The 55,142-nt window shown below is 68.0% G+C and carries 57 protein-coding genes (2 of these 57 cut by a window edge); 27 read left to right on the forward strand and 30 right to left on the reverse strand.

Features of this window, described 5'->3' with window-relative positions:
• Both ACZ5PP_RS18640 and ACZ5PP_RS18645 read left to right on the forward strand, forming a co-directional pair.
• On the forward strand, positions 1-656 hold the 3' portion of the coding sequence (locus ACZ5PP_RS18640; protein ID WP_464826444.1) for a ParA family protein. It extends 211 nt beyond the left edge of the window; the window shows 656 of its 867 coding nt (coding positions 212-867); the start codon falls outside the window, past its left edge; the stop codon is at positions 654-656.
• Positions 653-1,147 carry a hypothetical protein gene (locus tag ACZ5PP_RS18645; protein ID WP_464826445.1) on the forward strand — a complete coding sequence of 165 codons (495 nt, stop codon included), beginning with the start codon at positions 653-655 and terminating at the stop codon, positions 1,145-1,147. The genes ACZ5PP_RS18640 and ACZ5PP_RS18645 overlap by 4 nt, the downstream gene beginning before the upstream one ends.
• Before the next feature lie 98 nt (positions 1,148-1,245).
• Here ACZ5PP_RS18645 and ACZ5PP_RS18650 read toward each other — a convergent pair whose 3' ends face one another.
• The 14 genes from ACZ5PP_RS18650 to istA all read right to left on the reverse strand — a co-directional run bounded on the left by ACZ5PP_RS18650 (position 1,246) and on the right by istA (position 13,466).
• The gene (locus ACZ5PP_RS18650; protein ID WP_464826446.1) at positions 1,246-1,506 is read right to left on the reverse strand and encodes a hypothetical protein; all 261 of its coding nucleotides are present in this window, start codon (positions 1,504-1,506) and stop codon (positions 1,246-1,248) included.
• Positions 1,499-2,212, reverse strand: coding sequence for a hypothetical protein (locus ACZ5PP_RS18655; protein WP_464826447.1), 714 nt, complete (start codon positions 2,210-2,212; stop codon positions 1,499-1,501). The genes ACZ5PP_RS18650 and ACZ5PP_RS18655 overlap by 8 nt, the downstream gene beginning before the upstream one ends.
• A 224-nt stretch (positions 2,213-2,436) precedes the next feature.
• A complete protein-coding gene (locus ACZ5PP_RS18660) occupies positions 2,437-3,114 on the reverse strand; it encodes a hypothetical protein (protein ID WP_464826448.1) in 678 nt (225 codons plus the stop codon).
• Positions 3,115-3,512: 398 nt separating this feature from the next.
• Entirely contained in the window at positions 3,513-3,761 is a 249-nt protein-coding gene (locus ACZ5PP_RS18665; RefSeq protein ID WP_464826449.1) for a hypothetical protein, read from the reverse strand.
• Positions 3,751-4,266 (reverse strand): hypothetical protein, encoded by a 516-nt coding sequence (locus tag ACZ5PP_RS18670; protein WP_464826450.1) that lies wholly within the window; start codon positions 4,264-4,266, stop codon positions 3,751-3,753. The genes ACZ5PP_RS18665 and ACZ5PP_RS18670 overlap by 11 nt, the downstream gene beginning before the upstream one ends.
• 435 nt (positions 4,267-4,701) lie before the next feature.
• Positions 4,702-6,783 carry an AAA family ATPase gene (locus tag ACZ5PP_RS18675; protein ID WP_464826451.1) on the reverse strand — a complete coding sequence of 694 codons (2,082 nt, stop codon included), beginning with the start codon at positions 6,781-6,783 and terminating at the stop codon, positions 4,702-4,704.
• A gap of 2 nt (positions 6,784-6,785) precedes the next feature.
• Positions 6,786-7,028 carry a helix-turn-helix transcriptional regulator gene (locus ACZ5PP_RS18680; protein ID WP_061362798.1) on the reverse strand — a complete coding sequence of 81 codons (243 nt, stop codon included), beginning with the start codon at positions 7,026-7,028 and terminating at the stop codon, positions 6,786-6,788.
• 334 nt (positions 7,029-7,362) lie between these two features.
• Positions 7,363-7,527, reverse strand: a complete 165-nt coding sequence (locus tag ACZ5PP_RS18685) for a hypothetical protein (RefSeq protein WP_464826452.1) — start codon at positions 7,525-7,527, stop codon at positions 7,363-7,365.
• Between the two features lie 58 nt (positions 7,528-7,585).
• Complete coding sequence (gene tnpC, locus ACZ5PP_RS18690; RefSeq protein ID WP_012584783.1) at positions 7,586-9,331, reverse strand: IS66 family transposase; 1,746 nt, start codon at positions 9,329-9,331, stop codon at positions 7,586-7,588.
• A 22-nt stretch (positions 9,332-9,353) separates the two neighbouring features.
• Positions 9,354-9,713, reverse strand: coding sequence for an IS66 family insertion sequence element accessory protein TnpB (gene tnpB, locus ACZ5PP_RS18695; protein WP_012584784.1), 360 nt, complete (start codon positions 9,711-9,713; stop codon positions 9,354-9,356).
• Positions 9,713-10,030, reverse strand: a complete 318-nt coding sequence (tnpA, locus tag ACZ5PP_RS18700) for an IS66 family insertion sequence element accessory protein TnpA (protein WP_012584785.1) — start codon at positions 10,028-10,030, stop codon at positions 9,713-9,715. Before tnpA ends, tnpB begins: the two co-directional genes overlap by 1 nt.
• 50 nt (positions 10,031-10,080) lie before the next feature.
• Entirely contained in the window at positions 10,081-11,118 is a 1,038-nt protein-coding gene (locus tag ACZ5PP_RS18705; protein WP_464826453.1) for a tyrosine-type recombinase/integrase, read from the reverse strand.
• Positions 11,119-11,457: 339 nt separating this feature from the next.
• Positions 11,458-12,246 carry an IS21-like element helper ATPase IstB gene (gene istB, locus ACZ5PP_RS18710; protein WP_004299423.1) on the reverse strand — a complete coding sequence of 263 codons (789 nt, stop codon included), beginning with the start codon at positions 12,244-12,246 and terminating at the stop codon, positions 11,458-11,460.
• Positions 12,246-13,466 (reverse strand): IS21 family transposase, encoded by a 1,221-nt coding sequence (istA, locus tag ACZ5PP_RS18715; protein ID WP_004299421.1) that lies wholly within the window; start codon positions 13,464-13,466, stop codon positions 12,246-12,248. Before istA ends, istB begins: the two co-directional genes overlap by 1 nt.
• 343 nt (positions 13,467-13,809) lie before the next feature.
• Between istA and ACZ5PP_RS18720 the strand changes: the two genes are divergently transcribed.
• The 11 genes from ACZ5PP_RS18720 to ACZ5PP_RS18770 all read left to right on the forward strand — a co-directional run bounded on the left by ACZ5PP_RS18720 (position 13,810) and on the right by ACZ5PP_RS18770 (position 24,034).
• Positions 13,810-14,343, forward strand: a complete 534-nt coding sequence (locus ACZ5PP_RS18720) for a glycine cleavage system transcriptional repressor (protein WP_004310249.1) — start codon at positions 13,810-13,812, stop codon at positions 14,341-14,343.
• 204 nt (positions 14,344-14,547) lie between these two features.
• A complete protein-coding gene (locus ACZ5PP_RS18725) occupies positions 14,548-15,315 on the forward strand; it encodes an SDR family NAD(P)-dependent oxidoreductase (protein WP_004310250.1) in 768 nt (255 codons plus the stop codon).
• Positions 15,316-15,452: 137 nt separating this feature from the next.
• Positions 15,453-17,972 (forward strand): heavy metal translocating P-type ATPase, encoded by a 2,520-nt coding sequence (locus ACZ5PP_RS18730; protein ID WP_012584945.1) that lies wholly within the window; start codon positions 15,453-15,455, stop codon positions 17,970-17,972.
• A 1-nt stretch (position 17,973) separates the two neighbouring features.
• On the forward strand, positions 17,974-18,228 hold the full coding sequence (gene ccoS, locus ACZ5PP_RS18735; protein ID WP_004303744.1) for a cbb3-type cytochrome oxidase assembly protein CcoS: 255 nt from the start codon (positions 17,974-17,976) through the stop codon (positions 18,226-18,228).
• 415 nt (positions 18,229-18,643) lie between these two features.
• Positions 18,644-20,074 carry a cytochrome-c oxidase, cbb3-type subunit I gene (gene ccoN / locus ACZ5PP_RS18740; protein ID WP_004303745.1) on the forward strand — a complete coding sequence of 477 codons (1,431 nt, stop codon included), beginning with the start codon at positions 18,644-18,646 and terminating at the stop codon, positions 20,072-20,074.
• 15 nt (positions 20,075-20,089) lie between these two features.
• Positions 20,090-20,725 (forward strand): cytochrome-c oxidase, cbb3-type subunit II, encoded by a 636-nt coding sequence (gene ccoO, locus ACZ5PP_RS18745; RefSeq protein WP_004303747.1) that lies wholly within the window; start codon positions 20,090-20,092, stop codon positions 20,723-20,725.
• A 15-nt stretch (positions 20,726-20,740) separates the two neighbouring features.
• Positions 20,741-20,929 (forward strand): CcoQ/FixQ family Cbb3-type cytochrome c oxidase assembly chaperone, encoded by a 189-nt coding sequence (locus ACZ5PP_RS18750; RefSeq protein WP_004303748.1) that lies wholly within the window; start codon positions 20,741-20,743, stop codon positions 20,927-20,929.
• Positions 20,922-21,812 (forward strand): cytochrome-c oxidase, cbb3-type subunit III, encoded by an 891-nt coding sequence (gene ccoP, locus ACZ5PP_RS18755; RefSeq protein WP_004303750.1) that lies wholly within the window; start codon positions 20,922-20,924, stop codon positions 21,810-21,812. The genes ACZ5PP_RS18750 and ccoP overlap by 8 nt, the downstream gene beginning before the upstream one ends.
• A gap of 103 nt (positions 21,813-21,915) precedes the next feature.
• Positions 21,916-23,349, forward strand: coding sequence for a cytochrome c oxidase accessory protein CcoG (ccoG, locus tag ACZ5PP_RS18760; RefSeq protein WP_464826454.1), 1,434 nt, complete (start codon positions 21,916-21,918; stop codon positions 23,347-23,349).
• A 1-nt stretch (position 23,350) separates the two neighbouring features.
• On the forward strand, positions 23,351-23,860 hold the full coding sequence (locus ACZ5PP_RS18765; protein WP_464826455.1) for a FixH family protein: 510 nt from the start codon (positions 23,351-23,353) through the stop codon (positions 23,858-23,860).
• 24 nt (positions 23,861-23,884) lie between these two features.
• Positions 23,885-24,034, forward strand: a complete 150-nt coding sequence (locus ACZ5PP_RS18770) for a DUF3149 domain-containing protein (protein WP_004303755.1) — start codon at positions 23,885-23,887, stop codon at positions 24,032-24,034.
• A gap of 81 nt (positions 24,035-24,115) precedes the next feature.
• On the opposite strand, the gene ACZ5PP_RS18775 is transcribed toward ACZ5PP_RS18770, so the two are convergent.
• Positions 24,116-24,559, reverse strand: coding sequence for a universal stress protein (locus ACZ5PP_RS18775; RefSeq protein ID WP_004303756.1), 444 nt, complete (start codon positions 24,557-24,559; stop codon positions 24,116-24,118).
• 135 nt (positions 24,560-24,694) lie between these two features.
• Here ACZ5PP_RS18775 and ACZ5PP_RS18780 point away from each other — a divergent pair, with 135 nt between their 5' ends.
• Complete coding sequence (locus ACZ5PP_RS18780) at positions 24,695-26,104, forward strand: MBL fold metallo-hydrolase RNA specificity domain-containing protein (RefSeq protein WP_004303757.1); 1,410 nt, start codon at positions 24,695-24,697, stop codon at positions 26,102-26,104.
• A gap of 41 nt (positions 26,105-26,145) precedes the next feature.
• Here the strand turns inward: ACZ5PP_RS18780 and ACZ5PP_RS18785 are convergent, their stop codons facing one another.
• On the reverse strand, positions 26,146-26,829 hold the full coding sequence (locus ACZ5PP_RS18785) for a Crp/Fnr family transcriptional regulator (RefSeq protein ID WP_004303758.1): 684 nt from the start codon (positions 26,827-26,829) through the stop codon (positions 26,146-26,148).
• An 82-nt stretch (positions 26,830-26,911) separates the two neighbouring features.
• On the opposite strand from ACZ5PP_RS18785, the gene ACZ5PP_RS18790 reads away from it, so the two are divergent.
• Positions 26,912-27,292 carry a SirB2 family protein gene (locus tag ACZ5PP_RS18790; protein WP_464826456.1) on the forward strand — a complete coding sequence of 127 codons (381 nt, stop codon included), beginning with the start codon at positions 26,912-26,914 and terminating at the stop codon, positions 27,290-27,292.
• A gap of 36 nt (positions 27,293-27,328) precedes the next feature.
• Here ACZ5PP_RS18790 and fnr read toward each other — a convergent pair whose 3' ends face one another.
• On the reverse strand, positions 27,329-28,069 hold the full coding sequence (fnr, locus tag ACZ5PP_RS18795; RefSeq protein ID WP_012584949.1) for a fumarate/nitrate reduction transcriptional regulator Fnr: 741 nt from the start codon (positions 28,067-28,069) through the stop codon (positions 27,329-27,331).
• 140 nt (positions 28,070-28,209) lie between these two features.
• Between fnr and hemN the strand changes: the two genes are divergently transcribed.
• The 5 genes from hemN to ACZ5PP_RS18820 all read left to right on the forward strand — a co-directional run bounded on the left by hemN (position 28,210) and on the right by ACZ5PP_RS18820 (position 32,704).
• Entirely contained in the window at positions 28,210-29,601 is a 1,392-nt protein-coding gene (gene hemN, locus ACZ5PP_RS18800; protein WP_040828717.1) for an oxygen-independent coproporphyrinogen III oxidase, read from the forward strand.
• 71 nt (positions 29,602-29,672) lie between these two features.
• Complete coding sequence (locus tag ACZ5PP_RS18805; RefSeq protein ID WP_276656617.1) at positions 29,673-30,383, forward strand: sulfite exporter TauE/SafE family protein; 711 nt, start codon at positions 29,673-29,675, stop codon at positions 30,381-30,383.
• Positions 30,384-30,429: 46 nt separating this feature from the next.
• Positions 30,430-30,639 (forward strand): heavy-metal-associated domain-containing protein, encoded by a 210-nt coding sequence (locus ACZ5PP_RS18810; RefSeq protein WP_004303763.1) that lies wholly within the window; start codon positions 30,430-30,432, stop codon positions 30,637-30,639.
• 90 nt (positions 30,640-30,729) lie between these two features.
• Positions 30,730-31,257, forward strand: a complete 528-nt coding sequence (ppa, locus tag ACZ5PP_RS18815) for an inorganic diphosphatase (protein WP_004303764.1) — start codon at positions 30,730-30,732, stop codon at positions 31,255-31,257.
• Positions 31,258-31,720: 463 nt separating this feature from the next.
• The gene (locus ACZ5PP_RS18820; protein WP_276660043.1) at positions 31,721-32,704 is read left to right on the forward strand and encodes an arsenic resistance protein; all 984 of its coding nucleotides are present in this window, start codon (positions 31,721-31,723) and stop codon (positions 32,702-32,704) included.
• Positions 32,705-32,831: 127 nt separating this feature from the next.
• Here ACZ5PP_RS18820 and pyk read toward each other — a convergent pair whose 3' ends face one another.
• The 6 genes from pyk to gcl form a co-directional block, all read right to left on the reverse strand.
• Positions 32,832-34,250: a pyruvate kinase gene (gene pyk, locus ACZ5PP_RS18825; RefSeq protein ID WP_004303769.1), complete on the reverse strand. Its 1,419-nt coding sequence runs from the start codon at positions 34,248-34,250 to the stop codon at positions 32,832-32,834.
• 17 nt (positions 34,251-34,267) lie between these two features.
• On the reverse strand, positions 34,268-34,699 hold the full coding sequence (locus ACZ5PP_RS18830; RefSeq protein WP_464826457.1) for a GlcG/HbpS family heme-binding protein: 432 nt from the start codon (positions 34,697-34,699) through the stop codon (positions 34,268-34,270).
• 50 nt (positions 34,700-34,749) lie between these two features.
• Positions 34,750-35,172 (reverse strand): DUF3830 family protein, encoded by a 423-nt coding sequence (locus tag ACZ5PP_RS18835; protein ID WP_004303772.1) that lies wholly within the window; start codon positions 35,170-35,172, stop codon positions 34,750-34,752.
• A gap of 10 nt (positions 35,173-35,182) precedes the next feature.
• The gene (locus ACZ5PP_RS18840; RefSeq protein ID WP_004303774.1) at positions 35,183-36,067 is read right to left on the reverse strand and encodes a 2-hydroxy-3-oxopropionate reductase; all 885 of its coding nucleotides are present in this window, start codon (positions 36,065-36,067) and stop codon (positions 35,183-35,185) included.
• A 313-nt stretch (positions 36,068-36,380) separates the two neighbouring features.
• Entirely contained in the window at positions 36,381-37,160 is a 780-nt protein-coding gene (gene hyi, locus ACZ5PP_RS18845; protein ID WP_004303776.1) for a hydroxypyruvate isomerase, read from the reverse strand.
• Between the two features lie 77 nt (positions 37,161-37,237).
• A complete protein-coding gene (gene gcl, locus ACZ5PP_RS18850) occupies positions 37,238-39,013 on the reverse strand; it encodes a glyoxylate carboligase (RefSeq protein ID WP_004303778.1) in 1,776 nt (591 codons plus the stop codon).
• A 325-nt stretch (positions 39,014-39,338) separates the two neighbouring features.
• Between gcl and ACZ5PP_RS18855 the strand changes: the two genes are divergently transcribed.
• On the forward strand, positions 39,339-40,268 hold the full coding sequence (locus ACZ5PP_RS18855; RefSeq protein ID WP_004303779.1) for a LysR family transcriptional regulator: 930 nt from the start codon (positions 39,339-39,341) through the stop codon (positions 40,266-40,268).
• Between the two features lie 9 nt (positions 40,269-40,277).
• Here ACZ5PP_RS18855 and ACZ5PP_RS18860 read toward each other — a convergent pair whose 3' ends face one another.
• Positions 40,278-41,183 (reverse strand): LysR family transcriptional regulator, encoded by a 906-nt coding sequence (locus ACZ5PP_RS18860; RefSeq protein ID WP_004303781.1) that lies wholly within the window; start codon positions 41,181-41,183, stop codon positions 40,278-40,280.
• A gap of 94 nt (positions 41,184-41,277) precedes the next feature.
• Between ACZ5PP_RS18860 and ACZ5PP_RS18865 the strand changes: the two genes are divergently transcribed.
• From ACZ5PP_RS18865 to ACZ5PP_RS18885, 5 genes are all read left to right on the forward strand, one after another.
• A complete protein-coding gene (locus tag ACZ5PP_RS18865) occupies positions 41,278-42,507 on the forward strand; it encodes a M20 aminoacylase family protein (RefSeq protein ID WP_004303783.1) in 1,230 nt (409 codons plus the stop codon).
• 18 nt (positions 42,508-42,525) lie between these two features.
• Positions 42,526-43,563, forward strand: a complete 1,038-nt coding sequence (locus ACZ5PP_RS18870; RefSeq protein ID WP_004303785.1) for a TRAP transporter substrate-binding protein — start codon at positions 42,526-42,528, stop codon at positions 43,561-43,563.
• 59 nt (positions 43,564-43,622) lie between these two features.
• Entirely contained in the window at positions 43,623-44,135 is a 513-nt protein-coding gene (locus ACZ5PP_RS18875; protein ID WP_004303787.1) for a TRAP transporter small permease, read from the forward strand.
• Positions 44,132-45,424 (forward strand): TRAP transporter large permease, encoded by a 1,293-nt coding sequence (locus tag ACZ5PP_RS18880; RefSeq protein WP_004303790.1) that lies wholly within the window; start codon positions 44,132-44,134, stop codon positions 45,422-45,424. Before ACZ5PP_RS18875 ends, ACZ5PP_RS18880 begins: the two co-directional genes overlap by 4 nt.
• Positions 45,425-45,522: 98 nt before the next feature.
• A complete protein-coding gene (locus ACZ5PP_RS18885) occupies positions 45,523-46,866 on the forward strand; it encodes an amidohydrolase (RefSeq protein WP_040828715.1) in 1,344 nt (447 codons plus the stop codon).
• A gap of 92 nt (positions 46,867-46,958) precedes the next feature.
• Here ACZ5PP_RS18885 and ACZ5PP_RS18890 read toward each other — a convergent pair whose 3' ends face one another.
• Entirely contained in the window at positions 46,959-48,458 is a 1,500-nt protein-coding gene (locus ACZ5PP_RS18890) for a nucleobase:cation symporter-2 family protein (protein ID WP_040828719.1), read from the reverse strand.
• A gap of 286 nt (positions 48,459-48,744) precedes the next feature.
• Entirely contained in the window at positions 48,745-49,260 is a 516-nt protein-coding gene (locus ACZ5PP_RS18895; RefSeq protein ID WP_464826458.1) for an AmiS/UreI family transporter, read from the reverse strand.
• 301 nt (positions 49,261-49,561) lie between these two features.
• Here ACZ5PP_RS18895 and ACZ5PP_RS18900 point away from each other — a divergent pair, with 301 nt between their 5' ends.
• Complete coding sequence (locus ACZ5PP_RS18900) at positions 49,562-50,461, forward strand: DMT family transporter (protein ID WP_043741876.1); 900 nt, start codon at positions 49,562-49,564, stop codon at positions 50,459-50,461.
• An 18-nt stretch (positions 50,462-50,479) separates the two neighbouring features.
• On the opposite strand, the gene ACZ5PP_RS18905 is transcribed toward ACZ5PP_RS18900, so the two are convergent.
• From ACZ5PP_RS18905 to ACZ5PP_RS18920, 4 genes are all read right to left on the reverse strand, one after another.
• Positions 50,480-52,618 (reverse strand): putative bifunctional diguanylate cyclase/phosphodiesterase, encoded by a 2,139-nt coding sequence (locus ACZ5PP_RS18905; protein WP_052484341.1) that lies wholly within the window; start codon positions 52,616-52,618, stop codon positions 50,480-50,482.
• Between the two features lie 99 nt (positions 52,619-52,717).
• Entirely contained in the window at positions 52,718-53,398 is a 681-nt protein-coding gene (locus ACZ5PP_RS18910; protein WP_012584960.1) for a response regulator, read from the reverse strand.
• A gap of 9 nt (positions 53,399-53,407) precedes the next feature.
• Positions 53,408-54,955 (reverse strand): hybrid sensor histidine kinase/response regulator, encoded by a 1,548-nt coding sequence (locus ACZ5PP_RS18915; protein WP_231570595.1) that lies wholly within the window; start codon positions 54,953-54,955, stop codon positions 53,408-53,410.
• A 10-nt stretch (positions 54,956-54,965) separates the two neighbouring features.
• Positions 54,966-55,142, reverse strand: partial view of a sensor histidine kinase gene (locus ACZ5PP_RS18920; RefSeq protein WP_004326303.1) — the end only. The gene runs 1,329 nt beyond the window's last position; the window shows 177 of its 1,506 coding nt (coding positions 1,330-1,506); its start codon lies off the right edge, out of view; its stop codon occupies positions 54,966-54,968.

Genomic DNA, 55,142 nt, shown 5'->3' on the forward strand with positions numbered 1-55,142 from the left:
AGGACGCCATGAACCCCGACGTGAAGAAGTTCGACCTCAACGCCACGCTCCAGAAACGAGTGGGCGACGTCCAGGAAGCCAGGACCATCGACCTGCTGCCGTCGAGCCTCGACCTGATCGACGTGCAGGACCAACTCGCATCCGCGCCGTCGGGGAAGTTCTACGCAGTGAACCCGGTGGAGCTCCTCTGGCGGGCAGTCAAGTCCAAGCTGGATGACTACGACATTGTCATCATCGACTGCCCTCCGAACTTGGGAATCGTCACGCTGAACGGTCTGCGCCTGTCAGACGCCTACATCATCCCCACCATCCCCGACCATCTCTCGACCTATGGCATCCCTCAGATCGTGACCCGCGTAGGTGAGTTCGCGCAGGCCATCGGAGAGAACATTGACCCGCTGGGCATCGTCATCACGAAGTACCAGGCCAATTCGACGGTGCACAACACCGTGCTGAGGCAGCTTCAGACCGACGCGAACTTCCCCGACGTGTACGGCACGAAGGTCAAGCAGACCAACACGGCATCGGCGGCAGCGGAGCACACGGCGCACAAACGGACGCTGCGGCAGAAGTATGGCTCCGACCCCAACGGACTCACCTCGACCTACATCGAGCTGGCGAAGGAAATTTGGGACGACCTGGAGGGCGAATTGTGAGCCTGCGGAACACACTCAGCCGCCTGATGCGGGCGGTAATCGAGGAGGCAGAGCGCAACCCTGACTTCGAGGCTGCGCTCAACGACGCCCTCGGCTCCTCGACACAGGGCAAGCGCAAGCCGCCCAAAGCGGAAGCCCTCGGTACGGCGGACGATGGCGAGGCGAAGCGCGGGAAGAATCGGCGAGCTCCGGCCGCACTCGATCCCGTCCAGGTCGTACGAGACGGCGAACCGACCCTGCGAAGTGCTCTGGAAAAGCTGTCGCTGGAACAACTGCGTGACATCGTCGCCGAGTACGGCATGGACCCAGGCCGACTTGTGATGAAGTGGAATACACCGGAGCGTGTTATCGACAGGATCGTGGAGATGTCGGTCGCGAGGGCGCACAAGGGCAACGCCTTCCGTAAGCCCGCAGACGAGTCGCCACCTCCAGCCACGGAGGCAAACGAAACGCCACCCCCTGATACCAGATCAGACGGCGAGCCATCGTAACCTCATGAAAAAGAAGGGCCGTCCTTGTGGGACGGCCCTTGAAGACACGGCCGGGGCAATTTCGGCCTCTGTTCCGACCCCGGCCGTTGGCACCAAACCTAGTGCATGTGTGCGAACGGGTGGCGCTCGGCCACGGCGAGGTCCTCGCGGGAGACGTAGGCGTCCCACGCGCGGGAGTAGTGGTAGCCGAGGAGCCGCGCCGCGTCGTCGAAGTCCGGGGACCAGGGCTCAACCCCGACGCTGCGGGCCTGCTCGGCCAGCACGTCGAGGATGTCAGCCCCGGTGCGGAGCGCAACCGCCAACCCGGCGAGCGCGACCGCGACCGGGTGGCGCGCCTCGTAGGTGGGCTGCTTAGTCATCGCCGATCACCCCGCGGTCGATCGCCTTCTCACGGAGGCCCAGGGCCACCGTGTTGAGCGGGTTGCTCTTGCCGGAGCGGAAGGTGCGGATGGAGACGAGGATGCCCTGCAGGCGAAGGTCCCCGAGCTTGATGAACTCGTTCACCTTCAGGTAGTCCGGCATCTGCATAGCGAGGGCGAACTCGGCCGGGCCGTGGGGGCGATCCTTGGTCGGCATGCGGTCCAGGAGGCTCAGCACGGCGGCGGCGAGCGGCACGTTCTGGGTGGACACCGCCACCTGCGCCATGCTCGCCAGCTCGGCGGGGCCCGCGTGCTGGAGCTGCTGGAGATACTCGGTCCTCTTGGGGTCACCGAGGGCGGCGCGGGACAACACCTTCGCGGGGCTGTCGTAGAACTGGCGCTGGTCGATGAGCTGCGCGTGCGGGGCGCCTGCGTCCTTGATGAGCTTGTCGAGCTCGGCCTCGGCGTTGTCCTTGATCTGCCGCACGCTAGCGAGGGTCTCCTGCTCGGCGAAGCGCGCGAGGTCGCCCGCGCTCAGGCCGGGGGCCGCCTTCCAGCGGGATGCGATCTGGCGCTTCCGCTCGGCGACGTCCTGGTTCAGACGCTCGATGACCTTCAGGGTCTTCGTGTGGAGTGCGTCAAGGCTGGACGCGAGCGCCCCTATTTCGGCGGCGGTAAGGAGGGGGGTGTTCGACAGTGCGGGCATGGCTCGTGGCTCCTATGAGGTTGTGGGTCCTCCGGCCGCCTTCGAGCGCATGCACCAAGCCTTGATGCGGGTCGCGCGCCATCGGCGACCGGAATGACTCTGATCGTGTCGCGCGGGTAGCGCGAGGGACACCAACGTTTGCCATGCCGTGTCCCGCTCGGGGCCGAGCGGTCACGCCGCCATGTGGATCATGGGCTTAGCGGCGGCGACCCGCCGACAACAAATCAGGGGGCGCGTGCGGCCAGCGCCTTGACGACCTTGAGGAGGTCCTCGTCGCGGTGGTTGGAGCGCATTTGGTTGTACAGCAGGCAGACTACCCTCACGTTGCCCAGCACGTAGCCTTTCGAGCCGTCGATGCGGTCAACGCTCGGCGCCCAAGGTCGGTATTTGGTCGAGCCGTCGTGCTCCCATGTCAGCGGCAGGCCGGTAGCGCTGCATGTCATCGGGGCGAGCATCTGCACGATGTCTGCTTCGGTGATGGTGCACTCATGACCGCGCGCCTTAGCGGAGGCTCGGCATTGACGGAGCAGGCTTCTGGGCGGATACGCTTCTCGCCAGCGCTTGCTAGCCTCATTGGTCAGCGCTCGATCAGCCTCAACCCACGCTTCACCGTGCCGGCGAAAGCGAGAGCAATAGCTTGAAAGCGCCTTGCGGTTCGGCGCCCTACCTGTGTCCCTCTCTATCAGCCTCGATAGCTCGTCAAGGTCCATCACGCCAGCAGCCATGTGGCGCGTGGCACTCTCCCGCATAGTCATCGTCATCTCGGGCATCTCCATTTCATTGATGCCCTTATCCTGTCGTGCTTCGTTGTCCGCGCGAGCCGTCGCGGCTCCATGTGGATCAACGACTTCGGGCGTCGCGCCCTCTGTTCGCGTGTCAGGTGTTCTGTTCTGGGTCTGCACCGACGGGCCACCCTCCGGCGCCTCCGCAGGTCGAGCACATGCGGGCGCGGACGACGTCGGGGCTGAAGTGCGGCCTCCCGCACGACATGCACCTGACGTAGCCGAGCCGGCGCACGACCTTCGGCGGTTCCTCGTTGGGGTCCATCACGGATGCCCTGCGAGCGAGGTCGCCGTCGAAGGCCCATAGCGCCGGCTCGATCAGCGGCTTCGCCACGTCGCAGTCCTCCGGGGTCCTGACCCTGCGAGGGCCGGGCGTCGCGCCGAGCCATCGGTATGTGGGCCAGTGGTCCAGGGGGGCGCGCCTCTGCACCGTCGATACCGGGAGCCCCAGCGCCTCCGCCGCCTGCCGGGCGCTGGGGTAGCGCACCCCATCGACCTCGACCGGCGTAGCGAGCCCGTTAGTCCCCGCGGTTGACGCTGCCATTGGCGCGGCCCGCCTCGTACTCGTCGGACATGGCGGCCCAGGTGTCCGCGTCGATGCGCGGGATCGGGCCGACGCAGGTCATCTCGCAGCTACGGGCCAGGGCGTCGCGCCCGCCCATCGCGGCGACCGTCTGCGGCGCCGTCTCGTCGAATGCGTCGAGGTTGCGGTCGATCTGCTCGGCACGTTGCAGGGCCTCGGCCACGGTCAGTTTCTCACTCGTCATCGTCTTGCTCCTTGTTCGCGTGGTACTTGGAGAGCAGCCCCGTCAGCGCCTTGCGCTCGTCGGCCGACATGCGCAGCAGCGCTTCAGCGTCGAGGCCCGTGGAGTCCACCTTGACCCGCAGGCGATCCGCCATCTGGTCGCCGTAGCGCCACTTGAGCAGGACCTCCATCAGCCTGTCGCTGTACTTGCGCACCGTCAGCGGGCGCTCGTCGCCGGTCTTGGGGTCGGTCACGGTTGAGACGCGGCCCTGATGGATGACGGGTTCATCCACGCCGACCGCAGCGCGCCGATAGGCTTCTTCGAGCAGGCTGTCGAGCGCCACTTCGACAGCGGCTTCCCACTGCGAGCGGAACTCCAGGTCGTTGGCGTTGTGATAGAAGGCCGTCGAACGCACGATCCCCGCAGCGGCTGCCGCCGCCTTGGGGCTCGCCGTGTCTTCCAGCACAGCAAGGAAGATCGCCTTCCTCTCTGGCGTGAAGGTGTTGGGGATCGATGGGCGGCTCACGTCTGTTCTCCGAAAAATGGCTTACGGAGTTATCGTGTCGTGCTTATGCGCGCAGGCACGCCATCGTTCTTTCAAGCGCATCAACGGCTTGGAGGGTCTTGGCCCTCGAATCGACGATCAGGGGGTGAGGCGGCCCGGATCGTTGGCCTCGCGCGCGAAGATCTCGGCGCAGCAGGTCAGGCGCGTTCGACCACCGCGATTCCCTTTTTGATGAGGTTATTCAAAGACAGACTCCGGGCAGACTTCGCTTTCACTTTCTAAGAAAGTGAAAGCTGTGAAGTCTCGTCTGCCGTGGTCGAAATCTCGACCGAAGTCTCAGCGCTGAGTGGTCGCATAAGCTGTTGATTCGGAACAGACTTCAGACTTCGCGCCGACGCTGAAGTCTCCGAAGTCTTGAGACTCCAAAATCAGACTTCAGGAGACTTCGCGGGGTCGTCATACGGCTGCCTCCACGCGCACCACCTTCGGCGCCGTCGAGTGCTTGCCGACGCGCTCGCACCAAAGCCAGAAGTGGCGACCGTCCCATGCTGCCCGCACGGCGTCGATGCGTCCCTCGGGCACCTTGTCTGCCACCGCGCGCTGAGCCGAGCTCTTGCTCAAGCCCAAGCGCTTGATTGCGGCATCCGTGAGGTCGGCTGCCTTGAGCGTGCCGGCCGTCGCGCCCAACTCGCAGGCCAGGGCGAGAAGTCCATCATTCGGCGTCGCCTCATCCGCGAAGTCGGAGGCTGCGTCGGCCATCACGGTCGGCCTGAGCACCAGGGAGTCCGCCACCTTCTCCAGGTTGAAGTGCATCGGCCCCTCGCGCTCGGCGTCCTTCTGCTTCTGCACGGCAACCCTGATGGAGCGCCTGTCCTTGTCGCGCTCCACCTCGACGGTGGTGTCCATCGCGCCCAGTAGCGCGGTGCTGCCGCGCATGCCCTTGCTCGCGTCCTTGCCCGAGTGGTGCACGACCACGACGGCCGCGCCGGTCGTGTCGCGCAGCCGCTTCATGCTGGCGATGTAGCGGCTCATGTCCTTCGCCGAGTTCTCGTCTGCGCCCGCTGCCGTCTGGTTCAGGGTGTCGATGACGATCAGCTTCAGCGGGCCCAGCTCGTCGGCCACCGTCTTCACGAAGGCGCGCACGGCCCCGTCCTTCTCGGCGGCGAGGTTGAGTTCGTCGCGCATGAGGCGGAAGTCGAAGGCTTGCCCCTGAGCGTTCCGGCTCATCTTCCAGGCGCGGACCCGCTTGCCGAGGCCCGGCGCGCCCTCCGCCGCGATGTAGAGAACCGCTCCCCGCTCGACGGCGCGCCCGTGCCAGTCCATGCCCCCGGCCACGGCCATCGACATGTCCACCGCGAGGAACGACTTGCCCGACTCCGGGGCTCCGTAGATCGCCGCGAGACTGCCCTCGGTGAGCACGCCGGGGATCAGCCACTTCGGCGGCGGCAGCGCCTCCAGCTCGTCGATGGTCAGGAAGTGCCAGCGGGTCTGCCTCTGCGGCGGCTCGTCGGAGCCGTCCCACACGTCGAAGTCGTCCTCGGGGTCGGGGTTCGGGACTTGCCCGCCGGCCTCATGGACCAGCTTGTGCAGCAGCCGCGCGGTCACGGGCTCGCCGCGCGGAGCGCGGGCGTGCAGCGAGTCCCACCGATTGCCGATGACCCAAGCGTCGTCGGCGTACTTCGCGTCCTGCGTGGACCAGTCGATGAACTCCTGCCGCCCCTCGCCGTTGGTGGCGTGGTGGCAGGCCATCATCAGCGGCAGCCACTCCCCGTCGTGGTCCCGGAAGTCTTCGGGGGCGAGCCATTCGAGCGCACCCTCAAGTTGGCGCGGCGTGAGTTCGCCTGCCTCGCGTCCCAGGTGTTCGCGGACGGGGCGGCGCACGGCATCAAGCGCCGTCGCCGGCAGGTCGGGCATGTCCGCGAAGTCGGACGAGAAGTCGTCCCAGCGGTACACGCCGCCGCACGGGTGGACGGAGCCGGCCGCGACCACCTGCCGGCCGAGCGTCTTGAACTCGATGCCGGGGAACTGCTCCAGGCTTTCGAGCGTCTGCGCGTCGGCAGGCTTGCGGAAGTAGAAGTGGTGCCCCCCGCTGCCTGTCACGACGTGCGGGGCGACCGAGGTGTCGATGCCCAGCGCGGCCGTCACCTCGGCGAGGCTGTCGCGTCCATCGGGGAAGTTGCGCGGATCGACGTCCAGCACGACCACGTCGGCCGGGATGCGGAACCCGACGTTCAGGCCGCCGTGACGGGCGCGTTCGAGCACGGAGTCGGCGGAGTAGGCGCGGCGCTGCCACGTCGGATCGATGGGCGACTTGCCGCGATCCCGGCCGCGTTGGTCCTTCTTGTGCCATGCGTGCAGCGGGATCAGGTCGAACCCGGCCTCGCGGTAGCGGGCCATTTCGGCGAACGATGGTTCGAGCGCGCGGCGGGCTCCGACATGATTTGATCCCGTGAGCTGTTGCATGCTCGCGCCCTCTGCTTGATCGACCTTAGCGCCCGCGGACTCGTCCCCCGTGGGCGTTTTCTTTTTCGCGCTCATGCTCAGCCTCCCGTCGTCACGTAGGCACGGAGGTCACCCATGCGGTAGCGGATGACTTTGGGGCCGACGCGAACGAACGCGGGTCCGCCGCCGTTGCAGCGATACCAGGCTAGGGTCGTGTACTTGATACGCAGAACCTCGGCCGCCTCTTGGGCGGTGAGGAGCGCGTCGTCGGGCAGGGCGTGGAGCTTGGCGAGCTCGTCGGCGTTCAGTTGGCCGGGGGTGTACTGGTAGTAGGTTGCCATGGTGGGGCTCCGATCAGCGATTCCCCGTGGGGCAACGCGCCACCACGAGGACATCCGCAGCCTTTCGCCGCGGATCGGACCCGTGCTTCCCTTGTCATCGGGCGGGCCTCGGCTGTTCTTGCCACCGAAAGCACTTTTGACCGCCGTTGCTGGCGATCCTCGGCCCAGTTGCTGGGCCGGTTGATTCATATAGTGCCATGCGCCGGCTCGCAACGACACCAACATTGTGCCGGTCGCCCAGGCGAGTCCAGGTCGCGCCGAATGGGTCCGGGTGGCTCGGTATCAGGCCGACGCGCTCCGGGCTCGCCACGGGCCGCCTGGTGAGACCGTGCGGCTATTCCTTGGGCCTCGGCGGCCACTCGCCTTCCGTCCATTGCAGGCCCAGCGCATCGAGCACGTAGGCGCTTGCCCGCTCTTGGTAGCCGCGCAGGTGGTCGAGGCTCGGGTTCAGGTATCCCATCGTCACGTTGCCCGCCGCGTGGTTCAGCAGGAACTTCAACTCTGCGATGGGCACGCCCGCCGTAAGCGCTCCACGAACCCCATCCTTCCCGGGCTCTTTACGCCGTGATCAACTGCTCAGCCTTGAGATTCCAGGGCAGGAGGGCCTCGAAATGTTCGACGTTGGTCGCGGTGGGCAAGGCGCGCAGCACGTGGCGCAGCCACAGATACGGCTCGAAGCCGTTGGCCTTGGCGGTTTCGACCAGCGAGTAGAGGAGTGCGCTGGCACGCGCACCGGCCTGAGTGTCCGAGAAGAGCCATGCCTTTCTCCCGACCACGAAGGGACGGATGGCGTTTTCGGCGGGGTTGTTGTCGATCGGCAGATCGCCGCGCTCGAGGTAGCGCGTCAGACGCGGCCACTGCCGATGCAGGTAGCCCAGGGCACCCCCGAGCACCGAGGTGGGCGGCACGGTGGGGAGCACTTGGTCGAGCCAACGGCGCAGTTCGTCGATGACGGCGCGGCTTCTGCTCTGGCGTAGCGCCAGGCGCTGGGCGTCGTTCAGTTCGCGCGCGTCCTTCTCGATGGCGTAGAGCTTGCCGATCAGGGCCAGCGCTTCGTGGGCGCGGCCGCGCTTGCCGGCAGGCAGCACCTTGCTGGCATCGACGAAACGACGTCGCGCGTGCACCCAGCAACCGAGCCGGGTCACCCCTTCGGTGAAGGCAATTGCGCCGTAGCTCTCGAGCCCGTCGGCCATCAGATGCCCCTTCCAGCCTTCGAGCAGGCGTAAGGGCACCGCCTGCGCGCGGCTCGGATCGTACTCGAAGAGGACCACCGGCTTGCCCGGCGGTCCGCCGCGCTGCACCCACATCTGGCTCTTGCTCGTGGCTGCCCGGCCAGGCTCCTTGAGCACCTGCACCGGGGTTTCGTCCATGTGGATGACGTCGTGCCCGAGCAGCACGTCGCGCATCAGGTTGGCGAGCGGCTGCAGCGCCTGGGCGGTACCGATCACCCAGCGCGCCAGGGTCTGGCGCGGCACAAGCACGCCTGCGCGAGCGAGCACGTACTCGAAACGCGCCAGCGGCAGCCCATCGACGTACTTGATGACGATCAGCAAGGCCAGCAGGTCGTTGCTGGCGTTGCTCTTGGGCAGCACCTGCGCCGGGGCGCGGGCGGTGACCGGCGCCTGGTCGCCCTCGGGGCAGCCGTAGCGCTTGCGGATATGGCGCAGCACACGCACCTGCATCGGGACGATGTCGAGCTGTTCGCTGACGTCCTGGCCGATCTCGACCATGGGCGTGCCGCAGGCGCAGGTGCGCTCGGCCTCGGGGACGTCATGGACGACGTCGATGCGCGGCAGCTCGATGGGCAAGGGCTTGCGCTTACCACGCGCCTTCTTCTTGCCGGTGTCGGCGGACGCCTCACCCGTCGTCTCGGTGGCCGGCGGCGGCAAGGTTGCGGTGTCGAGCGCCTCGGGTGCGGACTCGGCCAGCGCCTCGGCCTCGTCGAAGAGCCAGGCCTGGCCCGCGTGCGATTCGCTGCTGGGCCCGAACATGCGCCGACGCGCCAGGCGAAGCTGCTCGTAGAGCTCGAGGATGCGTGCCTCGAAGGCCTTTTGCAGTTCAGCCTCCCGCGCATCGAAGGCTCTTTGGCGTTCAGCCTCCCGCGCATCGAAGACTTTCTGGAGTGCGGCCTCACGGGCCTCGAAGGCTGCCTGCCGTTCGGCTTCACGCGTCTCGAAGGCACGCTGCTGTGCCAGCAACAAGGCTTTGAGCGTTGCTGGATCGTCGGGCAACAGCTCGGCCAGGACGGATGCGCACACGCCAACGGAAGGGTTCGAGCGAGGGGCGGCGGTACGTTGCGGCATGCCGGAATTATACCCGATCACGCTACGTAACTGATTGGTATTGCAGCGTTTTATGCGGCCTTGCCGCCCACAGATCGAAGCCCTCAAGCAGCCATTCGAGCTCCTTCATCGTCAGTACGCAGGTGGGCTCGCCCGCCTCGGCCGCCGGCCAGGCGAAGCGCTCGGCTTCGAGCCGCTTGTACCAGAGGCAAAAGCCGTTGCGGTGCCAGTACAGCGCCTTGAGCTTGTCGCGGCGACGGTTGATGAACAGGTACAGTGCGTCGCCGAACGGGTTCAGCCCCAGCTCCTGCTCGACCAGTGCCGACAGTCCGCCGATGGATTTGCGAAAGTCGATCGCCGGCCGGTACAGATACACCGCACCGATCGAATGCCCCGGGTGCATCAGCGCCCCCGCTCGGCAAGGGCCACCGACAGCGCGGCCAGCCAGTCGACGCCGGGCAGCATCGCGCATTCGAGCCGCAACTGCGCGTCGATCACCACCGTGCAGCCCGCGCGGGGCGTCATCGAGGGTTCGATCTGGATCGGGACGAATCCGCCAAGCTTGGCGCGGCTACGACGGCCACCGGCCACCAGGCGCTTGCGCCACTGGTAGAGCGCCTGCGGCGACAGCCCCTCGCGCTCGGCGTACGCCTTCGTGGTGATGCCCTCGGCTTCGATTGCCGACAGGTGCGACAACCAGAACGTACTGCGCTCCGACATGCTCGTGCTCCCCGAAAAACGGAAGCCGAAGCATGAGGGCTCAACGGGGGCTACGTAAGGATGGGGTTCGTGGAGCGCTTACCGCCCGCCTGCAATGCCAACGTGGCGTAGGTGTGCCGCAAGGCGTGGCCCGTCAGGCCATCGAGCTCCCATTGCGCGACCTCGGCGACGTGGCCCGACTTCGAGTCGGCGGGGAACAGCCAAGGGCTCTTGCGGTGCAGGCGGGGCGACTCGCTCTGCCGGTGGCCGAGCAGGTCCGCGAGTGGCCCTGAGAGCGGGAGGTCGAAGGCGCGCTGTGCGCCACCCTTCGGCTTGGGGACGTGCAGGCGCTTCGTGCCAAGGTCAAGGTCGCCGATGCGCGCCTCGCAGGCCGACGTGCGCCGCATGCCCGTCAGGATCATGAACAGGTGCAGGTCGCGCCGCACGGGGTGCAGGTCGAGCACCGCCTTGCCCCATGCCCTCAGCTTGTCGGCGTTGGAATCCACCTTGCGCCGACGGAGGCCGTGGTAATCGACGTTGGCGCTCGGGTTCGCGGGCAACTCGGGATGCTCCCGCAGGCCGCGGTTATAAACCGCCCTGAAGATGCGGAAGACGGTGTCTGCGGTCGATGCCCCGTGCTTCTCTGTGATCCTGCGGTGGCGCTCGCGCATGCCCGCGCGGTCCGTGCCGAGCTCGGCCAGTGCCTTGTCGAGCCAATCGGGCAGGTACTGATCGCAGCAGTAGCGGTAGTCCTCCTTGGTCCGAGGGGACAGCGGCTTGGCGCCTAGGTGCAGGTCGAGCGCGTCGCGCAGGGTGATGCCGCGCGCCTTGGCCTTGCGGCGCTCCTCGTTCGGGTTAGCGCCGCCGCGCATCTCGACCAGCGTCTTGCGGGCGAGGTCGCGCGCCTGTTTGGCGTCCATCGATGGGTGGTCGCCCAGCTTCGTGCGGACCTGCTTCCCGTTGACGAGGGACTGAACGTAGAAGCTGCGCTTCGTGGGGGTGACGATCAGGTAGAACCCGCGCATCTCGGTGTCGGCGTGAAGTACCGACTTGCCGCGCTCAGGTGTAGGGCCGCGCTCGACGAGCGCCTGGGTGATCTTCGACTTCATGTGTTGGCTCCAGGTGACGGGGCCACGGCGCGAACACGGTTTTGCGCCACAACGTGCTGTGTTCAGTCACGCCGTTTCTGCCCCTGTAGAGCCATTAAGTCGTGTATTTCCCTTGTTGTAAGCGCCCCTGAACCATCTGATTTCAAATCATGGCATCATGTGCGCGTGCTGATTCGTAATGCGAAGGTCGGGAGTTCGAGTCTCTTCTCCGGCACCAATGGTTTCAAGCACTCAGGGCGGTCCTTCGGGGTCGCCCTTTTTGCTTTTCAGCTGGCATGTTGTCAAGCGACACGAAGATTTAACCCCCTGACGACATCTGGAATTGACCCCCTGGGTTAATCAACTCTCCGACGTGATCGGGGTGGGGGCAGCGGCCTTCTGCAGAAGGCCGCTGCGGCGCTTGTCGCGCAGCCGGTAGCTGTCGCCCCGGATCGTGATGACCTGGCTGTGGTGCAGCAGTCGGTCGAGGATGGCGGTAGCGGCCACCGCGTCGCCGAACACCTGCCCCCACTCGCCAACGGGCCGGTTGCTGGTGATCAGCATGCTGGCCCGCTCGTAGCGTCGCGACACCAGCTGGAAGAACAGGTGCGCAGCGGCCGGCTCGAGCGGCAGGTAGCCCAGCTCATCGATGATCAGCAGCTTGGGCTTGGAGAGCTGCAGCAGCTTCTCCTCGAGCCGTCCGTCGGCGTGCGCCTTCGTGAGCCCGGCCATCAGCGCCGCTGCCGAGGTGAAGAGCACCGTGTAGCCGCGATCCACCGCTTCGCGCCCGAGGGCGACCGCCAGGTGCGTCTTGCCTACGCCCGGCGGACCGAGCAGCAGCAGGGCCTGACCGTGCCCGATCCAGCGACCGGAGGACAGATCCCGGATCTGCCCTGGATCGATCGAGGGCTGCGCGTCGAAGTCGAAGCCTTCGAGCGTGCGCACGCACGGGAAGCGGGCGAGCTTCATGCCCATCTGGATGCGTCGGGTGTCGCGCCGGGCGACCTCGCGCTCGGCCAGGAAGAGCAGCGCTTCGCGCAGTGTCATCTGCGCCCGGCTGGCTTCGTCGAGCAGGCTGTCGAGCTGGTCGCGGATCGCCGTGAGCCGCAGCCGGGTGAGCAGTTCGTCGAGTCGGTCGGCATCGATCATCACCAGCCTCCTCCGACGAGCGCTTCGTACTCGGCCAGCGGACGCAGCAGCGCATCGGTGGGCGGCGGCGCCTCGATCTGGGCCGGCGGCAGCGACCCACCCAGCAGGTGGCTGCGCTCGATGCTGCGACCGCGACTGCCGGCGAGCTCCGCATGGCGGGCGACTTCCTCGCCTGCGTACTCGACCACCACGGTGTCGGCGCTGACCACGACCGTCACCGTCTCGCCAATCAGCCGCCACGGCACGCTGTAGGCGTTGGTGTCGAGCTCGATGCAGCCCTCCGCATTGACTCGGCGCACGAGCTCGCGCACCTGCAGGAAGGGGGCGATCCCGGCAACCGGGCGCAGGTGTTCACGCTCCAAGTCGAAGCGCTCAGCGGGCGTGACACCGGTCGTACCGTGGATGCGCACATCGGCCACCTCGCGCTGCCAGCGCGCCAGGTGCGCCTCCATCGCCGTCCAGCTCTCGAAAGCATGGCCGGCGATGGCGTTCTTCTTCACGTAGCCCACGCCGTTCTCGGTCTTGCCCTTGGTGCGCGCGCGAAACGGCGCGCACGCCTTGGCACGGATATCCCAGTGCCGGCAGAACGCCTCGAAGCGGCTGTTGAGTCGGACCTGGCGCGTCTGCGTGTCGTGTTTGTCGACCAGCGCCTTGGCGTTGTCGATGAGCAGCGTCTGCGGCCGTCCGCCGAAGTGGACAAACGCCGCCTCGATCCCAGCGAACCACGCACTCTGGCGCTCGTGCCGGAACGCACAGGCAAACCCCCGGCGCGAATAGCCCAGCGTCGCCACGAACAGGAACACTCGCACCGACTCGCCGCCGATCAGCACACGTGTCTGGCCGAAGTCGATCTGCATCTGTTCGCCCGGTCCGGTCTCGAAGCGGATCGTCGCACGGCGACTCGCCTCCAGTTCCTGGCGGAACCCTCGACACGCGCGCTCGACCGTGCGCAGGCTCGTCTCGATCCCCAATTCCTTGCTCAACTGCTGACGCACCACGTCGCAGTTGCCCCGGTGCTGCAGGAAACGCTCCCGCAGCCATGCGTCGTGACCGCCCAGCACGCTGGCACGCTGCGGCTGCCGGTACGCCACCGGCCCGCCCGCGTTCAGATACCGCCGCACCGTGTTGCGCGCGATGCCCAGCGCCTTCGCAATCCGCTTCGCACCCCAGCCCGATTGCCCCAACCGAACGATCGTCGTGACCGCCTCCGGCTCCAACATCTCCTGCACTCCGCAAACCAGACGGCGTACAGGATTCACCTCGATGTGCTTCGTTTCCAATGATGGCCTCCTCGCGAACGAGGGGGTCAGTTCCTCGTGTCGCTAGGGGGTCAATTTACGGTGTCGCCTGACACATGTAGCCGTCCTGCAAGCGCCTCGCGGAAGCGATGTGCCGAGTCGCCGAGGGCGTGCGTCCTGCCCGGGCCGCCGGGCTCCCGCTTGCGAGGCCGCTGGGTTATCGTGTCGGTTCCCATTCCAATTGTCTCCGGCCTTGCAGCGATCGCCCTCGATTCCGCGCCGAGGGACGCGGAGCGCCGCTGATGGGGCCGGACGGAGACCGAACATGAAGACTTCCCTGATCCTTACCCTGGTCGGCCCCGATCGTCCCGGCCTGGTGAGCGCGGTGTCGGCCTGCGCCGGCGCCCACGGCGCGAACTGGATGGAGAGCCGCCTGACCCGGCTGGCCGGGCAGTTCGCCGGCGTCGTGCGCCTCGAAGTGGATGCCGCGGCGGCCGACGCGCTCGAGCGCGGCCTGAGCGGGCTGGTTGCGGAAGGGCTCAAGCTGGCCGTCGTGCGGGCCGATGCGGGCGCCGCTGCGCAGGCGCGCCTGGCGCGTCTCGAGCTCGTCGGCCACGATCGTCCCGGCATCGTGCGCGACATTTCGGCCGTGCTCGCTCGCCACGGCCTCAGCATCGATGCGCTGGAGACGGCTTGCGAGAGTGCCTCGATGAGCGGCGAGCCGCTCTTTCGCGCGCGCGCGGAGCTGGCGGTGCCGGCAGGGGTCGGCCTCGCTGCGGTGCGCAACGACCTGGAGGCGCTCGCGAACGAGCTGATGGTCGATCTCGATTTCGAGGAAGTGTCCGAGCCGGCCGGCTGAGGACTCGCGGAGTTCGCGGGGGCGTGGCGCGTGCCGCGCATCCGCTCGACATGCCGGGGCTCCGCAGTGTTCGCGTGCGCTTGCGCGCGCGCCACGTTGGGGCAGCGACGTGGCGATCCGATTGACGCCTACGTCAACGTAATTTAAGGTGCTGCGCTGCAGCGGACGGCGTCCGCCGTCACCGATTTTTCGAGGAGAAAGGCGATGCAGATCGAGAATGGCGTATTCGTGATCACGGGTGGTGGCTCGGGCCTGGGCGCGGCGAGCGCGCGCATGCTGGTCGAAGCCGGTGGCCGCGTGGTGCTGGCCGACGTCAACGCGCAGGCGGGCGAGGCGCTCGCCGCCGAGCTCGGCGCTGCGGCCTGCTTCGTGCAGACCGACGTCACCGATGCCGACAGCGCCAAGGCGGCGATCGATACTGCGGTGCAGCGCTTCGGAGGCCTCAATGGCCTGGTCAGCTGCGCCGGTGTGGCGCCAGCCGAAAAGGTGGTGGGCCGCGAGGGGCCGCATCGGCTCGAGAGCTTCGCGCGTACCGTTTCGATCAACCTGATCGGCACCTTCAACATGTTGCGCCTCGCCGCCGACGTCATGAGCAAGGCCGAGCCCAATGCCGGCGGCGAGCGTGGCGTGATCGTGAATACCGCGTCGGTGGCCGCCTTCGACGGCCAGGTCGGACAGGCCGGCTACGCCTCGTCCAAGGCTGGCGTGGTCGGACTCACGCTGCCGGTGGCGCGCGAGCTGTCCCGCTTCGGCATCCGCGTAATGGCCATTGCCCCCGGCATCATGGAGACGCCGATGTTGATGGGCATGCCGCAAGAGGTGCAGGACTCGCTCGGCAAGATGGTTCCCTTCCCCTCGCGTCTCGGCAAGCCCGCCGAGTTCGCCGCGCTGGTGCGCCACATCGTCGAGAACGCCTACCTGAACGGCGAGGTGATCCGCCTCGACGGCGCGATCCGCATGGCCGCCAAGTAGGAAGGCGTTGCACCGCAGCAGCCGCCTGCCGGCGATGCTGCGGTGCAATAGCCGGGGCGGGTGAATTATGTTATTAAACCGGTTCCAATTTTTCCCGCCCCGCGCATCTGCGCTCGGGGCGGTTTCGCTTGGCGCCGATGACTCCTGTAGAACAGCCCGTTTCCGCGGCCGCCGCCGCAGCCGATGCCGCCGCGGATCGCGACTGCTATCACTGCGGTCTGCCGATCCCTCCCGAGACGCGGCACTACGTGCGCATCGACGGCCGCGAGCGGCGCATGTGCTGCGTCGGCTGCGAGGCGGTGGCGCAGTCGATCGTCGATAACGGCCTGGTGGATTACTACCGCCATCGCGACGCGATGCCCGAGACGCGGCGCGAGGCCATGCCGGTCGAACTGCAGGAGCTCGGCCTCTTCGATCACCCTGACTTCCAGAAGAGCTTCGTGCGCCCGGTCGGCGAGCACGAGCGCGAAGCCGCGTTGATCCTCGAGGGCATCACCTGCGCCGCCTGCGTGTGGCTCAACGAGAACCACGTCGCCCGCCTGTCCGGCGTGTCGGCGATCGAGATCAACTACGCCACCCGGCGTGCGCGCGTGCGCTGGGACGAGCGCCGGATCAAGCTTTCCGACATCCTCGCCGCGATCCAGGCGATCGGCTACCGCGCCTATCCCTACGACGCCGAGCGTTCCGAGCAGCTCGCCCATCGTGAGCGGCGCTCGATGCTGTGGCGGGTGTTCGTCGCCGGCTTCGGCATGATGCAGGTGATGATGTACGCCTTCCCGGTCTACGTGGCCGGCGAGGGCGACATGACCTGGGACATCGAGCAGCTGCTGCGCTGGGCCAGCCTGCTGCTGACGCTCCCGGTGGTGCTGTATTCGGCCGCGCCCTTCTTCCAGCGGGCCTGGCGCGACCTGCGCCTGCGCCGCCTGGGCATGGACGTGCCGGTCGCGCTCGGCGTGGGCAGCGCCTTCGCCGCCAGCCTGTGGGCGACGCTGACCGACGGGCCGGAAGTCTATTTCGATTCGGTGACGATGTTCGTGTTCTTCCTGCTCGGCGGACGCTACCTCGAGATGATCGCGCGGCAGAAGGCGGTGCGCGGGGTGGAGGAATTGGGCAAAGCCTTGCCCTCGTTCGCCGAGCGCATCGCCGGCTGGCCGGGGGAGTCCGCCGGCGAACGCGTGCCGACCTCGCAGCTGGTGGCGGGGGACGTGCTGCGTGTGCGCCCGGGCGAGGTGATCCCGGTCGATGGTCTGGTGGTCGAGGGTCGCGGCGAGGCCAACGAGGCGCTGCTGACCGGCGAGAGCATGCCGGTCCCCAAGGCGGTCGGCGATCGTGTCACCGGCGGCAGTATCAACGTATCCTCGCCGCTGCTGGTGCGCGTCGAGCAGGTCGGCGACGCCACTCGGCTGGCGGCGATCCGTCGCCTCATGGAACGCGCAGCGACCGAGAAGCCGCGCATCGCCTCGCTTTCGGACCGCATCGCCGCCTACTTCATCGTCACCTTGCTGGTGCTGGCCGCGGGAACCGGGGTGGCCTGGTACCTGATCGATCCCGCGCGTGCGCTGTGGGTCTTCGTGTCGGTGCTTGTGGTCGCATGTCCGTGCGCGCTCTCGCTCGCCACGCCGACTGCGCTCACCGTGGCCACGGACACGCTGGCGCGCATGGGTGTGCTGGTGACGCGCGGGCATGCGATCGAAACGCTGGCGCGGGCCAATCGTTTCGTCTTCGACAAGACCGGCACCCTCACGCTCGGCAAGATGCGGGTGGAGGAGGTGTGCGCGCTCGGCAGCGTGGACGCGGACCGGCTGGTGGTGCTGGCCGCGGCGATCGAGCAGGGTTCTGCGCACCCGGTTGCTGCCGGCCTGCGCGCGGCGGCGGGTGAGGCGGCCTTGCCGGCGGTGGCCGAGCTGGCTGCCGAGACCGGGCAGGGGATGCACGGCGTGGTCGAGGGCGAGCGCCTCTGGATCGGCCGCCCGGGCTGGGTCGCGGGTGTCGCCGGCCTCGCCGCGCCTGCTGCGCTCGCGGGCTTCGCCGCGCCCGGCGGCACGGTGATCGCACTCGCCGGGCGGGGCGGCTGGCTGGGGCTGTTCCGCCTTGGCGACAGCCTGCGCGCGGATGCGCCGATGATCACCCGTCGCCTGGCGGCCGAGGGTGCGGCGCTCGGCCTGCTTTCCGGCGACGCGCAGCCGGTGGTGGATGCGGTCGCCGCCCGGCTGGGAATCCACGACGCGCGCGGTGGCCTGGATCCGCAGGGCAAGCAACAGGCGATCGTCGACATGCAGCGCGACGATAGGGCGGTCGTGGCGATGATCGGCGACGGCGTGAACGACGCCCCGGTACTCGCCCAGGCCCACGTTTCGGTGGCGATGGGCGGCGGTACCGACCTCGCGCGCAACCAGGCCGACATCGTGCTGCTCAACGAGCGCTTCGTCAGCCTTGCCGACGGGATCGTGCTTGCGCGCAGGACCCTGCGCATCATCCGGCAGAACCTGTGGTGGTCGTTCGCCTACAATTTCACCTCGGTGCCGCTCGCCATGGCGGGGCTGGTGACCCCGTGGATGGCCGGCATCGGCATGGCGGCGAGTTCCTTGCTCGTCGTGCTCAACGCGATGCGCCTGCAGCGCGCCACGCGCACCGAGCGCGCAGGCGCGGAGAACTGAGATGGAAAGCCTCTACTTGCTGATTCCGCTGTCGGTCGTGCTGGTCTTCGTCATCGGGGTGTTGTTCTGGTGGTCGCTGCGCAGCGGCCAGTACGACGACCTCGAGGGTCCGGCCTACCGGCTGCTGATGGACGACCGCGAACAACTCCCGGGGGACGGGCAGGAGCGGGATGCAGACCCGTCCGGCGAGGTGGCTGCGAATGGGGTTTCCGATCGCCGTACCGGTTCCGCGGGTGAGCAATCGAGGTTTCGTTGACCTGCGTCAACTGCTGTCTCATGTAACGGTGGAAAATATCGGCGTTGCGACCGATCGCCTTTCATGACGATGGCGAGCGGTCCGGGGTTTATGTCTCTCTGTTGGGGTTGGGGGTGCGTGCAGACGCACCCTTTTTTTTGCCTCTCGAAAGGCATGCCGAAACCGCTGGATGCCTTGCAGGCATTGGCTTCCAGCCCGCTCGCACGATTGCGCGCCGCGCTCGTTGCTGGGTTTTGGGTTTGTTTTTGGACTAACTCCAATTTCCCCTTCCTTGGCCCCGTCTGCTGCAATACAATATTGACTTGTGTCAAATTGCGTATGTGGTCGTGGCGTATTCTCGCCCGAGTGGTTCGCCGCGGAAGTCTGCTGCGGCGCGACGCAAGCAGGGGTTTTCAAAAACAAAGAGGTGATCCAGATGCAATCGCAAGCGACTTATAACTATAAAGTCGTGCGCCAGTTCGCCATCATGACGGTGGTGTGGGGCATCGTGGGCATGCTCGTCGGCGTGATCGCCGCGGCACAGCTCGTGTGGCCCCAGTTGAACGTGCACGAATTCCTGCATTTCGGCAGGCTCCGTCCGCTGCACACCAACGCGGTGATCTTCGCGTTCGGTGGCTGCGCGTTGTTCGCGACGTCGTACTACGTCGTCCAGCGCACTTGTCACACCAGACTGTTCGCGCCGGGCCTGGCCGCGTTCACCTTCTGGGGCTGGCAGCTGGTCATCCTGCTTGCCGCGATCACCCTGCCGCTGGGTTACACCACCTCCAAGGAATACGCCGAGCTCGAATGGCCGATCGACATCCTGATCGCGATCGTGTGGGTGTCCTATGCCATCGTGTTCTTCGGCACCATTGCCAGGCGCAAGGTCTCGCACATCTATGTGGCGAACTGGTTCTTCGGCGGCTTCATCCTCACCGTCGCGCTGCTCCACATCGTGAACAGCGCCGCGATCCCCGTCTCGCTGACCAGCATGAAGTCCTATTCGGCCTATGCCGGCGTGCAGGACGCGATGATCCAGTGGTGGTACGGGCACAACGCGGTGGGCTTCTTCCTGACTGCGGGCTTCCTCGGCATGATGTACTACTTCGTGCCCAAGCAGGCCGACCGTCCGGTGTATTCCTATCGCCTGTCGGTGGTGCACTTCTGGGCGCTGATCTTCACCTACATGTGGGCGGGTCCGCACCACCTGCACTACACCGCGCTGCCCGACTGGACCCAGTCCGTGGGCATGGTGTTCTCACTGATCCTGCTGGCGCCGTCCTGGGGCGGCATGATCAACGGCGTGCTGACCCTGTCGGGCGCCTGGCACAAGCTGCGCACCGACCCGATCCTGAAGTTCCTCATCACCTCGCTGTCCTTCTACGGCATGTCGACCTTCGAAGGCCCGATGATGTCGATCAAGACGGTCAACGCGCTGTCTCACTACACCGACTGGACCGTCGGCCACGTGCACTCCGGCGCGCTCGGCTGGGTGGCGATGATCTCCATCGGCTCGGTGTACTTCCTGTTGCCGCGCCTCTACGGCAAGAGCGAGATGTACAGCGTCAAGCTGATCAACGCCCACTTCTGGATCGCCACCATCGGCATCGTGCTGTACATCGCCTCGATGTGGATCTCTGGTGTGATGCAGGGCCTGATGTGGCGCGCGACCAACCCGGACGGCACGCTGACCTACTCCTTCGTCGAGTCGGTCAAGGCCAGCTACCCGTTCTGGACGATCCGCTTCATCGGCGGCGCGATGTTCCTCGGCGGCATGCTGATCATGTTCTACAACATGGTGAAGACGATCGCCGGCCAGAAGGCCTATGACGCCCCGGTGCTCGCGCCCGCGGCTGCCCACGCCTGATCGGAGAACAACAACATGGCTCAATCGAAACACGAAAAGATCGAACGCAACGTATTCCTCATGATCGTGCTCACGCTGATGACCGTCAGCGTGGGTGGTCTGGTGGAGATCGTGCCGCTGTTCTTCCAGCACTCGACCACCACCGCGATCGACCACAAGGGCAATGCGCTCGACGTCAAGCCGTACGATCCGGTCCGTCTCGTGGGGCGCGACATCTACGTCCGCGAAGGCTGCTACAACTGCCACTCGCAGATGATCCGTCCGTTCCGCGCCGAGACCGAGCGCTACGGCCACTATTCGGTCGCCGGCGAGTACATCTACGACCACCCGTTCCAGTGGGGCTCCAAACGCACCGGTCCGGACCTCGCCCGCGTCGGTGGCCGCTACTCCGACGAATGGCAGCGTGTGCACCTGCTCAATCCTCGCGACGTCGTGCCCGAGTCGAACATGCCAGCCTTCCCCTGGCTCGATCGCCCGGTCAGGGCGGCGGACATCCAGGACCGCATGCGCGCGCTCAACAAGGTCGGTCTGCACAAGTACAGCGACGAGGAGATCGCCGCCGCGCCGGCCGCGCTCGAGGGCAAGACCGAACTCGACGCCGTCGTGGCCTACCTCCAGGGGTTGGGCACCGCGATTTCGCACTTCAGGTAAGGAAGCACTCGCGCCGTGGATATCAACGATTTCCGTAGCCTGATCACCGTGCTTGGGCTGCTCTGCTTCCTGGGTATCTGTGCCTGGGCGTACAGCAAGCAGGCGAAGGCCGGTTTCGACGAGGCGGCGCGTCTGCCCCTGAGCGACGACGACCTACCGGCCCCGCGCGGCCGGCAAGACCAAGAGGGAAAAACAAATGGCTGACTTCATCAGCGGTTTCTGGAACATGTATGTGATGGTCCTCGTGGCCCTCTCCATCCTGTTCTGTGTGTTCGTGCTGGCGTCGAACATGACCAAGCGCGAGAAAGGGCCGGTGCAATTGCATGGCCATGTGTGGGATGAAACGCTTGCGGAGTACAACAACCCCCTGCCGCGGTGGTGGATGTACCTGTTCTGGATCACCATCGTGTTCGCGGTGGTTTACCTGGCGATCTATCCCGGCTTTGGCCGCAGCAACCAGAGCCGCGGTCAGTGGGCGCAGTACGATGCGGAGATGCAGGCCGCCCAGGAGCGTTTCGGTCCCGTGTTCGCCAAGTATCGCGAGATGGACGTGATGGCGGTCGCCGCCGATCCCGAAGCCAACGCGATGGGCAAGCGCCTGTTCCTGACCTACTGCCAGCAGTGCCACGGCGCGGCGGCGCAGGGTGCGAAGAGCTTCCCCAACCTGACCGACAGCGAGTGGCTGTGGGGCGGTGCGCCGGAAAACATCAAGGAGACCATCACGAACGGGCGTAACGGCGTGATGCCTCCGTTCGGTCCCGCGCTCGGCGCCGACGGTGTCAAGGATGTCGCCAACTACGTGCGTTCGATGAACGGCCTCGCCCACGACTCCGTGCGCGCGCAGCGCGGCAAGGAAGCCTTCGAGTCCAACTGCGTGGCTTGCCACGGTGCGGATGCCAAGGGCAACCCGATGCTCGGCGCGCCGAACCTGACCGACAACCGCTGGCTGTACGGTTCGTCCGAGGCGGTGATCATCGAGACCGTCACCAACGGCCGCAACAACAAGATGCCCGCCTTCGGTGCCTTCCTCGGCGAGGACAAGGTGCACCTGCTCGCCGCCTACGTGCTGAGCCTGAGCAAGAAGTAAGCGTCACCCGCAGTAGCTGCAGCAGCATCGCATCCCCGGGAGGAAGGGGCCCTCCCGGGGTTCTCGATAACAACAAGAACAAGAATTCATCGGTAACAAGGCCATGAACAGCGCATCCCCCGAGCCGCAGAAGGCGGCAAGACCCTCCAACCCCGAGTCCTCCCAGGACATGCTCTACGCGGCACGCAAGAAGCTCTACGTGCGCTCCGTCACCGGCCTGTTCGCCAACTGGCGGTGGGCGTTGGTGTGGATCACCCAGATCTTGTTCTACGGTCTGCCCTGGCTGAGCTGGAACGACCGCCAGGCCGTGCTTTTCCATCTGACCGAACGCAAGTTCTACATCTTCGGCTGGGTCTTCTGGCCGCAGGACGTGTTCTTTCTCGCGATCCTGTTGATCATCTCGGCCTACGCCCTGTTCTTCTTCACCGCGATCGCGGGCCGCCTGTGGTGCGGATATGCCTGCCCGCAGACGGTGTATACCGAGATCTTCATGTGGATCGAGGAGAAGATCGAGGGCGACCATACCCGCCGCCAGAAGCTCGACCGCGCGCCGATGAGCTCCGGCAAGGCGCTGCGCCGCGCCGTCAAGTTCCTCGTCTGGGGCATCGTCGCACTGTGGACCGGCTTCACCTTCGTGGCCTATTTCTCCCCGCTCGACGAATTGCTGGCCTCCTTCAACGGCCTCACCTTCGGGCCCTGGGAAACGTTCTGGATCCTGTTCTACGCCGGCTTCACCTACCTCTTCGCCGGCGTGCTGCGCGAGCAGGTGTGCAAGTACATGTGCCCGTACGCGCGCTTCCAGGCGGTGATGTTCGACCCCGACACCCTGGTGATCACCTACGACGAGGCACGTGGCGAGCCGCGCGGAACGCGCAAGAAGGGCATCGATCCGCGCTCCGTGTCCAAGGGCGACTGCATCGACTGCGGCATCTGCGTGCAGGTTTGCCCGACCGGGATCGACATCCGCGATGGCCTGCAGTACGAATGCATCGGCTGTGCCGCCTGCATCGACGCCTGCGACCAGGTCATGGACAAGATGAACTACCCGCGCGGTCTGATCCGCTACTCGACCGAGAACGCGATGAAGCGCAATTGGGGCTCCAAGGAGATCCTCGCGCACGTGTTCCGGCCGCGCACGCTGATCTACGGCACCATCCTGGCCGCGATCTGCGCTGCCTTCGTGTGGGGCCTGGCTGCGCGCGAACCGCTGCGCGTCGACGTGCTGCGCGACCGCTCCTCGCTCGGACAGGAGATCGAGGGTGGCCTGATCGAGAACGTTTACCAGCTTCAGGTCATGAACATGACCGAGTCGCCGCGTGCGTTCAGCATCGGCGTCTCCGGCCTGAACGGAATCCGCATCAAGGGTCCGCAGCGGGTCGAGGTCGCGCCGGCCGGCGTGCAGTCGGTCACCGTTCAGGTGCACGTCCCCTACGACGAAGGCAAGCCGGGGGCCAACACGATTTTCTTCGACGTCGCTGCGGAGGATGATCCCGCCTTGACGCTCAAGGAAGAGTCCACTTTCCTGGTACCGCGCTGACATGCGAAGCAAGAAGCCCGAAGCCCCGGTCGAGCCCTGGTACCGCCAGGGCTGGCCCTGGTTCCTCATCGCCCTGCCCGCGACCGCGGTGGTCGCCGGCATCGCCACCCTGGTGATCGCCGCGAAGACCTTCGACGGCATGGTGGTCGACGACTACTACAAGGAAGGCCAGGCGATCGTGCAGACCCTCGGCCGCGTCGAGCACGCCCGCGAGCTTGGCTTGCGCGCCGCCTTGCGCATCCGCAGCGACTCGATCCACGTGGAGCTGACGGCTACCGCGCCGGGCAGCCTGCCCGACAGCATCCGCCTGACCGTCGCCCACCCCACGCGGAGTGGCCTCGACCAGGAGCTGCTCGTCCGCGGGCGCTCCGGTGTGTATGAGGCCACGCTCGTACCGCTGAGCACCGGTCGCTGGTTGTTCGTGATACAAGACGAGGCCCGAAGCTGGAGAATGGACGGGTCCGCTTACCTCCCTGCAGAGATGGAGATCCGGATGGATCCGAATGTCTGAGTTTCTTGCAAAGGGAGAAGCACCATGGCCTGGGAATTGTTGTTCAAGAGCGATATCGGTCTGCTGAGCCTCTTCACCATCGTCTTCATTCTGGTGATGGCCGTCTACCTTTACCGCTTCGCCCGCCGCCATATGGCGGAGGACGAGCAGAAGGCCCGTAGCGCCCGCTCATGAGCGATCCGCACCGCGGATGAAAACGGCCCGCACGAGCGGGCCGCATGCTTTGGGGGGCCGCGCGCGGGGCCGATGCCGGTGTCAGCGGTAGACCAGAACCGGCGTCTTGCTGTGGGTCAGCACCTTTTGCGTCTCGGAGCCGAGCAGCAGGCCTGCGATGCCGCGACGGCCGTGCGAGGCCATGAAGATGAGGTCGCAGCCATGGCGGTCGGCGGCGTCGATGATCGCCTCGTAGGGCACCTCATTGACCGCGGTGTCGCTGTCGCAGGCCACGCCCGCCGCTTCCGCCGCACCGCGCGCCTTTGAAAGGATCGCCTCGGCTTCGGATGCAGCCGATTTCGCGAACTGCTCGGGCGTGGTCGGATCGATCAGCGCGCCCTCGCCGTAGATCGGCATCGGGAAGTCCGGCTGCGAATAGAAGAAGGTGATGCGCGCGCCGGTCTCCTTCGCGAAGGAGACGGCACGGGCGACCGTGCTGTCCGAGAGTGCCGAGCCGTCGGTCGGTACCAGGATGTGCTTGAACATGACGTACGCTCCCTGTGGTGTGTCGTGCTTCGATTATAGCGAGCGGATGGGGTCCGCCATGATTGATCATGATCAAGCCGTCGAGCGATCACGAAGGGCACAGTGGGAACCCCTGAAAGATCGGCGAGGCCAGCGATGATGCTCACCTTCCTTGGCGCTGCGGGCGAGGTCACCGGCTCCTGCCTGCGGGTCGATCACGAGCGCGGTGCATTTCTGGTGGATTGCGGCCTTTTCCAGGGCGGGCGCGAAGCCGACCGCAAGAACCGCGACGCCCTCGATTTCGAGCTGCGCGACATCGATTTCGTGCTCCTCACCCACGCCCATCTCGATCACTCCGGCCTGCTGCCGCGCCTCGTGGCACTGGGATATCGAGGGCGCATCTTCGCCACCACGGCCACTGTCGATCTGCTCGGCGTGATGTTGATGGATTCCGCCCATATCCAGGAGAAGGAGGCCGAGTGGGCGCTGCGCGACACGCGCTCGCGCAAGATGGCACGCCGGGCGGAGGTGGCCCCGCTCTACACCGTGGAGCAGGCGCGTACCAGTCTGGGCCGTTTCGTCCCCACCGACTACGACGACTGGATCGAGCCCGGCCCGGGCGTGCGCTGCCGCTTCCGTGACGCCGGGCACATCCTCGGTTCGGCGATCCTCGAGATCGACGTCGGCGAGCGCGGCCACACCCGCCGGCTGGTCGCCTCGGGCGACATTGGCCAGCCGATGCGCCCGGTGCTGCGGGACCCGGTGCGGATCGCCCGGGCCGACTACCTGTGCGTCGAGTCGACCTACGGCAACCGCGCCCACCGCTCCTTCGCCGCCACCTGCGACGAGCTCGCGCTCGCCTTGCGGCGCACGCTCGAGGTCGATGGCGGCAACGTGATCATCCCGGCGTTCGCGGTCGGGCGTACCCAGGAAGTGCTGTTCGTGCTCGCCGACCTGGTGCGCGCCGGACGCATCGCCCGGCTCGACGTCGTGGTCGACTCGCCGATGGCCTCTGCGGTCACCGCGCTCACCGTGCGCCACACCGCCCTCTGGGACGATGAGACGCGTGCGCTCTACGCCTGGGCCGAGGCCAACTCGGGACGCTTCCGTGTGCGGTTCGTGCAGGACGTCGAGGAATCGAAGGCGCTCAATGCGGTGCCGGGCGGGCTGGTCGTGATCTCGGCAAGCGGCATGTGCGATGCCGGTCGGATCAAGCACCACCTGCGCCACAACCTCGGCCGGCGCGAGTGCGCAGTGGTCATCGCAGGCTTCCAGGCTGCCGGCACGCTCGGCCGCCGGCTGGTCGACGGTGCGCACCAGGTCACCCTGTTCGGCGAACGTATCCCGGTGCGTGCGCGCATCCATACCATCGGCGGGCTCTCCGCCCACGCCGACCAGCCCGCACTCCTCGACTGGCTGCGCGGCTTCGGCGAGGCGCCGCGGCGCACCTTCGTGGCGCACGGCGAGCCGGCCGCCTCCGCCGCCTTCGTCGAGGCGGTCGAGCGCGAACTGGGCTGGAGCAGGGTCGAGGCGGCGCGGCCCGGCGTGCCGGTCGTGCTCGAGTGAGCGTCCGCGCGCAAGCGGACCGGGAGGGCGGCGAGGGCCGCTCAGGCGTTGTAGCGCGACAGCCGTACCGGATCGTGCAGACTCACGCGCTTGCCCTGCACGGTGATCAGGCCGGCGTCGCTGAGGTCGTGGAAGATGCGCGACAGGGTCTCGGGCGTCAGGTTGAGGCGCGAGGCGATCACCTGCTTGCTCGTCGGCAGCGCGATCTCGCAGGGTGCGTCGTTGTCGGCCACCTGCAGCAGGTAGCCGATCACGCGCTGGGTGCTCGAGCGCAAGGAGTAGGTCTCCACGTCCTGGATCAGCCCGTGCAGGCGGATCGCCATGCCGGCGAGCAGCTTGCGCGCGAAGGTGGAGTCCTGGTCGATGAGTTCGCTCACCACCGCCTGGCCGACGTGCACCAGCACGGTCTCGCTCAGGGCCTCGGCGAAGACCGGGTAGGGGTGGTTCATGAACATCACGGCCTCGCCGAAGCTCTGCATCGGGCCGATGATCTCGACCACCTTCTCGGTGCCTTGCGAGGACGAGAAGGCGAGCTTGACCTGGCCGGAGACCACGAAGTAAAAGCCGTGCGGCAGGTCGCCGCGCTGGAACAGCACTTCGCCGCGGGCGACCTGGCGCTCGCGGGTGTAGCGCGCGACCAGCTGGATGTCCGCCTCCGACAGTTCGCTGAACAGCGGGATGCGGCGCAGCAGGGAGGGGATGTCGAGCGGGGTCGTGTTGGGCATCTGGAACTCTCCGTCTGGGGACGCAATTTCAATTCGGCCGGTTGTCGAGCGGCGCCCTGACCGGCTTTCGTTAGGATCGTGGATGTACTACCTGATCAAGAACCTGCATGTGACCTGCGTCGTGCTGAGCGCCGCCGGCTTCCTGCTGCGCGGCATCTGGATGCTCACCGGCAACGCCCTGCTGCAGCACCGCCTGACGCGGCTCCTGCCGCACCTCGTCGACAGCACGCTGCTCCTGTCTGCGATCACGCTGGCGGTAATGATCGGGCAATACCCCTTCAGCGCCGGCTGGGTCACGGCGAAGGTGATCGGCCTGCTCGCCTACATCCTGCTCGGCACGTTGGCGCTCAAGCGCGGACGTACCCGTGGCGTGCGGCTCGCCGCCTTCGCCGGCGCGATCCTGGTCTATGCGTGGATCGTGTCGGTGGCGCTGAGCAAGAACGTCGCCGGCTACCTCGCCTGAGCCGTCGAGCCCCGGGTCGTCCCGGCCACGGCGTGCTCAGCGCGCGCCGTGCTGGTGCTGGATCAGGCGCTTGAGGCCGGCGAGGTCGAGCAGGTGTACGTGCTTCTGCTGCACCGCGATCAGCCCGTCCTCCTGGAAGCGCGAGAAGGCGCGCGACACCGTCTCGAGCTTGAGTCCGAGGTAGGAGCCGATCTCCTCGCGCGTCATGCGCAGGTTGAACTCGCTCGGCGAGAAACCGCGCGCCGTGAAGCGCTGCGACATGTTCAGCAGGAAGGCGGCCAGGCGCTCTTCGGCGCGCATCGAGCCGAGCAGCATCATCACGCCGTGATCGCGCACGATCTCGCGGCTCATGACCTTGTGGAACTGAAGTTGCAAGCCCTCGATCTCATGCGACATCTGCTCGAGCTTGTCGTAGGCGATCACGCACACCTCGCTGTCCTCGAGCGCCACCGCGTTGCAGCTGTGGGCCTCGGTGCTGATGCCGTCGAGACCGAGGATCTCGCCGGTCATCTGGAAGCCGGTCACCTGTTCGCGACCGTCCTCGAGCAGCACGTCGGTCTTGAACGAGCCCGCGCGGATCGCGTAGATCGCCTCGAAAGAGTCACCGGCGCGGTAGAGATTGTGCTGGCGCTTGACCTTGCGGCGCGCGCCCACCAGTTCGTCGAGCCGGCTCAGCTCACGATCGGACATTCCGAAGGGGAGGCACAACTCGACGAGGTTGCACTGCGAACAGGCCGATTTGAGCCCATCCACGGTAATTGGCACGCTAGCCCTCATCTGCACGATAATCCTGCTTTCCTGACATTAGAGACGCCTGCGCTGGAGTGGCGGGATTGCTAATCACACCCGTTGACCCAAGTCAACCAACATTACGGAGGCTTCTGCCATTGTTCGGCAGACAGCCCGCCAGCAAGATCATGAAAAGCCAGACCGACCTCATCTTCGACCCGCAACTGATCCGCAAATTCGACATCAACGGGCCGCGCTACACGTCCTATCCCACGGCGGACCGCTTCGTCGAAGCCTTCAATGCAGAGGCGCTGCGGGCCTGGCTGGCCAAGCGGGCGGTGGGCGGCGTAAGCAAACCGCTCTCATTATACTTCCACATCCCCTTCTGCAACACGATCTGCTACTACTGCGCCTGCAACAAGATCATTACCAAGGATCATGGGCGCTCGGCCAAGTACCTGAAATATCTCGCGAAAGAAATCGAGATGCAGGCCGCTTGCCTGGAGGGGAGCCGCCAGGTCACCCAGCTCCACCTCGGCGGGGGCACGCCGACCTTTTTGTCGCACGACGAGATGCGCGAGCTCATGGCGGCGGTGCGCGAGCACTTCACGCTGGTGCCCAACGGCGAATACTCGATCGAGGTCGACCCGCGCAAGGTCGATTTCGACACCGTGAAGCTGCTCGCCGAGCTCGGCTTCAACCGCATGAGCGTGGGCGTGCAGGATTTCGCCGAGGACGTGCAGCAGGCGGTCAATCGTATCCAGAGCTTCGACGAGACCAAGCTGGTCATCGACGCCGCGCGCGCCAACGGCTTCAAATCGGTGAGCATGGACCTGATCTACGGCCTGCCCCGGCAGAACCCGACCAGCTTCGACCGCACGCTCGACCAGGTGCTGGAGATCTCGCCCGACCGCATCTCGCTGTACAGCTACGCTCACCTGCCGGGCCTGTTCAAGCCGCAGCGCCGCATCAACAGCGGCGACATGCCCACGGCCGACACCAAGCTCGCGCTACTGCAGCTCGGCATCCGCCGGCTCACCGAGGCGGGCTACGTGTATATCGGCATGGACCACTTCGCCAAGCCCGACGACGAGCTCACCATCGCCCAGCGCCAGGGCCGCCTGCACCGCAACTTCCAGGGCTATTCCACCCACGCCGAATGCGACCTGCTCGCCTTCGGGGTGTCGGCGATCGGCAAGATCGGTCCGGTGTACGCGCAGAACGTGAAGACGCTCGACGAGTACTACGACGCGCTCGACCGCGACGAGCTGCCGGTGCTGCGCGGCATCGAGCTCACCGCCGACGACCTGCTGCGGCGCGCGATCATCCAGGCGCTGATGTGCCACTTCGAGCTCTCGATGCAGTCGATCGAGATCGCCTACCTGGTCAACTTCCGCGAGTACTTCGCCGAGGAACTCGCCGATCTGCAGGAAATGGAGAAGGCCGGGCTGGTCAAGATCGACGGCGACTGGATCAGCGTGCAGCCCGGCGGCCGCCTGCTGGTGCGCGGCATCGCGATGGTGTTCGACCGCTACCTGCGCGCCGACCGCGAGCGCCAGCGCTACTCGCGGGTGATCTGAACGCCGCACGGATTGCGCACCGCAGCGTAGAATGAGGGCCTCGCATTTCCCGCGGGGCCCTTTTCTTCTTCATGCCCGAAACCGGTTATCTCGCCGTCTTCCTGATCGGCCTGCTCGGCGGCACCCACTGCGTGTCGATGTGCGGCGGCATCGTCGGCGCGCTCAGCATGCAGGTGCATGTGCCCGGCAGCCGGCCGCAGTGGCCGCTGCACCTGGCCTACAACCTCGGGCGCATCGGCACCTACACCTTGCTCGGTGCCTGTGTCGGCCTGCTCGGCTCGGTCGGCCTGCTCTACGAGGGCATGCTGCCGGTGCAGATGACGCTGTACGTGCTCGCCAACCTGATGCTGGTGGCGCTCGGGCTCTACCTCACCGGCTTCACCCGCCTGCTCGCGCCCATCGAGCGCGTCGGTCACCTGCTGTGGCGGCGCATCCAGCCCGCCACCCGGCGCTTCCTGCCGGCGCGCTCGGTCGGGCAGGCGCTGCCGCTCGGCATGCTGTGGGGCTTCATCCCCTGCGGGCTCACCTATTCCATCCTCGCCACTGCGCTCGTCACCGGATCGGGTGCACGCGGCGCCGGCCTGATGCTGGCCTTCGGGCTGGGCACGCTGCCCAACCTGCTGCTGGCAGGCATGCTCTTCAAACGCTTCCGCGACATCACCCGCCACCCGAGGGTGCGCCTGGCCTCCGGGCTCCTCGTGCTCGGCTTCGGCCTGTTCGGGCTGTACCACGCCCCCTCGCTCGGTGGCGACCTGTGGCGCGGCGTGGTGTGCGTGACCTGAGGGTGCGACGGCACGCCCCTTTCAACCCATCGGGAGTCCTGGATAAATGAACGAAACGACGATCAAGGTCGAAGGCATGAGCTGCGGCGGCTGCGTGAAGAACGTCACCGGCGTGCTGAAGGCGCTGCCCGGCGTGGAGGACGTGCGGGTGTCGCTGGAAGGCGCATCCGCCACCGTGCGCCACGATCCGGCCAAGGTGTCGATCGACGCGTTGCGCGCCGCGGTCGAGGGCGCGGGCTTCGATTCCCCGGCCTGATCGGCAGCCTTAGCCGGGGGCATCGTCGCAGTGCAAGACATTGTGGTTTCCCCCTATAATCCGCGCACAATTTTTCCACGGGAGGGATGTATGGGCTTCGAACAGGTCAGCGCCGGCAAGGACGTGCCGAACGACATCAACGTCATCATCGAGATCTCCGCCCAGGGCGATCCGATCAAGTTCGAGGTGGACAAGGACAGCGGCGCCGTCTTCGTCGACCGCTTCATGGGCACCTCGATGCGCTACCCGCTGAACTACGGCTACGTCCCGCACACCATCGCCGGCGATGGCGACCCGGTCGACGTGCTGGTCGTGACCCCGTTCCCGCTGCAGCCTGGCGTGGTCATCCGCTGCCGTCCGGTCGGCGTGCTGAAGATGGAAGACGACGGCGGTGTCGACGCCAAGGTCGTTGCCGTGCCGGTGTCGAAACTGACCCCGCTGTACGACAAGGTGCAGACCACCGACGACCTGCCCGAGCTGCTGATGAAGCAGACGGTGCATTTCTTCGAGCATTACAAGGACCTCGAGCCCGGCAAGTGGGTCAAGGTCCTGGGCTGGGGCACGGTCGAGGATGCCAAGGCCGAGATCGTGAACGGCCTGGCGGCTGCCAAGAAGTAATCCCGGGAACGCACGTTTCCGGATGACCCGGGGCCCACGCATGCGTGGGCCCCGGCCGTTTACGGCGCGGCTGACGTGACACTGACGGGATTGGCAGTGCCTTGTCGGCCATGGGGGCTGATGTGGCAGCCGAGTCGCGGGGCAGGGGCCGGGTTCGCGGCCTGCGCTTCTCCTACAGCGGCTGCCACCTGCGAGGTCTCGTGCAGGAGTGGCGCAAGCCGCGAATGCGGCGGTGATCCGGGGGGCGCCCGCGTCGGTCCCTGCGTGGCCCTGTTCGCGGCTTGCGCCGCTCCTACGGAAACCGGCGTGCCCCGGGCGCGGGATAGAGGCGCGCCGTCAGACGTGCCCCCAGGAGGCCGAGCGGAGACGCCCACACGCGCCGTGACCTGGCATCGTGCTTGCTATCGTCATCGGAGGGTCGCGTCCTGGCAGGGCGCGTGCGAATGACGAAAACGGGGGATCCATGCTTGCGCTGCTGATGAAGATCAACAAGAACCTGATCCTCGCCATCCCGATGGCGATGGTGCTCGGCTTCGGCTTCGGGCTGCTCGCGCCGGTCGGCTGGCTGAAGTCGCTGATCGTGCCGCTGACCTTCCTGATGGTCTATCCGATGATGGTCAACCTGAAGCTCTCCAAGGTCCTCGAAGGCGGCGACCTCAAGGCGCAGGCGCTCGCGCAGGCGATCAATTTCGCCCTCATCCCCTTCGTCGCTTACGCGCTCGGCAAGGCCTTCTTCCCCGAGCAGCCGGCCTACGCGCTCGGCCTGCTGCTCGCCGCGCTGCTGCCCACCAGCGGCATGACGATCTCGTGGACCGGCTTTGCCAAGGGCAACCTCGGCGCCGCGGTCAAGATGACGGTGCTCGGGCTCGTCCTCGGCGCGCTCGCCACGCCGCTTTACGTGCGCTGGCTGATGGGCGCCGAGGTGCCGGTCGATATGGGCGCGGTGTTCATGCAGATCGTCGTCATCGTCTTCCTGCCCATGCTGGCGGGGCACTACACGCAGAAATGGCTGGTGGCGCGCCACGGCCAGGCCGCATACCATAAAGAGTGGGGGCCGCGCTTCCCGCCCTTCTCCACGCTGGGCGTGCTCGGCATCGTCTTCGTCGCGCTCGCCCTCAAGGCGAAGGACCTCGTGGCCCAGCCGGGCGAACTGATCGTGGTGCTGATACCGCTGCTGTGCCTGTATGCGATCAACTACGTTGTGAGTACCGTGGTGGCGCGTAGCCTGCTGCCCCGCGGCGACGCGATCGCGCTGGTGTTCGGCACGGTCATGCGCAACCTGTCGATCGCGCTCGCGCTGGCGATGAACGTGTTCGGCGCCTCGAGCTCGGGTGCGGCGCTGGTGATCGCGCTCGCCTACATCCTGCAGGTGCAGTCCGCGGCCTGGTATGTGAAGCTCACCGATCGCTTCTTCGGCCCCGCCGCACCCGCGAAGGCGGGGGGCTGAGCGGCGGCGCGGACGGAGCGATCGCGTCTCCGACCGCGTTTCCATGCTCCACGCCGCGACGGGTGGGTCGCCGGCATCTCCGACGCGCGAACACGGTTTGCGCCAAACGACCGCCTCAGCCCGCGACTCAGCCCGGAATTCTCGCCACGTGCAGCAGGTTGGTGCTGCCGCGTTGGCCGAAGGGCAGGCCGGCGATCACCACCACCGCGTCGCCGGCGCAGCCGAAGCCCAGGGTCGACGCCGCGCGTGCGGCGTGCTCGACCATCTCGGCGACGTCATGCACCTCCTCGAAGGGCACCGCATGCACGCCCCACACCAGCGCCAGCCGGCGTGCGGTGGCTGGCTGCGGCGTCAGCGCCAGGATGGGCGCCACCGGACGCTCGCGGCTCGCGCGCAGGGCGCTGAAGCCCGAGCTGGTGTAGGCCACCGTGGCCGCCGGTTCGAGCAGGCCGGCGACGCGGCGCAGCGCGCAGCAGATCGCGTCCGGGGTGTTCGCCGCGGCCGCCGTGTGGCTGGCTTCCAGTCCGGCGCGCCAGGCGGGGTCGCGCTCCACCTCGCAGACGATGCCGTGCATGATGGCCACCGCCTCCACCGGGTACTGGCCCGAGGCCGACTCGGCCGACAGCATCACCGCGTCGGCGCCGTCGTAGATCGCGGTGGCCACGTCCGAGGCCTCGGCGCGGGTGGGCACAGGCGAGGAGATCATCGACTCCAGCATCTGCGTCGCCACCACCACCGGACGGCCGGCTGCGCGTGCGGCCCGCACGATGCGGCGCTGCAGCACCGGCACCTGCTGCGGTGGCAGCTCCACGCCGAGGTCGCCGCGCGCGACCATGACGCCGTCGGCGAGCGCGATGATCGCGTCGAGCGCGTCGATCGCCGCCGGCTTCTCGAGCTTGGCCATGATCCAGGCGCGGTCGCCGATGAGTTCGCGCGCCTCGCGCAGATCCTCGGGGCGCTGCACGAAGGACAGCGCCACCCAGTCCACGCCCAGCGCCAGGCCGAAGTCGAGGTCGGCGCGGTCCTTGGCGGTGAGCGGCGAGATCGGCAGCACCACGCCGGGCACGTTCACGCCCTTGCGGTCGGACAGCGTCCCGCCCACCAGCACGGTGGTGTCGGCGAAGTCGGCGCCGCAGGCGTCCACCCGCAGGCGCAGCTTGCCGTCGTCGAGCAGCAGCTCGGTGCCGGCCTCCAGCGCGGCGAAGATCTCGGGGTGGGGCAGGTTGGCGCGCTTGGCGTCGCCGGCCGTGGGGTCGAGGTCGAGGCGGAAGCGTGCGCCGGGCACCAGGGCGACCTTGCCCTCGGCGAAGCGGCCGACGCGCAGCTTGGGCCCCTGCAGGTCCATCAGCACGCCGATCGGGCGGCCGATCTCGGCCTCGACCGCGCGGATCAGGCGGTAGCGTTCGGCGTGGTCCTCGTGGCTGCCGTGGCTGAAGTTGAGCCGGAACACGTCCGCCCCGGCCTCGGCCAGGGCGCGGATGCGTTCGCGGGTGGAGCTCGCCGGCCCGAGGGTGGCGAGGATGCGGGCGCTGCGTTCGCGTTTCATGTCGGGTCCTCGGCGGTTCAGGCGGCGGATCGGGGGTGGGGGAGGGCGTGTGCGAGCAGGGCGTCGACCCCGGCGCGGGCGACGCGGGCGTCCTCGCCGGCCTTCACGCCGGAGACGCCCACCGCACCGAGCACGCGGCCATCGACCACCACCGGCTCGCCGCCTTCGAGCGGCACCACCGGCATCGCCAGCGCGGCGAAGCGGCCGTTGTTGACCATGTCCTCGAAGGCCTTGCTCGGCTTGCCGCTGAGCACGCAGGTGCGCGCCTTCTCGGGGGCGACGATGGCGCTCATCAGGGGTGCGCCGTCCATGCGCTGCAGCCACAGGGCGTGGCCGCCCGCATCGCAGATCGCGATGCTGACCGCCCAGCCGTTGGTGCGCGCCTCGACCTCGGCGGCCGCGGCGGCGACGCGGGCGTCGGCCAGGGTGAGTGCGTGGGTGGGGATCATCTGCGGTCTCCGTCTTTCCATCGTTCTTGTGGGGTGGGCGAAGGGCGCGCTCAGCGCTCGCCGAGGTCGGTGAAGCGGATCCACTGCGCGCCCTTCCACAGCACCGTGCGGCCCATCTCGTGGAGCTGTTCGGCGCCCTCGACCACGGACAGGAAGTGGTTGCCGGCGAGCTGGCCCATCTTGCTGGCGAAGCAGCTGCTGCCGTAGGCGAAGAGGATCTCGGTCTCCGAGAGGCCGCCCGGGTAGAGCAGGATGTCGCCGCGCGAGGGGTGGCTGGTGTGGTTCTCGAACCCCAGGCCGGTGTCGAACTCGCCGAGCGGCACCCACACCGCCTCGCCGCTCCAGCGCGAGTGGATCACCTGGTTGGAGAAGGGCAGCAGCTCGAGGAAGGCGGCGCAGGTCTTGGGTGCGGCAGCCTCCTCCATGCGGGCGACGAAGCGGAAGGGGCCGACGTCGATGGCGAGATGGCGCATGGCGTCCTCCTTACTGGCCGATCTCGAAGTTGGCCATCTTCTCCAGCGCGCGCACCATCGCCGAGTGGTCCCACTTCGCGCCGCCGTGCGCGCTGCAGGCGTTGAAGAGCTCCTGCGCGGTGGCGGTGTTGGGCAGCGACACGCCGAGCTGGCGCGCGGTGGTCAGCGCGAGGTTGAGGTCCTTCTGGTGCAGCTCGATGCGGAAGCCGGGGTCGAAGGTGCGCTTGACCATGCGCTCGCCGTGCACCTCGAGGATGCGCGAGTTGGCGAAGCCGCCCATCAGCGCCTGGCGCACCTTGGCCGGATCGGCGCCGGCCTTGGCGGCGAGCAGCAGGGCCTCGCCCACCGCCTCGATGTTGAGCGCGACGATGATCTGGTTGGCGACCTTGGTGATCTGGCCGTCGCCGTTGCCGCCGACCAGGGTGATGTTCTTGCCCATCAGATCGAAGATCGGCTTCACCTTGTCGAAGGCGGCCTGGCTGCCGCCGACCATGATGGTGAGCGTCGCCGCCTTGGCGCCGACCTCGCCGCCCGAGACCGGGGCGTCGAGGTATTCGCAGCCGAGCGCGTTGATGCGGGCGGCGAAGTCCTTGGTAGCGACCGGAGAGATCGAGCTCATGTCGACCACGATCCTGCCCTTCGACAGGCCGGCGGCGACGCCTCCGGGGCTGAAGAGCACGTCCTCGACGTGCGGGGTGTCGGGCACCATGGTGATGACGATGTCGGCCTGGCGCGCGACCTCGGCGCCGCTCGCGCAGGGGCGGGCGCCGGCCTCGACGAGCACGGCCGGGGTGTCGCCGCGGGTGTGGGTGAAGACGGTGTGGCCGCCCTTGATCAGGTTGCCTGCCATGGGGGTGCCCATGATGCCGAGGCCGATGAATCCGATGTTTGCCATGTTGTTGTCTCCTGGATGTGCTTGAAGCGGTGTCGTTTCGTGTAGGAGCGCCGCAAGGCGCGAATGCAGCGGGTCGGTCTGCGAGCCGCTCGTCGCAGACCGACGGCCCGTTCGCGGCTTGCGCCGCTCCTACGGCGCTTTCGCAAGACCGTGTCGGTCCGTGTAGGAGCGCCGCAAGGCGCGAATGCGGCGGGTCGAGCCGCGATGCCGCTCGTCGCAGACCGACGGCCCGTTCGCGGCTTGCGCCGCTCCTACGGCGCTTTCGCAAGACCGTGTCGGTCCGTGTAGGAGCGCCGCAAGGCGCGAAGGTCGCTCAGCCGGCGAGCGCCCGGATCCAGCCCAGTCCTTCGCGGGTGCCGGCGGCGGGCTTGTATTCGCAGCCGATCCAGCCCTCGTAGCCGAGCTGGTCGATGAAGCGGAACAGCCAGGCGTAGTTGATCTCGCCGCTGCCCGGCTCGTGGCGGCCCGGGGTGTCGGCGATCTGCATGTGGGCGATCTTCGGCAGGTGCTTCGCGATGGTGTTGGCGAGCTCACCCTCCATGCGCTGCATGTGGTAAAGGTCGTGCTGCAGCCACAGGTTGGGCGAGCCGATCTCCTCGATCAGCGCGATCGCCTGTGCCGTGCGGTTGAGGTAGAAGCCCGGGATGTCGAAGGTGTTGATCGGCTCGACCAGCAGGCGGATGCCGGCTTCCTCCAGCCTGGCGGCGGCGAAGCGCAGGTTGGCGACCAAGGTCGCGTGCACCTTGTCGGCCTCCACGCCGGCCGGCGCGATGCCGGCGAGGCAGTTGAGCTGCTTGCAGCCGAGCGCGGTGGCGTATTCGATCGCGCGTCCGACGCCGTCCTGGAACTCGCCGACACGGTCAGGATGGCAGGCGATGCCGCGCTCCCCACCCTCCCAGTCGCCCGCCGGCAGGTTGTGCAGCACCTGCACGAGGCCGTGCCTGGCCAGGCGTTCGGCGAGCGCGTCCTTGTCGAAGGCGTAGGGGAAGAGGAACTCCACGCCCTTGAAGCCGGCTTCGGCCGCCGCCTGGAAGCGGTCGAGGAAGGGCACTTCGTTGAAGAGCATGGTCAGGTTGGCGTTGAACTTGGGCATTGCTTCGTCTCCGGTTGTCGGTTGCGGACGGGGCGGCCTGCCTGTGCCGTGACGGCCCCGTCCTCGGGGCGGTGCGTTCAGTCGAGCATCGAGATCGCGGTCGGGGCGTCCTCGCCACGTTCGGCGAGTTCCTCGAACTCGTTGATGGCGTCGATCTCGGTCCCCATGGCGATGTTGGTCACGCGTTCGAGGATGATCTCGACCACCACCGGCACGCGGAATTCTTCCATCCACTGCTTCGCCTGTGCGAAGGCGGGCTGGATCTCTTCCGGCGTGCGCACGCGGATCGCCTTGCAGCCCAGGCCCTCGACCACGCCGACGTGATCGACGCCGTAGCCTTCGGTCTCCGGGGCGTTGATGTTCTCGAACGCGAGCTGCACGCAGAAATCCATGTCGAAGCCGCGCTGCGACTGGCGGATCAGGCCGAGGTAGGCATTGTTCACCAGCACGTGGAGGTAGGGCAGCTTGAACTGCGCGCCCACCGCCAGCTCCTCGATCATGAACTGGAAGTCGTAGTCGCCGGAGATCGCCACCACCTTGCGACCCGGGTCGGCCGCGCACACCCCCAGCGCCGCGGGGATGGTCCAGCCGAGCGGGCCGGCCTGGCCGCAGTTGATCCAGTGGCGCGGCTTGTACACATGCAGGAACTGCGCGGCGGCGATCTGCGACAGGCCGATCGTGCTGACGTAGCAGGCGTCCTTGCCGAAGGCGAGGTTCATCTCCTCATACACCCGCTGGGGCTTCATCGGCACTTGGTCGAAGTGCGTCTTGCGCTGCAGCGTGCGCTTGCGCTGCTGGCACTCGGCGACCCAGGCACCGCGATCGGGCAGGGTGCCTGCGGCCTTCATCCCGTGCGCCACCTCGAGCAGGCGGTCGAGCGCCGCGCCCGCATCGGAGACGATGCCGTAGTCCGGGCCGAACACGCGGCCGATCTGGGTGGGCTCGATGTCCACATGCACGAACTTGCGTCCCCTGGTGTACACCTCCACCGAGCCGGTGTGGCGGTTGGCCCAGCGGTTGCCGATGCCGAACACGAAGTCCGATGCCAGCATGGTGGCGTTGCCGTAGCGGTGCGAGGTCTGCAGACCCGCCATGCCGGCCATCAGCGGGTGGTCGTCGGGGATCGCGCCCCAGCCCATCAGGGTCGGGATCACCGGCACGCCGACGAGCTCGGCGAATTCCTGCAATCTGTCTGCGGCGTCGGCGTTGATCACGCCGCCGCCGGCGACGATCAGCGGGCGCTCGGCGGCATTCAGCATGGCCATCGCCTTCTCGGCCTGGGCGCGGGTGGCGGCGGGCTTGTAGGCGCCGAGCGATTCGTAGGTGTCGATGTCGAACTCGATCTCGGCCATCTGCACGTCGAAGGGCAGGTCGATCAGCACCGGGCCGGGACGGCCGGAGCGCATGAGGTGGAAGGCCTGCTGGAACACGCGCGGCACCAGCGCCGGCTCGCGCACGGTCACCGCCCACTTGGTCACCGGCTTGGCGATGGACTCGATGTCGACGGCCTGGAAGTCCTCCTTGTGGAGGCGCGCGCGCGGCGCCTGCCCGGTGATGCACAGGATGGGGACGGAGTCGGCGGAGGCCGAATACAGGCCGGTGATCATGTCCGTGCCGGCCGGGCCCGAGGTACCGATGCACACGCCGATGTTGCCCGGGTTGGCGCGGGTGTAGCCTTCGGCCATGTGCGAGGCGCCCTCGACGTGGCGACCGAGGATGTGCCTGAAGCCGCCGTCCTTCTTCATCGCCGAGTACAGCGGGTTGATCGCGGCGCCGGGCACGCCGAACACGGTGCTCACGCCTTCCTTGCGCATCACCGCGGCGGCGGCGTCGACTGCTCTCATGCGGGCCATCTTCTGTCTCCTTGGGGTGGATGTCCTTGAAACCGATGGACGCAGCATACGGAGCGGGAAGGGCGGCTTGAATTGGGCTGGCAGTCGGTTCTGTAGATACTTAAAGTATCGAGTTGCAGGTTTGATGGCTTCCTCGGGCCGATATCCACGCCCGCTTATGTGCAGTATCGGTACTGGAAATATGGCCGATACGGGTCGCCGCCGAGAATCGCGACTTGCGTCGCTCCTACCGCCCGCGCGCAAGGCCCCCGGGCGCAGCGCTGTGGGAGCGACGCAAGTCGCAATCCGGCGGTCGAGCCGGCGCCCTTCGACCCTGGAGAAGAAAATGGATCGCTACACCGAACTGCGCAGCTTCGTGCTGGTGGCCGAGAAGGGCAGCTTCGCGGCCGCGGCGCTGGTGGAGGGCGTGACCCCGGTGGTCATGGGGCGGCGGCTCGACGCGCTGGAGAAACGCCTCGGGGTCAAGCTGATGCACCGCTCGACGCGGGGCCTGGCGCTGACCGAGCTTGGCGAGCAACTGCTCGACCAGAGCCGCGCGCTGCTGCGCGAGTTTGACGAACTCGAGCGCGCGGTCGGCGCCGGGCGCGACCTGGTGCGCGGCCATCTGGTGGTGTCCGCGCCCGCCGCCTTCGGCCGCCGCCACGTGGCCCCGCACGCGACCGCCTTCAAGGCCCTGCACCCCGAGCTGCGCATGTCCTTCAACTTCACCGACAGCGTGGTCGACCTCGTGCGCGAGGGCTACGACATGGCGATCCGCATCGGCGAGGTGACCGACCCCAACTACGTCGCCGTGCGCCTGTTCCCCAACCGTCGCGTGGTGTGCGGCACGCCCGACTACTTCGAGCGCCACGGCATCCCGCGCCAGCCCGAGGACCTCGCCCGCCACAACTGCCTCGCCTTCAACCTCGCCGGCGGGCAGCAGCGCGGCTGGTCCTTCCTGCGTGACGGCAGGTTGTTCGCCGTTCGTGTCGAGGGCGACCTGGCCTGCAACGATGGCGAGCTGCTCTACGGCTGGGTCAAGCAAGGTCTGGGCGTGGGCTGGCGCTCGACCTGGGAGATCCAGGCCGAGTTGAAGCGCGGCGAACTGGTCACCGTACTCGACGAGTTCGCGGTGCCGAGCTACGACATCCAGGCGGTGTATCCGCAGCAGCGTCATCTGCCGGCGAAGGTGCGGCGCTTCATCGAGCACCTCAGGGCGAGCTACAACCGGCCGGGGTATTGGGAAGAACGAGGGGAAGAACGAGGGGAAGAGTGAGGCAGGGAATCAGGGGCGCGGCAGGCAGGACTGCAGCTCGCGGCGGCACAGGTTCGCGAGCATCTTCGCCGCGCTGCCGAGCGGCACGCCACGCAGGGTCATCAGGCCGAGCGGCATGGTGGGCGGCAGCGGCTGCAGTGCGAGCGGGCGCAGGCCGACGCCGACCTGAGCATCGGTCACCAGTACCTTCGGGCCGTAGCCGATGAGGTCGTTGCGGCGGACCATGTCGAGGATGAGGTAGGGCGAGGAGCAGTGCAGGATGCGGGTCGGCGCCCGGAAACCCCGGGCGCGCAGCCACCCGACCAGGTTCATGCTCTGGCTGCCGGCGGAGAGGTTGAGCACCCATTCGGCGTCGGCCACCGCGTTCCAGTCGCGCGCTTCGGCCAGCGGGTGCGTGGCGCGCACCATCGGCACCGCGTCGATGTCGGCCAGGGGTTCGAACTCGATCTCGTAGGGCAGGTCCTGCGGAGAGGCGAGCGCGATCGCGAAGTCGATCTTGCCCTCGATCAGCCCGGGCAAGGCCTGCACCAGCAAGCCCTCGTGGAAGGTCAGCTCGGCGTCCGGCTGTGCCTTGCGGAACGCGGAAAGCACGGCCGGCAGCACCGTCGCCGTCAGCAGCGGCGTGATCGCCGCCTTTACATGCGCGCCCGCACCCCCCCGCATCTGGCGGATCTCCGCGCGCGCCTTGTCGATCGTCGCCAGCACCAGGCGGGCGCGCACGAGCAGCGCGCTGCCCTCCGGCGTGAAGCCGATGCCCTTGTAGCTGCGCTGCAGCAGCTCCGCACCGACGTCCTCTTCGAGCTCGCGCAGCGCCTTGGTCAGCGCGCTCTGGCTCAGGTTCATGGCGCGGGCCGCGGCGCGGATCGAACCGCTTTCGGCGACCTGCACGAGTGCCTTGAGCTGGTGGTCCTTCACGGTTCATGTGACCTCTGAAAGTTGTCATCCAGGAAAAAATATCGCCTTACGGTGTTCGGTGCAAGTTCCTATTATCTGGACATGAGCTAAATCTATGGTGAGCCGGATGACCACCCAGGAAGCAGTCGCACACGAGATCGATGCGGAGCAGATGAAGCGGTGGCGCCATGCCATCCATCGCAACCCCGAGCTGGGCTTCGAGGAGCACGCCACCAGCGCGCTCGTCGCCGAGCAGCTGCGCGCCTGGGGCTACGAGGTGCACACCGGCATCGCCGTCACCGGCGTGGTGGGGGTGCTGCGGGTGGGCGATGGAAGCGGGCGCACGATCGGGCTGCGTGCCGACATGGACGCCATCCCGGTGCAGGAGATGACCGGCCTGCCGTGGGCCAGCATCGTTCCGGGCAAGATGCACGGCTGCGGCCACGACGGCCATACCGCCATGCTGCTCGGCGCGGCGCGGGCGCTCGCCGCACGGGTGAAGGGCGGGGCACTGCAGGGTGACGGCACGCTGGTGCTGATCTTCCAGCCGGCCGAGGAGCTCGGCGGCGGCGGCGGCGCGCGGCGCATGATCGAAGACGGCCTCTTCGAACGCTTCCCCTGCGATGCGATCTTCGGCATGCACAACTTTCCCGGCATCCCGGTCGGCCAGGTCCATGTTCGCCCGGGCGCCTTCATGGCCTCGTCCGACAAGGTGCTGATCCGCTTCATCGGCCGCGGCGGGCACGGCGGCATGCCGCACATGGCGGTCGATCCGACCCTGCCGGCGGCGGCGACGGTGCTCGGGCTGCAGTCCATCGTCGGGCGCAACGTCAATCCCAACCTCGCCGCGGTGATCAGCGTCGGCCGCCTCCAGGCGGGCGCGGCCTACAACGTCATCGCCGAATCCGCCGAGCTCGAGTTGAGCGTGCGCACCCTCGATCCCGAGGTCCGCGACCTGGTCGAGCGCCGCATCCGCGAGCTCGCCGAAAACCAGGCGCGTGCCTATGGCTGCAAGACGGAGATCCGCTACGAGCGCGGCTACCCGGTGCTGGTCAACGCCGCCCGGCCCACCGCCTTTGCGGTCGAGGTCGCGCGCCAGACCTTTGGCGCCGAGCACGTGGTGGCCGATGCCCAGCCGCTCACCGGCAGCGAGGACTTCGCCTTCCTGCTCGAGCAGGTGCCGGGTTGCTACCTGCTGGTCGGCAACGGCGACAACGGCCACGCCGAGGGCCGGTGGTCGGGCGAATGCATGGTCCACAACCCGCACTACGATTTCAACGATGCCTGCCTCGCGGTGGGTGCCCGGCTGTGGATCGGCCTGGTCGAGCAGTACTTCCATAACTAGATCCTGCAAGGAGACACCATGAAACTCAGCAAGCTGTTCGCCACCCTGTCCGCCGGACTCGTCCTCGCCACCGCTGCCGGTCTTCCCGCCGCCCAGGCCGCCACCACCCTGACCATGTCGAGCTGGGTGTCGCCCACCCACTTCCTCACCCCCGAGGTCTTCCAGCCCTGGATCGAGGACGTCAAGCGCGTCACCGAAGGCCGCGTCGACGTCCGCATCCTGCCCAAGCCGGTGGGCGCTCCTGCCCAGCACTGGGAGCTGGCGCGCAAGGGCGTGGCCGACATCACCTGGGGCAACTTCACCTACGAGCCGGATCGCTTCAAGGCGGTGTGGTTCTCGGAGATGCCCTTCATCGGCACCAAAGCCGAGGCGTCCTCGGTGGCGCTGTGGGAAACCTACGAGAAATACCTCGCCGGCAAGCCGGCCTTCGAGGGCGTGGTCATGCTCGGCGTCGGCCTCTTCGGCGGCGGCCAGATTCACCACGGCAGCAAGAACATCGTCGAGCCCGACGACCTCAAGAACCAGAAGGTGCGCATGGGCGGCCCGATCCAGAAGCGCCTGCTCGAGGATCTGGGCGCGGTGGCGGTCGCCGGCCCCGGCCCGAAGGCCTACGAGCTGCTCGAGAGCGGGGTGGTCGATGCGTCGCTTCACACCATCGAGTCGGTCATCAACTTCCGCGTCGAGGACAAGCTCAAGCATCACACCATCGTCCCGGGCGGCTTCTACGACGCGAGCTTCTTCGTCGTCATCAACGAGGGCAAGTGGAACAAGCTCTCCGAGGCCGACCGCAAGGCGATCATGAGCGTCTCCGGCGAGAAGCTGTCGCGCCTGTGGGGCCAGCGCTTCGATGCGCAGAACAAGGCCGGCGAGGCCAAGCTGCGCGCCGAGGGCCATGTCTTCAACGCGCCCTCGAAGGCGCTGTTCGAGCGCATCGGCGCGGTGCGCGAGCGCATGCTCGCCGACTGGGCGGCCGAAGGCCCGAGCTTCGGTGTCGACAAGCCGATGGAGATGCTCGAGTTCTTCGAGCAGCGCTACAAGGCCCACGCCGGCAAGTGACCGCTGCTTGATCCCGGAGGTGGCCGGCCCGGACCGGCCACTCCCACATGGAGAGACACATGGACGCGTATCTGTCCCGCATCCGCAAGGGCGTCGAGGCGCTGCTCATCCTGACCCTGGCGGGCATGGTGCTGCTGACCTTCATCGACGTCATCGGCCGCCGCCTGTTCGGCGCGCCGCTCTACGGCGCGCACGACGCCACCGAGCATCTGATGGCGATCATGGTGTTCTGCGGCCTGCCGCTGCTTACCGCCGCGCGCGGCCACCTCACCGTCGATCTGTTCGACAAGTGGCTGCTACGCCCGGGCTGGGTGTGGTGGCACCGGCTGGTGTCGGCGCTGGTGGCGCTGGTGCTGCTGCTGATCGCCTACGAGTTCCTGAACTCGGCCATCGAGGCCGGCAAGATCCAGGAGATCAGCCAGTCGCTGTCGATCCCGCGCGGCGGCATGTATGGCTTCATCGCCTTCACCTCGCTGCTGTCGGCCCTGGCCGCGTTGCTGGGCTGTTTCGCCGCGCCGCCCTCGCATCCCGTCACCGTCCAGTCCCACGCCACCCAGGAGCGTGCCAAATGACCGTCGGACTTCTTTCCCTGCTGGCCGTGCTGGTGCTGGCATTCCTGCGCGTGCCGCTCGCCTTCGCGCTGCTGTCGGTGTCGCTCGGCGGCATCGGTGTGGTCATGGGCTGGGACGTCGCGCGTTCGCTGGTGCCGATGACGATCTCGGAGGCGGTGTTCTCCTACGAGCTGGCCGTGGTGCCGATGTTCATCCTGATGGGCAACATCCTCGCCCGTACCGGGATTTCGGATGACCTCTTCCGCGCTGCCAACGCCTTCCTCGGGCCGGTGCGAGGCGGGCTCGCGCTGTCGACCATGGTCACCTGTGCCGGCTTCAGCGCGGTGTGCGGCTCCAGCCTGGCGACCGCGGCCACGATGTCGAAGGTCGCCTACCCGAGCATGAAGCGCTACGGCTATTCCGACGCGCTCGCCTCGGCCACCATCGCCGCCGGCGGCACGCTCGGCATTCTCATCCCGCCCTCGATCATCCTGATGATCTACGGCATCCTGACCCAGACCAACATCGGCCACCTGTTCGTCGCTGGCGTGGTCCCCGGGCTGCTCGGGCTGCTGATGTACCTCCTGGTGATCTATGCGGTCGCCCGCATCAGCCCGCAGGATGCGCCGCGCGGCGAGCGCACCACGATGGCCGAGAAGCTGCACGCGCTGCGCGGGGTGTGGCCCTTCACGCTGCTCTTCGTGCTCATCATCGGCGGCCTCTACGGCAAGCTCTTCACTGCAACCGAGGCGGCGGGCATGGGTGCGGGCCTGGCGCTGATCCTCTCGATGGTGCAGGGGCGCATGAGCTGGCAGGACTTCCGCCATATCTTCATCGAGACCGCGACCACCTCGGTGATGCTGTATTCGGTGCTGTTCGGTGCGCTGCTGTTCGCCAAGCTGATCTCGTTCTCGGGCCTGGGCGAGGGCATCCTCGAGCTCTTCAACCAGGCGGGCCTCGGTCCCTGGGGCACCATCGTCGCGATCCTGGTCGTGTTCCTGCTGCTGGGCTGCGTGATGGATTCGCTGGCCATCATCCTGATCTGCGTGCCCCTGTTCGTGCCCATCCTGCTCGCCCACGGCTTCGACCTGGTGTGGTTCGGCATCATCGTCGTCGTCGTGACCGAGATCGCGCTGATCACGCCGCCGATCGGCATGAACGTGTTCGTGCTCAAGGCCACGCTGCCCCACGTGCGGCTCGGCGCGATCTTCCGCGGCCTCACGCCCTTCATCGCGATCGACCTGGTGCGGCTGGCGCTGCTGGTGATCTTCCCGTCGATCTCGCTGGCGCTGGTGGCGTTCATGAAATAGTTTGAAAGCGGGCGCGACCGACGCTTTCCAGGTCGGCCGCGCCCGCTGCGCGTGATCGTGGCCGGCCTTCCCCACCCCTTGCTCAGAGAGAATCCAAAATGAAAACATCCAGGCGAACATTCACGATGCTGCGCCTCGCCGCGGCCCTTGCCCTGCTCGGCCAGGGCGCTGCCGCCTCCGCCCAGGCGCTCGACGACGCCACCCTGCAGGCGCTCGCCACCCGCTTCGACGCCATCCAGCCGCGCATGGTCGAGTGGCGGCGCGACATCCACCAGCACCCCGAACTGTCCGGCCAGGAGGTGCGCACTGCGGCGCTGGTCGCCGAGCACCTGCGCAAGCTCGGCATGGAGGTGCGCACCGGCGTGGGCGGCCACGGCGTGGTCGGCCTGCTCCAGGGCGGGAAGCCGGGCAAGGTCGTCGCGCTGCGCGCCGACATGGACGCGCTGCCGGTGGCCGAGGTCACCGGGCTGCCCTTCGCGTCGCAGGTCAAGCAGATGAACATGGGCGTCGAGTCGCCGGTCATGCACGCCTGCGGCCACGACGGCCACACCGCGATGCTGATGGCGGTGGCCGAGGTGCTGGCCGGCATGCGCGAGCAGATCCCGGGCACGGTCAAGTTCGTCTTCCAGCCCTCTGAAGAAGGCCTCTCGTCGGCGCCGGTAGCCGGCAAGAGCTGGGGCGCCAAGGCCATGGTGGAGGAGGGCGCGCTCGACAACCCGCGCCCCGACGTCGCCTTCGCGCTGCACATCATCCCCAACATGCCCTCGGGCATGATCGGCTACCGCAGCGGCCCGCAGTTCGCCAGCGGCGACACCGTGCGCATCAAGATCAAGGGCAAGCAGACCCACGGCGGCTTCCCGTGGAACGGTGTCGATCCGATCGTGGTGTCGGCGCAGGTGGTAACCGCGCTGCAGACCATCGTCAGCCGCCAGCTCAACATCAGCAAGGAGCCGGCGGTGCTGTCGATCGGCCAGATCAACGGCGGCAACCGCGAGAACATCGTCCCCGAGGCGGTGGAGATGGTGGGCACGCTGCGCGCCTTCGACGAGGCCATGCGCGCCGACGCCAAGGAGCGCATCACGCGCACCGCGGAGTCGATCGCGGCCGCCAGCGGCGCCACCGCCGAGGTCAGCTTCGGGCCGTCCGCCTATCCGGTGACGACCAACCCCGAGGCGCTGACCGAGATGCTGGCCCCGGTGCTGAAGAAGGTGAGCGGCGGCAAGGCGATGCAGACCTCGCGCCTGATGGCCTCGGAGGACTTCTCCGAGTTCCAGAAGGTGGTGCCCGGCCTGTACATCATCCTGGGCGCCGCACCCGAAGGTAAGACCCCGGCCACCGCGGCGCCCAACCACAACCCGGCCTTCGACTTCGACGAGGCGGCGATGCCGGCCGGTGCGAAGGCGATGGCGGCGATGACGCTCGAGTTCCTGGCAAAGCCCTGAGCGGCCTTCGCGTCGTCCGCTGCAACGCAAACGGGGGCCAGCGGCCCCCGTTCTTCATGCTGCGTGCGCCGTGTTGGGCAGCGGCCTCTCGCTCAGTGCGCCTCGGCCGCCTTCGCCGCCTCGATCGCCCCGGCGCGGTCCTCACGGCCGCCGTTGAAGTACAGGTTCAGCACCACCGCCGAGATCGCCGTCAGCAGGATGCCCGACTCGAGCAGCGGGTGCAGGCTGTGCGCCATGTGCTGCATCCAGCGCGGCGCCACCAGCGGCACCAGGCCGAAGCCGATCGACAGCGCGACGATGTAGAGGTTGTTGCGGTTGGCGCGGAAATCGACGTTGGCGAGGATGCGGATGCCGGTCGCCGCCACCATGCCGAACATCACCAGGCCCGCGCCGCCGAGCACGAAGGTCGGCACCGACTCCACCAGCGCCGCCATCTTGGGCAGCATGCCGAGCACGATCATGATCACGCCGGCAGCCACGCACACCCAACGGCTCTTCACGCCGGTCACGCCCACCAGGCCCACGTTCTGCGAGAAGCTGGTGTAGGGGAAGGTGTTGAAGAGGCCGCCGATCAGCGTGCCGAGACCGTCGGTGCGCAGGCCGGCGGCGAGCTCGCTGCGGCTGATGCGCTTGTCGGTGATCTCGCCGAGCGCGAGGAACATGCCTACCGACTCGATCATCACCACGATCATCACCAGGGTCATGGTCAGCACCATCACCGGGTCGAAGGTCGGCATGCCGAAGGCGAAGGGGGTCACCACGTCGAACCAGTCGGCCTTGGCGACCTTGTCGAAATGCATCTTGCCCATCACCACGGCCACCACGCAGCCCACCACGATGCCCAGCAGCACCGCGATGTTGGCCACGAAGCCGCGTCCGTAGCGCACCAGCAGCAGGATCACCACCAAGACGAAGGCAGCCACCGCCATGGTGTCGAGCGCGCCGTAGCTCGCGTTGTCCACCATCGGGATGGGGCCGGGCAGCTTGGCGAGCTCCACGCCCGCCTCGGCGGCCCTGGCCTTGGCGCCGTCGACCATCTGCACCAGCTTGGGCACATCCACGCCCTGCGCGAGGTGGGCCGGCCCGCCCAGCGCCCAGCCCACACCCACCCGCATCAGGCTGATGCCGATGATCGCGATGATGGTGCCGGTCACCACCGGCGGGAAGAAGCGCAGCAGCCGGCTCATGAAGGGGGCGATGAAGATCGACAGGATGCCCGCGCCGATGATCGCGCCGAAGATCGCCCGCGCGCCCTCGGGGCCGCCCTGCACGTTGGCCATCGCCACCATCGGCCCCACCGCGGCGAAGGTCACGCCCATCATCACCGGCAGCTTGATGCCGAAGTACTTGCCGAAGCCGAGCGACTGGATCAGCGTCACCAGGCCGCAGCAGAACAGGTCGGCGGAGATGAGCAGGGCGACCTGCTCGGGGCCGAAGCCGAGCGCGCGCCCCACGATCAGGGGCACCGCGACCGCGCCGGCATACATCACCAGCACGTGCTGCATGCCCAACGCGGCGAGCCGCCCGCCGGGCAGTTTCTCGTCGACCGGATGGACCGGGTCGCTTCCGCCTTGCAGTGCGAGGTCGGACATGTTCGTCTCCTTCATGTTTTGTGTGTCTCTTCCGCGCCGTCCCGCCCGGGTGGTCCCGGGTCATCGCGGCGCCGTGCAGGGGTCGGGGTGGTGGTGCGCCCTCTGCCGTCGGGGAGGGGCGGAGGGCGCGGCCAGGGTCTGCTGCCGACTTGAACCGGAGTCTAGGGATTCGCCTTCGCGGCGGGAGCGAGTCTGGCGAATACCTCGAATATAAAATTTTATATTTTTGCGGTGCAGCATCACGTGGCGTGAAGGGCTCGCAGCGGCATCCGCGGGCGGCGCGCATTCAGTACAGTGCGCCGGTCAGCAGCAGGTAGCCGGGCAGCCAGGCGGTGCCCATGCCCTGGACGATCGCCATCCACGCGGTCGCGCGCGCGATCGGTCTGTGCAGGGCCAGCAGCAGGAAGAACATCAGCCACAGCACCGCCCACGCCGCCCACGACAGGCCGAGCCACCAGTCCCAGGTGCTGTCGGCGGTGCGCAGGGTGTCGGCCGCGATCGGCAGCGCGGTGATCGCCACGAACAGGCTGAACCAGCCCAGCCCGCGCCCGTCGGCGCCGGTGAGGCGGTTCCAGGCCACCCACAGGTAGGTGAAGGAGAACAGCAGCGAGAAGGCCGCGGCGCGGATCGACGCCGCGTCGGCGTCGGCGCCGAGGGCCAGGCGCAGGCAGACCAGCAGGGTGAGTCCGCCGGTGCAGAGGTTGATGATGGTGATCTCGCGGTCGCCGATGCGGCCGAGCATCCACAGGCCGTTGAGGATCAGGACCGCGCCGACGTAGAACAGGGACAGGCCGAGCAGCATGAGGTTTTCCAGGGACGTACGATGGGGCCGCGCAGTGTAGGTGGCCGAGACGCGCGCGCGCAGTGCGGCAGGCTGATGCCGCGCATCAGGGCGCGCACACGTCGCGCTTCCCCGTCGCGCGACGCCGCGTGCCGATCGCCCGCTCCCCGCGGATGGGCTACATCACCGATGCGATATGACACCCCCGGCGGCGCTGGCGCATAATCCGTCCCGCACTGTTGCTCGCCGCCGTCTCCCCGGCGGATCCCTTCGGCCGCGGCTCCCTTCCGGGGCGCCGCGGCATTTTCCTTTTGGAGGTCCGATGTCCGCATCCGGCTCGCCGCGCCTGGCGCTGTCCGCGCTCGCGCTCCTGTCGCTGATCTGGGGCTACAACTGGGTGGTCATGAAGCAGGTCATCCAGTACGTCGATCCCTTCGACTTCTCGGCGATCCGCACCGCGCTCGGCGCCGCCACGCTCTTCGTGGTGCTGATCGCACTGCGTCGCCCGCTGGGGCTGCAGCAGGTGCGCGAGGTGGCGCTGCTCGGCGTGCTGCAGACCGGCGCCTTCACGGCGCTGATCCAGTGGGCGCTGGTGGCCGGCGGCGCGGGCAAGACCGCGGTGCTGGTGTATACGATGCCGTTCTGGGTGGTGCCGATGGCCTGGTTCGTCCTCGGCGAGCGCGTGCGCGGCATGCAGTGGGTGGCCAATGCGATCGCCGGCTGCGGCCTCGTGCTGGTGCTCGAGCCCTGGGCGATGGGCGGCAGCGCCTTCAGCAACCTGCTCGCGGTCGCCGGCGGGGTGACCTGGGCGGCGGCCTCGGTGCAGGCCAAGCGCATGCGCCGCGCGCACGACTTCGACCTGCTCTCGCTCACCGCCTGGCAGATGCTGTTCGGCGCGGTCGCGCTGTGCGTGCTGGCGCTGCTCCACCCCTCGCGGCCGATCGACCCGACGCCTTACTTCTGGGGCGCGCTGGTGTTCAACGCGGTGTTCGCCACCGGGCTGGCCTGGCTGCTGTGGCTGTTCGTGCTGCAGAGGCTGTCCGCCGGCGTGGCGGGGCTGTCCGCGCTCGGCATCCCGATGGTGGGTGCGCTCGCGGGCTGGATCGAGCTCGGCGAGCGCCCCACCGCGGTGGAATTCGCCGGCATGGCGCTGATCGTCGGCGCGCTGGCGCTGACGAGCCTGTGGTCGCTGCGCCAGGCCAGGCGCGCGTCGCCGCGCTGAGCGGCGGGCGCGCCGCGCTCAGGCGCCGATCGCGACCACGCGCGGCTTTGCGTAGCGCTCGGCGGGCGCGAAGCGGTCGATCAGCGCGCCGAGGGCCGCGGGCGCCACCGGCGGGCTGAACAGATAGCCTTGCAGCGCGTCGCAGCCGGCGGCGGCGAGCAGCGCGCGCTGCTCCTCCGTTTCCACGCCTTCGGCGACCACGCGCAGGCCCAGGCCGCGCGCCAGGCCCAGGGTTGCATCCACGATGATCGAGCTCTTCGGGTCGCGGCTCAGGCCATCGACGAAGCTGCGGTCGATCTTCAGCTTGGTGAGGGCGAAGCGGCTCAGGTAGGCGAGCGAGGAGTAGCCGGTGCCGAAGTCGTCGAGCGCGACGCTCACCCCCATGCGGCTGATCGCCTCGACCTGGCGCGCGCCGTGCTCGCTGTCGCTCATCATCGCGCTCTCGGTGAGCTCGAGCTCGAGCTGGCCGGGGTCGATGCCGGTGCGCTCGAGCACCTCGCGCACGCGCTCGGGCAGGCGCCCGCCCGCGAGCTGGTGCGCGGAGACGTTCACCGCCACGCGCACCGCCGGCAGGCCGGTGTCCTGCCAATGGCGGACCTGGCGGCAGGCGGTCTCGAGCGCCCAGTCGCCGATCGCGACGATCAGCTCGCTCTCCTCGGCCACCGGGATGAACTCCGCCGGCGACACCCAGCCCAGCGCGGGGCTGTTCCAGCGCAGCAGCGCCTCCACGGTGCGTACGCGGCCATCGCGCACGCACACGATCGGCTGGTAGTAGAGCTGCAGCTCGCCGCGCGCGAGCGCATGGCGCAGCTCGCTCTCGACCTCGATCCAGCGCCGTGCCCGGGTGTCCATGCCGGCGGTGAAGAAGTGCAGGCGGTTGCCCAGGCCGTGGCGGATCTGCGCACGCGCGGCCTCGGCCGCCTGCAGCAGGTGCTCGGCGTCGGCGCCGTCCTGAGGATGGACGCTGATGCCCAGGCTCGCGCTCATGTGCAGGAGCTGGCCGTTGACCGTCACCGGGCGGGCGATCTCGTCGAGGATGCGTCGCGCGAGCGCGGCCAGCGCGTCGGCATCGGTGAACTCGGTGATCAGCACGAGGAACTCGTCACTGCCCAGGCGGGCGAGGCTGCTGCGCCGCTTCAGGCAGCCCGCGATGCGCTCGGCCATCACTTGCAGCAGGCGGTCGCCGGCGTCCTGACCGAGGCTCTCGTTCACCCGCCGGAAGCGGTCGAGGTCGAGCAGCAGCACCGCGGCCTTGCCCTCGCCGGCGGAGGCGCGCTCCACCGCCTGCTGCAGCCGCTCCATGAAGAGCTGGCGGTTGGCGAAGCCGGTGAGGGGATCGTGGTGGGTCAGGTAGTCGAGCCGGGCCTGGTCCCGCTTCTCGCGGCTGATGTCGCTGAACATGCCCACGTAGTGCGTGGGCAGGCCGTCGGCGCCGCGCACCGCACGCAATGCCAGGCGCTCGGGGTAGATCTCGCCGCTCTTGCGCCGGTTCCACACCTCGCCGACCCACGAGCCGCGCGTGACCAGCGCGTCCCACATGCCGGCGTAGAAGGCGGCGTCGTGGCGGCCGGATTTGAGCACGCGCGGATTGAGCCCGAGCACCTCGGCGCGCGCATGGCCGGTGATGCGCTCGAAGGCCGGGTTGCAGTCGAGGATGTCGCCGGCGAGGTTGGTCACCACGATGCCTTCGTGCAGGCCCTCGACGACCTCGCCCCAGATGCGCAGGTGGGCCTCGCGGGCACGCAGGCCGTCCTCGGCGTGGCGGCGGGCCCGGCGCCCGCGCGCCTCGGCCAGGCCGCGCGCCAGCGCCGGGGCGAGGCGCGCGAGATCGTGCTTGTGCACGTAGTCGTGTGCGCCGAGCGCCATCAGGCGGCCGGCCTCCTCGTCGGCGAGCGAGGCCGAGACGACCACGAAGGGCAGGTCGAGGCCGCTCGCCTGCACCTGGGCGAGCGCCTCCTCGGGGCTGAACCCGGGCAGGGCGTAGTCGCACAGCACCGCGGACCACGCGCAGGCCTCGAGCGCGGCGCCGAGTTCCGCGGCGCGATCGACGCGGCGCGCCGTCGCCACCGTGTAGCCGGCGCGCTCGAGCTGGCGCACGACCAGCGCGGCATCGGATTCGTTGTCCTCGACGATCAGCAGGTTGACGGTCTCGCCCATGCTTGCCCTTCCATTGCGGGGTGCGGCCGCAAGCGCACTCCGGCACTCCGGTCCATGCGGCGATGATAAGCCGGCGGGCCGTGGCGGCAATCCCTTGGATTACCGAGGCGCGTCTAGGGTTGTGGAGCGCTTGCCGAGCGTGATGAGGCCGCGGCGCGCGGCCTCGAGCAGCAGGTTGGCGATGTCGCGCACGCCCAGGCGCTCCATGATCTGCGCGCGGTGCGCCTCCACGGTCTTGACGCTGAGGTCGAGCCGGCGGGCGATCTCCTTGGTGCCGAGGCCGCTGCCGATGAGCTCGAGGATCTCGGTCTGGCGCGGGGTCAGCACGCTCGCCGCGCGTTCGTCCTCGGGCGGACGGGCGAGCATGTTGCCCACCAGGTGGCGCGACACCGCCGGGCTCAGATAGACGTCGCCGCGCATCACCGCCGCGATCGCCATCTCGAGCTCGGCCACCGCGGCGTCCTTGAGCAGGTAGCCGCGCGCGCCGCAGCGCAGCGCCTGCTCGAAGAAGTCGCCGGTGTCGTGCATCGACAGGATCACCACCTTGATGTGCGGATGCGCCGCGGCGATCGTGCGTGTGGCGGCGAGGCCGTCCATGTCGTCCATCGCGATGTCCATCAGCACCAGGTCGGGCTGCATCGTCGCCGCCAGCTCGACCGCCTGACGGCCGCTGCTCGCCTCCTCGATGCCGGCCACGCCCGCGATGGAGCCGAGCAGCGCGCGGATGCCCGCGCGCACCAGGCTGTGATCGTCCACCAGCAGAACTCGCATTCCTTCCATGGCCGAATCCTACGCCGCGGCGGCGTGTGCGGTACAGGGCAGGCTGACCCGGATGCGGGTGCCCGCGCCGGGCGCCGCGTCGATGTGGACCTCGCCGCCGATGAGCGCGGCGCGCTCCTCCATGCCGAGCAGGCCCACGCTGGCGCCCTCCAGCATGCGCCGGCGCGCGCGCGCGAGGTCGAAGCCGCGGCCGTCGTCGGCGATCTCCAGGTCCAGGCGGCCGTCCGCGGCCGACAGGGCGATGCGCACCCGCTTCGCCGCCGCATGGCGGACGACGTTGGTGAGCGCCTCCTGCAGCAGGCGGAAGCACACGATCGCGCAGCGCTCTTCCGCCTTGAACTCGCCCACGCTGCCGGCGAAGTCGAGCGCCAGCCCGGCGCGCGCGCATTCGCGCTCGGCGTGCCAGCGCAGCGAGGCTTCCAGGCCCATGTAGTCGAGCTGCGGCGGGCGCAGGTTCAGGGACAGGCCGCGCACCTGCGCGAGCGCCTCCTCGGTGGTGTGGATGGCCGCGGCCAGGCGCGCCACCGCCGGGCCGGCGTCCAGATGCGGGGTCATCGCCTGCAGGTCGAGCTTGACCGCGGTCAGCGCCTGGCCGATCTGGTCGTGCAGCTCGTAGGCCACCGCACGGCGCTCGGCCTCCTGGGCGTCGAGCACGCGCAGCGACATCTGGCGCAGGCGCGCGTTGGCGGTGCGCAAGGCCTCGGCCGCGGCGCGCTGCGCGGTGACATCGTGCACCGTGCCGATCAGGCGCGGCGTCGCAGCCTCGACGCCGCGGCTGCGGGCGGCGCACTCGAGCACGTAGCGCAGGCTGCCGTCGGCATGGACGATGCGGTACTCCAGTTCCACGCGCTCGCTGCCGGCCGCGAGCTCGCGATGCGCCTGCAGCAGGCGGCCGAGGTCGTCCGGGTGCACGCGGGTGAGCAGGGCGTCGAGCGCATCCTCGCCCGCCACAGGGGCCATGCCGAAGAGCGCGAACAAGGTGTCCGAGCACCATGGCGCGCCGCCCGGCAGGTCCCTGCGCCACTGCCCGACCCCGCCGATGCGCTGCGCCTCGCGCAGCACCGCCTCGCTGTCGTGCAGGGCGGCGAGCGCGCGTCGGCGCTCGGCGCGGACGCGCGCCTCGCCGAGCTCGCGCTCGATCGCGGGGGCGAGGCGGGCGAGGTTGTCCTTCATCAGGTAGTCGTGGGCGCCGCGGCGCATCAGTTCGATCGCGGTCTCGTCGCCGATGGTGCCCGAGACCACGATGAAGGGCAGGTCGAGCCCGCTCGCGTGCAGCTCGGCGAGCGCGCTGCGCGCGTCGAACCCCGGCAGGTTGAAGTCGGAGAGCACCACGTCCCAGGTCTCCTCGACGAGCGCCGCACGCATTCCGGCGCCGTCCTCGATGCGGCGATGGCGCGGCGCGAAGCCCGCTCGGCGCAGCGCGCGCAACACCAGCAGCGCATCGCTCTCGGAGTCTTCCACCATCAGCACGGCGAGCGCGCGCGGCGCGGGAGCGGTGCGAGACTCCGCAGGCGAGCTCGGGGAGGGGGCGGAGGCGGAGTTCGGGAGAGGGGTCAAGGCGCTCGCCTCAGGCAGGCGTTCCGTTGCGTGCAGGGGCCGGCGGCCCGGGCAGCAGCGGCAGGGTGAAGCGGAAGCAGGCGCCCTCGCCAGGGCTCGCCTCGGCCTCCAGGGTGCCACCGTGACGCTGGATGATACGCTGCACGATCGCCAGCCCGATGCCCGTGCCGGGAAACTCGCGCTGCGA

Source organism: Thauera sp. DNT-1 (genome assembly GCF_055393985.1).

Bases quoted from the DNA above. Each gene is read 5' to 3' on its own strand.
- ACZ5PP_RS18730 (WP_012584945.1), top strand. From the start codon at position 15,453: ATGACTCCTGTAGAACAGCCCGTTTCCGCGGCCGCCGCCGCAGCCGAT.
- ACZ5PP_RS18855 (WP_004303779.1), top strand. From the start codon at position 39,339: ATGGATCGCTACACCGAACTGCGCAGCTTCGTGCTGGTGGCCGAGAAG.
- ACZ5PP_RS18780 (WP_004303757.1), top strand. From the start codon at position 24,695: ATGATGCTCACCTTCCTTGGCGCTGCGGGCGAGGTCACCGGCTCCTGC.
- ACZ5PP_RS18725 (WP_004310250.1), top strand. From the start codon at position 14,548: ATGCAGATCGAGAATGGCGTATTCGTGATCACGGGTGGTGGCTCGGGC.
- ccoN (WP_004303745.1), top strand. From the start codon at position 18,644: ATGCAATCGCAAGCGACTTATAACTATAAAGTCGTGCGCCAGTTCGCC.
- ACZ5PP_RS18680 (WP_061362798.1), bottom strand. From the start codon at position 7,028: ATGGCAACCTACTACCAGTACACCCCCGGCCAACTGAACGCCGACGAG.
- tnpB (WP_012584784.1), bottom strand. From the start codon at position 9,713: ATGCACCCGGGGCATTCGATCGGTGCGGTGTATCTGTACCGGCCGGCG.
- istB (WP_004299423.1), bottom strand. From the start codon at position 12,246: ATGATCGATGCCGACCGACTCGACGAACTGCTCACCCGGCTGCGGCTC.
- ACZ5PP_RS18900 (WP_043741876.1), top strand. From the start codon at position 49,562: ATGTCCGCATCCGGCTCGCCGCGCCTGGCGCTGTCCGCGCTCGCGCTC.
- ACZ5PP_RS18655 (WP_464826447.1), bottom strand. From the start codon at position 2,212: ATGCCCGCACTGTCGAACACCCCCCTCCTTACCGCCGCCGAAATAGGG.
- ACZ5PP_RS18870 (WP_004303785.1), top strand. From the start codon at position 42,526: ATGAAACTCAGCAAGCTGTTCGCCACCCTGTCCGCCGGACTCGTCCTC.
- ccoP (WP_004303750.1), top strand. From the start codon at position 20,922: ATGGCTGACTTCATCAGCGGTTTCTGGAACATGTATGTGATGGTCCTC.
- ACZ5PP_RS18880 (WP_004303790.1), top strand. From the start codon at position 44,132: ATGACCGTCGGACTTCTTTCCCTGCTGGCCGTGCTGGTGCTGGCATTC.
- tnpC (WP_012584783.1), bottom strand. From the start codon at position 9,331: ATGCCGCAACGTACCGCCGCCCCTCGCTCGAACCCTTCCGTTGGCGTG.
- ACZ5PP_RS18810 (WP_004303763.1), top strand. From the start codon at position 30,430: ATGAACGAAACGACGATCAAGGTCGAAGGCATGAGCTGCGGCGGCTGC.
- istA (WP_004299421.1), bottom strand. From the start codon at position 13,466: ATGTTGGAGCCGGAGGCGGTCACGACGATCGTTCGGTTGGGGCAATCG.
- ACZ5PP_RS18675 (WP_464826451.1), bottom strand. From the start codon at position 6,783: ATGAGCGCGAAAAAGAAAACGCCCACGGGGGACGAGTCCGCGGGCGCT.
- ACZ5PP_RS18865 (WP_004303783.1), top strand. From the start codon at position 41,278: ATGGTGAGCCGGATGACCACCCAGGAAGCAGTCGCACACGAGATCGAT.
- tnpA (WP_012584785.1), bottom strand. From the start codon at position 10,030: ATGTCGGAGCGCAGTACGTTCTGGTTGTCGCACCTGTCGGCAATCGAA.
- hemN (WP_040828717.1), top strand. From the start codon at position 28,210: ATGAAAAGCCAGACCGACCTCATCTTCGACCCGCAACTGATCCGCAAA.
- ccoO (WP_004303747.1), top strand. From the start codon at position 20,090: ATGGCTCAATCGAAACACGAAAAGATCGAACGCAACGTATTCCTCATG.
- ACZ5PP_RS18665 (WP_464826449.1), bottom strand. From the start codon at position 3,761: ATGACGAGTGAGAAACTGACCGTGGCCGAGGCCCTGCAACGTGCCGAG.
- ppa (WP_004303764.1), top strand. From the start codon at position 30,730: ATGGGCTTCGAACAGGTCAGCGCCGGCAAGGACGTGCCGAACGACATC.
- pyk (WP_004303769.1), bottom strand. From the start codon at position 34,250: ATGAAACGCGAACGCAGCGCCCGCATCCTCGCCACCCTCGGGCCGGCG.
- ACZ5PP_RS18785 (WP_004303758.1), bottom strand. From the start codon at position 26,829: ATGCCCAACACGACCCCGCTCGACATCCCCTCCCTGCTGCGCCGCATC.
- ACZ5PP_RS18875 (WP_004303787.1), top strand. From the start codon at position 43,623: ATGGACGCGTATCTGTCCCGCATCCGCAAGGGCGTCGAGGCGCTGCTC.
- ACZ5PP_RS18905 (WP_052484341.1), bottom strand. From the start codon at position 52,618: ATGGGCGAGACCGTCAACCTGCTGATCGTCGAGGACAACGAATCCGAT.
- ACZ5PP_RS18895 (WP_464826458.1), bottom strand. From the start codon at position 49,260: ATGCTGCTCGGCCTGTCCCTGTTCTACGTCGGCGCGGTCCTGATCCTC.
- ACZ5PP_RS18770 (WP_004303755.1), top strand. From the start codon at position 23,885: ATGGCCTGGGAATTGTTGTTCAAGAGCGATATCGGTCTGCTGAGCCTC.
- ACZ5PP_RS18805 (WP_276656617.1), top strand. From the start codon at position 29,673: ATGCCCGAAACCGGTTATCTCGCCGTCTTCCTGATCGGCCTGCTCGGC.
- ACZ5PP_RS18650 (WP_464826446.1), bottom strand. From the start codon at position 1,506: ATGACTAAGCAGCCCACCTACGAGGCGCGCCACCCGGTCGCGGTCGCG.
- hyi (WP_004303776.1), bottom strand. From the start codon at position 37,160: ATGCCCAAGTTCAACGCCAACCTGACCATGCTCTTCAACGAAGTGCCC.
- ACZ5PP_RS18765 (WP_464826455.1), top strand. From the start codon at position 23,351: ATGCGAAGCAAGAAGCCCGAAGCCCCGGTCGAGCCCTGGTACCGCCAG.
- fnr (WP_012584949.1), bottom strand. From the start codon at position 28,069: ATGAGGGCTAGCGTGCCAATTACCGTGGATGGGCTCAAATCGGCCTGT.
- ACZ5PP_RS18820 (WP_276660043.1), top strand. From the start codon at position 31,721: ATGCTTGCGCTGCTGATGAAGATCAACAAGAACCTGATCCTCGCCATC.
- ACZ5PP_RS18720 (WP_004310249.1), top strand. From the start codon at position 13,810: ATGAAGACTTCCCTGATCCTTACCCTGGTCGGCCCCGATCGTCCCGGC.
- ACZ5PP_RS18790 (WP_464826456.1), top strand. From the start codon at position 26,912: ATGTACTACCTGATCAAGAACCTGCATGTGACCTGCGTCGTGCTGAGC.
- ACZ5PP_RS18835 (WP_004303772.1), bottom strand. From the start codon at position 35,172: ATGCGCCATCTCGCCATCGACGTCGGCCCCTTCCGCTTCGTCGCCCGC.
- ACZ5PP_RS18885 (WP_040828715.1), top strand. From the start codon at position 45,523: ATGAAAACATCCAGGCGAACATTCACGATGCTGCGCCTCGCCGCGGCC.
- ACZ5PP_RS18830 (WP_464826457.1), bottom strand. From the start codon at position 34,699: ATGATCCCCACCCACGCACTCACCCTGGCCGACGCCCGCGTCGCCGCC.
- ACZ5PP_RS18890 (WP_040828719.1), bottom strand. From the start codon at position 48,458: ATGTCCGACCTCGCACTGCAAGGCGGAAGCGACCCGGTCCATCCGGTC.
- gcl (WP_004303778.1), bottom strand. From the start codon at position 39,013: ATGGCCCGCATGAGAGCAGTCGACGCCGCCGCCGCGGTGATGCGCAAG.
- ACZ5PP_RS18840 (WP_004303774.1), bottom strand. From the start codon at position 36,067: ATGGCAAACATCGGATTCATCGGCCTCGGCATCATGGGCACCCCCATG.
- ACZ5PP_RS18910 (WP_012584960.1), bottom strand. From the start codon at position 53,398: ATGGAAGGAATGCGAGTTCTGCTGGTGGACGATCACAGCCTGGTGCGC.
- ccoG (WP_464826454.1), top strand. From the start codon at position 21,916: ATGAACAGCGCATCCCCCGAGCCGCAGAAGGCGGCAAGACCCTCCAAC.
- ACZ5PP_RS18705 (WP_464826453.1), bottom strand. From the start codon at position 11,118: ATGAAGTCGAAGATCACCCAGGCGCTCGTCGAGCGCGGCCCTACACCT.
- ACZ5PP_RS18775 (WP_004303756.1), bottom strand. From the start codon at position 24,559: ATGTTCAAGCACATCCTGGTACCGACCGACGGCTCGGCACTCTCGGAC.
- ccoS (WP_004303744.1), top strand. From the start codon at position 17,974: ATGGAAAGCCTCTACTTGCTGATTCCGCTGTCGGTCGTGCTGGTCTTC.